The organism is Bacillota bacterium, from assembly GCA_040755295.1.
Lineage (GTDB): Bacteria > Bacillota > Desulfotomaculia > Desulfotomaculales > Ammonificaceae > SURF-55.
Genome location: JBFMBK010000006.1, coordinates 57,672 through 115,342 on the forward strand (window position 1 = coordinate 57,672; position 57,671 = coordinate 115,342).

Below are 57,671 nucleotides of genomic sequence, written 5' to 3' on the forward strand. Positions count from 1 at the left end.
CTGTCTTTATCCTGGTGGCGGTTTCGGTGGGGATGTATCAGAACACAAATCTGGGGCCTTTCCTTGCGGGCGTTCACTACCTGAGCAATATGCTCTGCGGCCTTACACTGGGCTTGATAGCCCGCCCTCTTCCCGCGACAAAACTCAATCTCTGGAGGCACGCGGTAGATACACTTGCGGGAGCGCACCAGAGCGATCTTAGAAACATAGGGCAGCTCGCCGGTGACGCCGTGCGTTACGCCGTTAACAGCCTTTTCACGATCGCCGGCTTCATTTGTATCTTCGCCGTCATACTCCAGTTATTTAACGAAGTCGGAACTTTGCGGGCCGCTCTGGCTTTTACCGGTGACATCCTACACAAACTGGGACTTCCGGCTGATCTATGGCCGGCATTGGGCGCCGGTCTTTTTGAGGTTACACTCGGGGCCAAAACAGCGGCCGAAACGAGCGCTCCGCTTATGCACAAGATCCTCATCACCGAAATCATACTTGCCTGGAGCGGTCTTTCCATCGTCATGCAGGCATTGAGCTTTCTTTCCGCGGCAGGAGTCCCCGGTACCTTCTTCATCCTGGGGCGCCTGCTCCAGGCGTTTTATGCCTCTATACTCACAATTGTCTTGTTTCCCCTTTTCGCGCCGCACCTCACCCAGACGGCGGCGGCTTTTCCGCCGTCCGCGCCGTCCTTTTACGCCAACCTGTCCGGCGCAACCGTCCTTTGCCTCGGGGTGAATCTCTCGCTTATAGTGCTGTCGGCACTTTACGGACTTTATCACCGGTTTAAACCGCAAGGAACAAACTAGAAGCGCAGACATAGCCGACTTCCGGGCGCAATAAATATTAAAACCTCTACCGGCACTTCTGCCGAAGAGGTTTTTTTCGAAAAATGAGTATTTCCATACCAAGCCCTTGTTGACCTGCGCAAAGAAAGGGCTTCAGAAAGAGTGAGCCTGCAGGACCTTACTTCATGCCTTTCAGTTCCGCCCGCCCCTGCTGGATCTCCCTGGAGATGCGCTCAAGCCGTTCCTCGAGCTTGCCCAGGATATCGTCGGCGTATTCCTTTGCGCCGAGTTTAATCTCCCGTGATACCTGTTCGGCCTTTCCTAAAACAGACTCCGCCATTTCTTTTGCCTGGCGCGCAATTTCACTTTCCTCGGCCCTTTTTTCGACCTCCACCCTGGTTTCTTCCAGTATACGCTCCGCTTCCTTCCGCGATTCCGCCAGCACCTTCTCCCGCTCCTGGACCACCCACTTTGCCTTACGGATTTCGTCCGGCAGGATGGTACGGATCCGGTCGAGAATGTCGAGAATCTTTTCTTCGTCAATTACTACTTTTTTGGTGAGCGGTATCTTATTGCTGGATTCGATAAGTTCTTCGAGTTCATTAATGACCGACAGAAGTTCCACCATATCCCTCCTCATCAGGAATTACCCCGACGAAATACTTCCCTTAATTTAGATTCTACCGAAGACGGCACCATTCCTTTAAGGCAACCGCCATAATGAGCCACTTCTTTCACGGCGCTGGAACTTATGAAAGAATATTGAGCCTCCGTCATTAAAAAAAGAGTCTCGATCTCAGGCGCCAGCTTCTTGTTCGTCAGTGCCATAACGAACTCATTTTCGAAGTCGGATATAGCCCTTAAACCGCGGATTATGGCGCAAGCCCCGTTTTTCCTGGCGTGGTCCACTGTGAGCCCGTCATATGAGTCAACCTTGACCCTCGGGAGATTCCCCAGCACTTCCCAAAGCATCTGAACCCGTTCTTCAATAGTAAACAACGCCTTCTTTCCCGGGTTCTCGGCCACCGCAACGATCAACCGGTCAAAAAGCGCCTGCCCACGGATTACAATATCAAGGTGTCCATTGGTCACCGGGTCGAAGCTGCCGGGGTATATGGCTGTCCGCAAACATTCTCCTCCCTCTGAAAATACGTGCTTCTTTTGGTTGGCACGGCGATGAGCAACGCATTTCGGAGGTCAGATGCAGGAGGTAAGAAGTCGGATATCTTGAAAGAATTCGCTGTTGCGAATTCTCCCGATGAGTCTGACCTCTGATTTCCGGCTTCCGACGTCCGAATTCAGTACGCTCCGGCCCGTCCCCCAGCACTCAAACTCACTCCGGCAAAAAACAAGCGGCTTTGACGACATTGAACGTTTTTATTATATTGCTACTTTCTAAGTGAATTGAGTGCTGGGTTCCTTGTACTGCTCGCTCCTTGCCGTGTTGGCACTCTTCTGTATCTAAGTAACCAGCTTGCGGGTCACCCCATTTTCATCCTTACTTAATGGAGCGGCCTCCGGCCGCCTATGGAGTTCATTAGGAGTCCTGCTTAGAAGCACGGGGGTCTACTTGCTTCATATCGGTTCTTTCGGTATCTTTCTCTTCAACACGGTAAAAAGAAAGGACTGTATCCCCGTAACGCTCACTGCGGAAAAGCTTGAGGTTTCCTATTTCCACCGGAAGTTTGCCCCGGTGGTCGGTCTCGGCAACGACCAACCCCCCACGGTTAAGAAGGCCTTTATGTGCAATAGACGGCAGTGTCTTTAATTCGTATCCCTTGTCATAAGGAGGATCTACGTAAATCAGGTCGAAAGACTCGCCGCGCCGATGAAGAAGACTCAGCGCGGTCATGGCGTCATGAGGAATCACCATGGCCTGTTCGCTGAAACCCGTCCTTCGTAAGTTTTCGCGAATCAGGTTAAGCGCCCGGGAACTCCGGTCTACGAAAACGGCCCGCGCCGCTCCCCGGCTTAGCGCCTCAATCCCTATACCGCCTGTCCCGGCAAACAGATCAAGAAAGACCGCATCCGGTATTTTCGCGGCAAGGATATTAAAAAGCGCTTCCTTAACCCTTTCCGCAGTAGGACGAATACTCTTCCCCGGTGGGGTCTTAAGAGTGCGCCGTTTAGCCAAACCGCCGATAACCCGCATTCTTTTGTCTCCTTCAAACTGAGCCTTTTGGTAAACGGCAAGCGGGTTTAAATGACTGAGCGTTAATTTTTAAATTATTATAGCACAACTACAAAAAAAACAGAAATCTTTAGAATAACCGAACCTTTTTGAAAGAAAATAATATCAGCAAGGAGGCAGACGAGTGTTAGACTTGGCAGTTGAGGCGCACGATCTCATACGTGCCCAAAGGGGTACGGAAATCCCCGGAGTGTCTGTAGCAAAAGAAGATTTCCCCTTCGCCGCCGTAACCACGGTGCGTGTCGAAACTGAAGAAGCGGAAGGAATCATGTCAAAACCGCGGGGTACTTATATCACGATCGACGCCCCGGCCTTGCGGGACAATGACCGCAGAGCCCATGAGCAAATCGTCGAAATCCTCTCTAAAAAGCTTGAACTAATGCTGCATAATTTGCACCTTCCGGAAGGGGCAAGCGTTCTCGTCGTAGGACTCGGCAACTGGCACGCAACCCCGGACGCCCTCGGACCACGGGCAGTGGATTACACGCTCGTCACCAGGCACCTTCACCGTTACGCCCCGCCGGATCTTCGCGGGGATACGCGCGAGGTCAGCGCCATTGCACCCGGCGTGCTCGGCGTAACCGGTATCGAAACCGCGGAAATCATTCAAGGCGTTGTGGAGAAGATAAAACCCAACGTTATTATTACGGTAGACGCCCTGGCTGCCAGGAGCGTGGAACGGATAGCCACCAGCATTCAAATCGCCGATACCGGCATCAGCCCCGGTTCAGGTGTCGGCAACGACAGGATCGGGATCAATCAGGAAAGTATGGGTGTTCCGGTTATCGCAATCGGAGTGCCGACAGTGGTTCACGCCGCATTCATCGCTAATGACGCGATGGATAAACTCTGGCAGGAGCTGAATAAAAACCCGAATATGCACCGTGTTTACAAGCTCCTGCACCCGGAAATCGTAAAAATGGTAGTGGATGACCTGTTAAAGCCGTTCGGGGGACAACTGATGGTTACGCCGCGGGAGATCGACAGCCTCATTCAGAACACGGCCAAGATCATCGCCGGCGGGGTTACTACAGCGCTGCAGCCCGGGATCCCCCCGGAGGATTTCGGCCTGTACCTAAATTGAGAAGTGCTAACTTCTCAATACACAAGCGGACCAGCACCTTCACATGGACCGGTCCGCCTGCGTTAAGCCTTACCGGAATCCTTACAGTTTATTGGTAACAACACCGGCTCCACCCGCGGCATTCTGGGCCAGGTTCTGTTCGTAGGTCCTGATCATATGGCGTACCATATGGCCTCCCATTGCGCCGTTCATCCGCGAAGGAATGTCACCGAGGTAACTTCCGGGCGGCAGATTAATACCGACCTCACGCGCGATTTCCCATTTCATCTGGTCGAGAGCCGCCCGGGCCTCGGGGACAAGCACCCGGTTAGTGCGCTGTCCTTGTGCCATTAAAGCTCACCTCCTTTGATTTTTCTATAGTTATTTTTCGTATGTACGAATCGGGTCATACCCGGTAATTTTTCTGTTAACGGGATAAGGTTTGTAAAACTGAGAAAGAAACTTTATTTATCAAAAAATTTTATAACTAATGAATAAATTGTGCGATTATCGGATGCGGCGGGGTTACACGTTTTTTTAAAAGAGTCACGGAGGTTGTATCCGGCCGGTCCGGTTTCATGCAAATATAAAATGGGGAGTTCGATGCAAACGGGGGGGAAATTATCGTACAAACAACGTTAACCGATAACGTCTCTCAGCATTTCAAACCTGAAGCCGATTTCCTTTTTTATATGGCGACCGGTTTCCGAAATGAATCCGGGATCTTCGGTGATGAAGCGCCGGGCTTCAGAACGGGCCGATTCCAGGAGTCGGGCATCACGGAGAAGGTCGGCCACCTTAAGTTCCGGAAGCCCCGACTGGCGCGTTCCAAAGAACTCTCCCGGTCCCCTGAGGCGCAGGTCCTCCTCGGCCAGAGCAAACCCGTCACTCACCGAGGACAATGCCTTGAGCCGCGCCGCGGCCTCCGGCGTCGTGCGGTCGGCGAGAAGGATGCAGTACGCGGCGTGGTCGCCGCGCCCGACGCGGCCGCGGAGTTGGTGCAACTGCGCCAGCCCAAAGCGGTCGGCGTCAAAAATCGCCATCACCGTCGCGTTTGGCACATCCACCCCTACCTCTATGACCGTGGTGCTGACCATGATGTGAATCTCGTTTTGCCGAAAAGCGGCCATAGCCTTCTCTTTCTCTTCAAGTTTTAGACGTCCGTGTAAAAGCCCGATGTTGAAATCAGGGAAAACCGTTTTTAACTCGTCAGCAAGCTTCAGCGCCGCCTGCGCCGCAAGCTGTTCCGATTCTTCAATCAGCGGGCAGACAAAGTAAGCCTGCCGGCCTTTTTTCACCTCCGAAAGGATCAACCGGTAAACACGCGTGATTTCGGCAGGTTTCAGCCACACGGTTTTGACCGGACGTCTTCCCGGCGGCAGGGAGCTTATCACGGTAAGGTCCAGGTCGCCATAAAGGGTCAGGGCCAGGGTTCGCGGTATCGGAGTGGCGGTCATAACCAGGAGATCGGGAGAATCCCCTTTTGCGCGCAGGAGTCCCCGCTGGCGCACTCCGAAACGGTGCTGCTCGTCCACCACCGCAAGGCCCAGCCGCCCGAACTCGACTTCTTCCTGTATCAGGGCGTGAGTGCCGACCAAAACCTTAACCTCCCCCGCAGCCACCGCTTTCAACCTTTGTGCCCGCTCTTCCTTCTTTAGACTACCGGTTAAAAGCTCCACCATTATCCCGATGGGTTCAAGGAAGGCCCTGAGGTTTATGAAATGCTGTTCGGCTAGGATCTCCGTCGGCGCCATCAAGGCCCCCTGAAGACCGTTCTCCGCCGCCTTTGCAAGCGCCAGCGCGCCCACTACGGTCTTCCCGGCCCCCACGTCTCCCTGGAGCAACCGGTGCATAGGACGGGTCGTCTCCAGATCCAGGGAGACCTCCCGCCAGGCTCGTTCCTGCTCCGGCGTAAGCGTAAACGGTAAGGAATTATACAAAGCCGTAACCTTTGGACCGTCGGGACCGTAACGGTGCTGCTTTTCAACCGCGACCACCTTTTCCCGGCGGTGGAGCAGGACTGTTTCAAGCAGAAAAAGTTCTTCGAAGACGAGCCGCCGCCGCCCTGCTTCGGCCTCGGCGACACTCTCCGGAAAATGCACCGCTGACAGTGCCTTTGCCCTGTCAGACATACCGAATTCCCGAACGGTCATCGCCGGTAGTACTTCCGGCAGGGACGCGGTCTCGTTCTTCAGCGCCTGAAAGACAATCGAACGCAGGCTTCGCTGGCTCAGTTTTTCCGTGAGTGGATAAACGGGCACAATCCGGCCGGTATTAAGCCCCTCCTCCCCCTCACCGGTTTCGTATTCACTAACCTGAATTTCGGAGGCGTAAGGGCCGTGGCGCACCTTTCCCGTGACGGTGATCCACGTGCCGATCCTCAGTACGCGCTTAAGGTAAGGCTGGTTGAACCACACAGCGTAGAAAAGCCCCCACCGGCCTCGAAGGGCTGCCCGGAGCACGGTGATCCCGGAACGCGCCCGCTTCTCTTCAACGGTTACAAGCTCTCCTTCCGCCGCAGCCACTTCCCCGTCCTTATAAGCCTTTACCGGCTGAGCGAGCGTCCGGTCTTCGTAACGCCTGGGAACGTGGTACAGTAAATCACCGACGGTGTTAATCCCGAGGCGTGAAAGAAGGCCCGCCCGCTGGGGACCCACCCCTTTAAGGTACTGCACGCGTTTTTCCCAGATGCTCGACATCCCGGCCTCCATGATGTAAAAATAGGAGCACTAATCGGCTGGATGCTTACGTAAAAAATAATGTCTGTATCTTAAACGGGTACTTTGACATACTTGGCCTAAAATCCTACTTATACTGCAAAAGACATCGATTAACCTCCGTAGCACCCGGGACCCAGCAATTGTTTTGGTAAATCGGTTTTATCCCGGGTCCCTTTAATTGACCGCCGAGCTAACTTTTGTTAAACTTATCTTAATCTTGGTCCTTATCGAGCAAAAGGTATCAAAGCGGTTTTCTATGAAATAATGAATAAATAGATTTAGGACTCACCAAGTCAGGAAGTAACTATTCAGCCGTCCACCTAACACTTACGGAACGCGGCGAGAAGTCATGCAGTGCAAGGAAGACCGGCGGAGACGAACCGGAGCGTACTGAGTATGTACGTGAGGATTCGGCTTCGCCGGGCTGACGCATTAATGCGTCGCTTATCGCCGCGCCCTCGGGAGCACCTGAATAGTTGCGTCAGGAGGAGCTATGGTTACAGTCGGTTTTCCCCGGGCGATGGCGTATTATTATCTGTACCCGTTTTTCAAAACGTATATAGAATCCCTCGGGGCCAAACTGGTGGTTTCACCTCCAACCACTAAATCGACCCTCGGAAAGATGGAGCTGTGCCCCACCGATGAGCCTTGCGTAGCGGTCAAGCTTCTTTTTGCCCACGTGAAAGAGCTTTTGGACAGAAACGTAGACCGTATTCTTATACCTTGCCTGGTCAGCGTCGAGCCCAACAATTTCTGCTGCCCGAAATTCATCGGTATTCCTTACATGGTCAAAAACGCGCTTTCCAACGGGACGGAAATTCTTATCCCGGAAATCGACCTGCACCGGAACGGGACATCCTGGCAGACTTCCTTTACAAAGCTGGCGCAGGATTTGGGCGTTACTTCACAGCGGCTGGCCCGTCGGGCGCTGGCGAAAGCGTCTGCGGTGCAGAACCGGTTTGACCGCCTGGTGGCGGAAAAACGTTTGGTGATCGAGGACGCTTTTCGTTTCTTTAACGAAGGCAGCCTTTTCGGTGACAATTTTAGCGATAATACGACAGTGGGTGATAATCTGCCGGTGATCGGCGTTGTCGGACATCCATACATACTCTATGACTCGATCAGCCTGGACATCATCCAGAGGACCAGGGAATACGGTTCCGTTCTGACAGCCGAGATGGTACCGCCGGAAGTGGCCCGCAGAGAAATGGATACCATCGCCGAGGGGGAACGATTGTGGAGTTTTGAGGCGCAGGTGCTTGGGGCCGCGCTTCATTACCTCCGAAACCGCCTGGTCGACCGCTTGATCCTTGTGGGATCTTTTGAATGCGGGCCGGAGTCGGTCATAGAGTCTTACGTGGAAGAAGAAGCCCGGCGCCAAGGTATTCCGTTCCTGCTGATAACCCTTGACGAGCACACCGGGGAAGCGGGTATAGTCACCCGCATAGAGGCCTTTATGGATGTCTCCCCGGAGGAAGCGGACCCGGAAACCCCGGCCGAGCCCGCAAACGCGAAGGTAGTCGTGCCGGGATCTTACCCCCGGAAGATGGTTATCGGACTTCCTTCGATGGGCCACCTGGACCTAGCGGTACGTTGCGCTCTCAAAGAGTGCGGCGTCGAAGCCGTCCCCACGCCGCATGCCTCAAAAGAGATTCTCGAGCTGGGGAAGAACCTTTCGCCGGAGTTTGTATGCCTGCCGTTTATCATCACCCTCGGGCAGATGCGCTATCTTCTGGACCACGGGGCGACACACCTGATGATGGTGGGCGGCAAAGGAAAATGCCGCCTGGGCTGGTACGCCCAAATCCAGGAACAACTCCTGCGCAAACTTGGTTACGAGTTCGAAATGATTACCATCGATTCACCGCTCCCTCTGGCCGAGCGTTGGAGTAAATTTCGCGGCGCCATCAGGGGAGCTACGGGCAATGCCTCCTGGCTGCGGGTTATAAAGGCGCTTTATGCCGGCTACCACCGCATCGCCGCGATCGACCGGGCCGAGCGTGAATGCCACCGGATCCGGGCCTTCGAGCAAAAGCAGGGCACGGTAGACAAGCTTTTTAATCGTTTTGTTCGTGCGGTGGAACGCGCGTCTGATAGTCCTTCGGTTCATCAACTGCTCGAAAATTTCCTGGCGGAAGCCGGCAGCATTGAGATAGAAGAAACACACCCCGTCCGGATCCGGGTTGTCGGAGAGATCTGGGTTGTGCTTGAAAACTATGTTAACCTCCATCTGGAAAGGATGCTCGGGCGGTCCGCCGACCCGCGGGTCTGGGTGGACCGGGAAATCTCGGTCACCCACTGGTTCCACCAGCATCTTTTCCCAACGCGCGAAGCACTCAAAAGAAGGGAAGACATAAAGACTGCGGCCCGACCATACCTGGGCACGGAGGTCGGCGGTCACGGGCACGTCAGTGTCGGGCTGACGGCCCTGGGGCGGGAAGAGGGAATGGACGGCATAATACATCTCATGCCCTTCACCTGCATGCCGGAAATCGTGGCCCAGAATATACTGGTACGGCTCAGCCAGAAATTTGACATCCCGGTTCTTACCTTTATCCTGACCGACCAGACGGGCGAAGCGGGCTTCGAAACCAGGGTGGAAGCCTTCCTTGATATCCTCAAAGAACGGAAACTCACGGGATAAGCCTCGCCCATTATATCCGCCGGTTGTCCTTATAGAGGAGGGTCTTAAGAATTGCCTAATTTTCTAGGAATAGACGTCGGCAGCGTAACCACGAAGGTTGTGCTGATAGACCACCAGCAGGAAATTCTGTTTGATACTTACCTGCGGACCGAAGGAGGCCCGATTCACGCCATCCAGCGTGCTTTTACACAGCTCTGCGAAACCGCGGGCGAGGTAAAGGTGGCGGGCGTGGGCACCACCGGCAGCGGCCGTCGTCTGGCCGGCATCATGACCGGCGCCGATATCATCAAGAACGAGATCACCGCCCATGCCGTCGCCGCCCGCTGGGTCGAGCCGAAGGTGGCCACGGTTATCGATATCGGCGGGCAGGATTCCAAGATAATCTTCTTCCAGAACGGCGTACCGATAGGGTTTAACATGAATACGGTTTGCGCCGCCGGAACCGGTTCCTTTCTGGACCACCAGGCGGTCCGCCTCGGCATCCCGATCGAAGAATTTGGGGAATACGCCCTGCGGTCCGGCAATCCGATTAAGATAGCCGGCAGGTGTGGAGTTTTCGCCGAATCCGATTTGATCCATAAACAACAATTAGGGTACCAGAAAGAGGACCTAATTGCCGGGCTCTGCATGGCCCTTGCCGGCAACTACCTCGCCAACGTGGCGCGAGGAAGGCATATAGAGCCGGTCGTCCTTTTTCAGGGGGGTGTCGCAGCCAACATAGGGATGCGTGCGGCTTTCGAGAATCGCCTTGGAATTGATATAGTCGTTCCGACCCATTTTAAAGTAATGGGCGCACTGGGCGCCGCGCTCCTGGCCAAGCGCAATTACGAGCGGCGCCGGAACCCTTCAAACTTCCGCGGCGCCGCCCATATAGCCTCTTTCCACTGCGCCCCGCGCACGTTTATTTGCGGTGACTGCCCGAACAACTGTGAGGTGAACGAGGTTTACATCGGAGGAGAGCTGGTAAGCCGCTGGGCCTCCCGCTGCGGTAAGTGGCACAACCTTAACCTCACCTCCAGCGACCGTAGTGAAAACCGGTGGGGATCAGGCTTGAAAAGTAACCAAAACCTGTGATAGAATACGAGCGTATTGTTTCCTGTAAATCGATAGTATGGTGCTAAAGGAGGTGGATCACTTGTCTAAAAGATGCGAGATCTGTGGAAAAACAATAACCTTCGGCATTCAAATGAGCCACTCGCATATCCGCTCCAAACGCACCTGGACTCCCAACCTGCAGCGTGTGAAAGCAATCGTCGACGGCATCCCAAAGCGGATCAGGGTTTGCACCCAGTGTCTTAGGAGCGGGAAGGTTCAGCGTGCCACATAACGTTCAAGGTTCAATGTTCAAGGTACCAAAATGGAAACTTAATAGTTTACCCCTTTACCTAAAAAAGTTACAGCCACCGGTGCGGTGGCTTTTTTAGTCAAACTTTTACGTTCCAGAGATACTAATTTCGTCAACGCAAATAATCGCCGTATAAAAGCAGTGCCCCAAGTGTATCTTTCTTTAACTTTGAACTTTGAACGGACCTAAAAGGCAGGCAGTATAAGCTTGAACCTTGAACTTTAAAGCTGCCGGAAAAGATTTGCCATTTCGATCGCACTTACGGCGGCGTTGAACCCTTTGTTCCCGGCTTTAGTACCGGCGCGCTCAATGGCCTGCTCAAGGGTGTCTGCGGTCACTACCCCGAAGATCACCGGTACCCCTGTTTCCAGGGCAACGCGGGCAACCCCTTTTGCCACCTCGCCGGCAACGTAATCAAAATGTGGTGTAGCTCCCCTGATAACCGCCCCCAGGCATATTACCGCGTCGTACTGTCCGCTAGCCGCAAGCTTCCGCGCCGTGAGGGGCGCCTCAAATGCTCCCGGTACCCAGGCCACCGTCACGTTTTCGTCGGCAACCCCATGGCGCAGCAGACCGTCCATCGCCCCGCCGAAGAGTTTCTGGGTGATGAACTCGTTAAAACGCCCTACTACAATTCCAAACCGCAGTCCTTCACCGACAAGATGTCCTTCGAAATTTCTGGGCATTACAGTTCCCTGCCTTCCACGTTTAATTGTAACCATTCAGGTATTCCCGTAGGGCGCAACGATAAGCAACGCATTGCTGCGATTTTGGAGGTTAGAGGCCAGACGTTGGAGGTTAGACTAGTTGAAGAAACTCGCTACAGTGAATTTCCACTTCTGTTCCGACTTCCAACCTCCTGCATCCAACTTCTAAAATGGTTCGCCTCCGCCGTTCTTCCTTGCACTGCATTACTTCTCGCCGCGTTCCGTAAGTGTCAGGTGACGGCCTAATAGTTACGTTTAATTGTTCCCCGCCGGGCTTTTGCCTCCGCGCTCCTCGGGATTGACAAGAGTCAGCAGGTGCCCGAGTTTGGCCTTCTTTGTGGCCAGGTAGAACCCGTTTTCCCCGCGGGGCGGTATTTCAATCGGCACCCGTTCCACAATTTCCAGCCCGTAGCCCTGGATGCCTTTGATCTTCCGAGGATTATTAGTTAAAAGTCGGATCTTATGGAGCCCCAGGTCTACTAGAATCTGCGCTCCGATACCATAGTCCCTAAGGTCCGGTGGAAATCCCAGCGTTTCGTTGGCTTCAACCGTGTCCTGCCCGCGATCCTGAAGTTCATAGGCCCGGATCTTGTTCAAAAGACCTATCCCCCGGCCCTCCTGTCGCATGTATAAAAGCACGCCTACGCCTTCAGCGGCGATCATCTGGAGCGCCCGGGCGATTTGTTCCCCGCAGTCGCACCGTAGCGAACCGAAAACGTCACCGGTCAGGCATTCCGAGTGCACCCGCACCAGCGGCGCTTCCACGGACTGCAGGTCCCCCATAATCAGAGCGATATGCCCCTTGCCGTCAAGGATGGTCTCGTAGGCCACCGCGGTAAAATCACCGTATTTAGACGGCAGACGCGCCGAACCGACCTGCCGCACCAGTTTTTCCTTCCGGCGGCGGTAGCGTATAAGGTCGGCGATGGTGATTATTTTAAGACCGTGCTTTTGTACAAACTCCATAAGCTCCGGCACCCGGGCCATCGTCCCGTCGTCCTTCATTATTTCACAAATTACGCCTGCTTCAGAAAGCCCGGCGAGCCGCGTCAGATCAACAATGGCCTCCGTATGCCCCGCCCGGCGTAGAACGCCGCCTTCCTTCGCCCGCAGGGGGAAAATATGCCCCGGCCTGCGGAAATCTTCCGGCCGGGCGGCGGGATCTACTATTTTGGCGATGGTTAGTGCCCTTTCGTGCGCCGAAATTCCCGTGGTGACGTTGCGGGCGTCGACCGAGACGGTAAACGCCGTACCGTGCGGGTCCGTGTTGTTGGTGACCATTTGTGTAAAGTCAAGTTCGTCGGCCCGTTTTGAATCAAGCGGCACGCAGATAAGCCCCCGCCCGTTAACGGCCATAAAATTCACCGTGTCGGGCGTGGCTTTTTCCGCAGCCATCACGATGTCGCCTTCATTCTCGCGGTCTTCATCGTCGACGACAACGATCATCTTACCTTCATGAATGTCCGCGATTGCCTCTTCGATCGTGTTAAACATCTTACTACCTCCGGCTGAGGAGACCTTTATACTCTCACTCGGCCTCCTGGACTCTCTAAATTGATTTATTCGTCAGCCCGTTCCTGTTTTGCCGGAACCTGATTTTCTCATGTTTTATGTTAAAGAAAACCGTGCTCCGCCAGGAATGAACCGCTTATACCGCTTTTTTCCGCCGGGAACTGTACAAATTTTTCAACATACTTACCGATCAAATCCGGTTCAAGGTTCACAGTGTCACCCGGTCCCTTAAATCCTAGGGTGGTCACAGCCGCGGTATGCGGGATCACCGAAACCGAAAATCCGTCCTGCGAAGCGTCAACCACCGTCAGGCTTATACCGTCCACCGCCACCGAGCCCTTCTTAATCAGGTAACGGATCACTTCCGGAGGTGCCTGAATAAGAAACACCCAGGCGATTTCCTCCCGTTCCCGCCGGAGGATCCGTCCAACACCATCTATATGGCCGGTGACAAGATGGCCTCCGAGCCTGTCCCCGAGCCGCAAAGCCCGTTCCAGGTTTACCCTGTCGCCCACCTTGAGTTTCCCTATGTTGGTCTTTGACAGCGTTTCCGCCATTACATCGGTGGAAAACCCCCCGTCCACCACTTCGGTGGCCGTCAGGCAAACGCCGTTTACCGCCACACTGTCACCAATCCGGACGTCCTCCATTACCTTCCCCGCCGAAACCATCAGCCGGGCGGAAACGGCCTGGCGGTTTATAGCCCGTATTTGGCCAGTTTCCTCAATTATACCGGTAAACAATCTCCGCCTTCACCCCCAAAAACCGGGTATCCCTCTACACATAAATCCGCGCCCAATTCCTTTATACTCACGTCCGCCAGCCGGACCGCCTTGGAAAGGTTTCGAATACCGCTTCCGCCGACGGGACCCGGCGCTTCACGCCCACCGATAACAAGCGGCGCAATAAACCAGACCACCTTGTCCACCAGACCCTGCTGCCAAAAACTCGCATTCACCGTCCCGCCGCCTTCGACCAGAATGCTGACAATTTCCCGCCGCGCCAGTTCCAAAAGAAGATAATCAAGCGCCACCCTCGTCCCCGATCCGCAGATAATCACCTCTGCCCCCGCCTGCCTGAGCGCCGCAACACGCTCGGACGGTGCCATTTCGGTTACTGCGATGATGGTGGGCGCTTCCGATTCCTGAGTAAATACCCGGGATTCAAGCGGCATGCGCGCCATGCTGTCAAGTATTATACGGGCGGGATCGCGTCCCCCGCCGGCTAAACGGGTCGTAAGCGAAGGGTCGTCTTTTAAAACCGTCCCTATACCTACCAGAACGGCGTCTGAACTGTCACGCATCCGATGCACGTAGTCCCGCGCCGGTTCTCCGGTGATCCACTTGGAATCTCCGGTGACGGTGGCTATCTTCCCGTCGAGGCTCATCGCGGTCTTAGAAATTACAAAAGGCCGGTTGGTAGTTATATACTTGATAAAATACTCATTCAGACGGCGTGCTTCCTTCTCCAATAATCCCGTGTCGACTTCCACCCCCGCTTCCTTGAGACGGGCGAAACCCCTTCCCGCCACCAAAGGGTTCGGGTCGGCCATAGCCGCCACCACCCTTTTGATTCCGGCGGTGATTATGGCCTCGGTGCAAGGACCGGTACGACCGGTATGGCAACACGGTTCGAGGTTTATATAAAGCGTGGCGCCCCGGGCGGCTTCCCCGGCAGCCATCAGCGCCTCAATCTCGGCGTGAGGCAACCCGGCCTTGCGGTGGTAACCCTCACCGACAATGCGACCGCCGTTAACAACCACCGCACCCACCAAAGGATTGGGGCTGGTCCGCCCGAGTGCGTACGTGGCAAGTTCAAAGGTGCGGAGCAGTAAAGTTTCTTCAGGAAAAGGGTTTTGCGTCAACATCACTCACCGTAAAAAATTCGGCTGCCCCCGAATAATGTTGTGGAAAGCAGCGCCGTGTCTTTTATTATATTTTCCCGGATATTTGGGTGTCAAGCAAAACCCCGGCCGGGGGCCTGATCGCCTCAACCTTCGTCCTCACTTCCCGGTTCCTACTTCCCGGTAGATGTCGCCCCCGTAAACATCGTTGGCCACCAGGGCCGGAAAATCAACCACAATAAACTCGTGAACGGCCTCCGGCCCGAGGTCAGCGTAGGCAAGAATCCGGACCGATTTAATCGACTGGCTCAGCAGGGCGCCCGCCCCCCCGTAAGTGACCAGGTAAATTCCCTTGTACTCGGTAAGCGCCGCCACGACCTCCGGGGAACGATGTCCCTTGCCTGCGGTTCCTTTCAGCCCTCTTCTTAAGAGCTCAGGGGTATAAGGGTCCATCCGTCCGGATGTGGTCGGCCCGGCGGCGCCGATGATCCGACCGGGCGGAGCCGGACTCGGACCAACGTAATATATTATCTGGCCCTCCAGGTCGACGGGAAGTTCCTCCCCCCTCGCCAGAGCCTCAACCATTCTTTTGTGGGCGGCATCCCTGGCGGTAAGCAACCTCCCGCTTAAAAGCACCGGTTGCCCCGCCCGCAAACACATTACGACCTCTTCCGTAAGAGGCGTCTTTATCCTCACGGGTTCCATCATTGAGCCCCCTCCTGGGCACCGGTTTTATTCCGAATGCCCGAACCGCTTTTGGTTCAAGCAGGGTCCAGAATTAATTATACGACAGGCACCAATTCCGAGCAATTATCGCAATTCCTTACGGACTGTTCCAAACCTTGTTCATTCAAGATGTCCCGCCGACCGATACCCAATCAGACAACTTAAGTGGACAGCTGAAGTGGATTCCACCGTGCCGTGATTTAGGCTAATTCGGCAAAAAGATCCATACCTTTAAAAAAGAAAAAAATTTGTGTAGAATAGTGTAGAAATTATGTTATATAATGTTAAGAAACGCCGTCTTATTCCCGAGTAAAATAATGTACCCTAAACTAATACTTCCGAAAGAGGTGGTTTCGATGTACCAGGGTCCGGAAAGGAGAAGGTATCCCCGGTTGAACATCGGCTTTATTGTAAGCCACCGCGTGAAGGACACGGACGACGGCTATTACCTGAGCCAGACAAAGAATATCAGCCGGGGAGGCATGCTCCTGACCACCGGCAAACAGTACGGTGCCAGCACCCATTTGGAAATGACACTGAGGTTCCCTTTTTCCAGGAAGATCAAGGTCACGGGAGAGGTCTTGGACTCGAAGGAGGTAGCAAGGAATTTTATTTACGCCACCAGGGTACAATTCCTCGACATGGAAAATACGATTTCTCAGCAACTTGGGGATTTTGTCCAAGCAAAGCTATTGGACAGCCGGCCGGCTCAGAATTGGGGAGAACGGTAACAGGACAACCGCTTCGGATTCTCCCGACCCGAACAGTCATTTACAATTCCGCCGATCGATGCCGGGCTGCATGACAGTTGAGGTTCACCGCTACCGGCAGACTGGCGATATGGCAGGGATACAACAGCAGGTGTACCGCAAGCGCGGTTACCCGGCCACCCAGTCCAAGCGGGCCGATTCCGAGTTGGTTTATCTCTTTTAACAACTCCCCTTCGAGCGCTGCCGCCGCCGGATCGGGGTTCTTTTCCCCCAGCGGCTTTAGGAGCGCCTCCTTGGCGAGTAAGGCCGCTTTCTCCATGGTCCCCCCGATACCTACGCCCACAACCAGAGGCGGGCACGCATTCCCTCCGGCGTTTTCAACCACCTCAAGTATAAAACGTTTCACCCCATCGATGCCGTCTGCGGGTTTAAGCATCTTAAGAGCACTCATATTTTCGCTTCCGGCGCCCTTCGGCGCCACAGTGATCTTTAGTCTGTCCCCGGGAACGACTCTCAAATGTATGACCGCCGGAGTGTTGTCCCCGGTGTTTACACGGATCAGAGGATGGCTGACTATCGACTTTCTCAGGTATCCTTCGGTGTATCCGCGGCGTACCCCCTCGTGTACCGCAGCTTCCAGCCCGCCGATCACACAGACCTCCTGTCCGACTTCCAGAAACACCACCGCGACACCGGTATCCTGGCAAACCGGGATATTTTCTTTCCGGGCCAGCTGCGCGTTCGCGATCAGTTTTTTCAGAACATCCTTACCCCGTGATGTTTCTTCCCGAACCCACGCATCCTCCACCGCTTCGACTAAATCGGCGTCGAGAACGGTATTCGCCTCCCGGCAAAGCCGGGCCACAGCAGTCACTACCTCTTCCGCATCAACCTTCCGCACCTGTACACCCCCTGGTTGCTTTAAAGTGTATTTCCGCACTACACGTAAATTCTCCTCCCCGGCAAAAAAACTAGTCGGCGATAAAGGCGGACCATGATTATAATTTCGATTGTATGGCTAAGTAATCAACTTTTTAAAAAAATGCGATAATTTGGCTAATGAACATTAATATCAACCGTGTTTTCAATCCGTATCGGGGAAAAATATCATAGGAGGTGTTGCTATTTGCCGAACCAAAACCGTCTTTTGGTCCCGCAAGCCGCCACCTCTTTAGAAAGATTCAAGATCGAGGTGGCCAATGAACTGGGCTACCCAACCTACGGTCACGCGGCGATTACGCCCGAAAACTACAGCGAGATACTCCGGAGGATGAAATACGAATTTGCCGGAGAACTGGGTCTCGACAGCCAAATTCATGACGGCTACTGGGGAGATGTCTCCTCCCGCCTCTGCGGAGCGGTAGGCGGTCGAATGGGTGGCAAAATAGGGGGCAACATGGTTCGCCGTATGATCCGGTTTGCCGAGCAGAGCTTGGCACAGCCGCATTAGCGGCTTTTTTTTCTTAGAATTCAGAATATAGAATGAAAAAAAGGCGTCTCTTACATCCTGCCTTCTACCTTCTTCTAGTTTTTTAGTCACCGCCCACAACGGAGTCTATGCCGTACCGCATAAAGTGTTCCCTGAGGTTGGTGATAATCCCGACCGGAACGTTGAACTCATCCGCCATGTCGCTGTCGGTATGATTGTTTTTAAGTCCTGAAATAAAGCGGTCGAAATTAACGCCGACCTCTTCGGTTTTGATTTTCAGACTCGGCTGGGTGCTCCAGGGGGGTTTGTTAAAATATGCTTCAGACATGATATCACCCTTTTTATTTTGGCCGGAACGGTTTATATAATGCCGCGTTTATTAATAAAGATTGACCGGCACGCAATCCTCTCCGTCGCAAACCCGGACAAACAAATATACACGCACCGGTTGCTTTTACATCGGATACTTTTCTTTTTACGATTCGAGATTCAAGAATCAGAGGTTTTTCAGATGGGAGGTATCGTTAAAAAGGATAAGCTGAGCCTTGTCTTCCTCGAAGAACTCCAGCACGTTTAAAGCGGCGTTGTCCTGTCTCAGCCGCCAGTATTGATTCAGGTCCATCCGGATGAAGTGACCTATCGAGGCCCGGATGACCCCGCCGTGGGATACCACCACCACTTGTTCGTCCTTATGGCTCGCTGCGATTTGCTTCAATGCGCCCACCGCCCGCGCGGCAACCTCAGAAAGCGTTTCCCCTCCGGGAAGGCGGGTCGAATAAGGTCTCGTCCACCATTGTTTAGAAACCTCCGGAAAGCGGGCTTTTATCTCGTCCCGGGTAAGACCCTCCCACTCGCCGAAGTCTATTTCCCTCAAGGCGGATAGCGTCTTGACCCTCCCGCCGTGCGGCCGGGCGATGATACGGGCGGAATCCAGCGCGCGGCAAAGGTCCGAGGAGAAAAAAGCCGCGAACCGCTCGACCCCAAGCCGTTCGGCAAGCGCCTCGGCCTGTCGTATCCCGCGTTCATTCAGCGCTACGTCCGCGTGCCCTTGATATCTGAGCGCATGGTTCCAAATCGTCTCGCCATGGCGAACAAGGTAAATACGGCAGCCCATAGATCCTCCCTCGAGAATAGTACTTCTTTCGGTCGGCGCGTCGATAAGTAACGCATTGCTGCGATTTTGGAGGTTAGAGGCCAGACGTTGGAGGTTAGACTAGTTGAAGGAACTCGCTACAGTGAATTCCCACTTCTGTTCCGACTTCCAACCTCCTGCATCCAACTTCTAAAATGGTTCGTCTCCGCCGGCCTTCCTTGCACTGCATCACTTCTCGCCGCGTTCCGTCTATCTTACTACACTGCTTCTAAATTCCAAGCTTACGGCGTTTTCATCCTTCGTTTTGCTGCAACGCGGCATGGCCAACTCCTTCAACAATTCAGGCCTTAAGAGAAGTAACGACTGTACTAACGGACGCCGACCGGTTCTTACGGTTCTCGAGCCTTGCAGCAATCTCCCAGTATCTCTTTGACCCTGTCTACCAATTCATCTACGAGATGCGGCAACGGTTCCGCACGCAGTCCCAGAAGTTCGAACCTGCCCCGGACTAACGGAAGTACTATCTTTACCGCCGGACTCGAGGCAATCGCCTCAGCCATCCGTGGTGTTAATTCACCGAGCATCGCGTTCGGAATCAAAATGCTCAATGTCCCGGCAATCAGGTCTGCCCGCTGCGCGTTCCAAACCACGGCGTTTTCGCCGCTTGCGCCTTCGTTCGCACCTGCTTTCATCATTACCGAGGTCGCCAGTGCATTCGTGCCCAGGGCCAAAATCTCCACGTGCTCGGGCAACTCGCGTCTCAATCTTTCGGTGATATGCTTACCTATACCACCTCCCTGGCCGTCAATGACCGCAATTCGCATTAAATAGCTCCTTTCGTGAAAACTTCATTCCGCTTTGGGGTCCGAAGTAAAGGACATAACGCGTTTCTTTTTAAAACGGCACCAGGGCAGATTCCTGATAAACGCGTTGTTGGCTGACCCGGAAGGTATGATGCCGATAACCTTGGATGTTCGGGGACCTGAGGGCACAGCCGGTTAATACGGCCGATTTACAGCGGCCTCCTTAGGCACCAATATAACACATGAAAAAAATTAAAAAAAGTGCTTTCGTGCGCCTCTGTTATTGTGTCAACATTTAGGAACATTAGAAATAATTCCCAGGGTGTGCACTATTTTGTGGATAAGTTGCGGGGACGTTACGAATTTTGACCGGCATCCTCCTGGAGCTTTGATTCGAGTTCGATGATTTGCCGGTTCTTTTTCAAAAGAGAGCGTGCATAACGAGCATTCGCCTGCTGCAACCGCTGGTTTTCTTTCTCCAGCTTTTTTAGAAAAATATTCCTTTCGTTTTCCATCTGTTCAAGGAGATATAATAGTACTCGCCGGCTCAGCCGTACCTGTGCCAGTTTTTCTTCGGTTTCGCGCAATCTTGTCTTCAACTGCCTGATGTCATCCAGATCCTGAAACACGGCTAGACCTCCCCATTAACTGCTTCTAACGTATATGTTCAGTAAACCGCGTACGTGTTGTTGATTGTCTGTCGCTCTTGCGATACCATCAAACAACAAATGTAGCACTGACGAAACACGGTCGGAAGCAAGCATGGCGCGAAATGAGAGGTGAGATATGAGAAGTTTGAAGTGGGAGGAAGGCGGATTCATAAATCGAATTCCATCGGTCCTCGCATCTCCAACCTCACACCTCGCACTTCCCAAAAGCCGGACGGAGCGGAGCGTACCGGCTTCAGAGGTCAGATGCAGAAAGTCAGATGTCACACTCAACGTGGGAATTCGAAACAGTGAATGCCTTAAGGAACGCCGACTTCCGATATCTGCATCCGACTTCTGAAACTGTCAGCCCCCCACTCAACCGAGTAAACAAGGCTACTGTTATCACGCTGTTTCCCCTGCTAACTTGAGTGCGGGTTTATCACCGCGCCCTACGGGGTTCACGGAATACATACGTTCTAACGGTTCCAGGAATAGTATTATGCACTGCAACCCAAGTATAGACGCCAAACCAAAAGATGTGTAAAAATCCGCAGTCCGGCCGACCAGACATCACCGTGCTGTAATCTCGAAATCTCACGTCGCAATTCACACATCCATTCGCCCTGAAGCCGCCCATAACTGCTGAACAACCGTATAAGGAACAACCTCCGCCCCCAGGGGGAACCGATCGTCAGGGCCATGATAATCGGAACCCCCCGTGGCTATAAGTCCGCACCTACTGACAAACCTCCGGAAGACTGCCCGCTGCTCGGCGGTATGTTCAGGGTACTCCACCTCGATGCCGCCAAGTCCGGATCTCAACAGCTTATCAATGATTCCCTCGCTGTGAGTCAATCCGGGATGCGCCAACACCGACACGCCCCCGGCCTCCCTGATAAGACGTACGGCAGCAGCCGCAGGAAACCTCGCCCGCGGAACATATGCCGGACATTCCTTCCCCAGAAAACGGCGAAAGGCTTCTTCAATCGAATCCACGACCCCCATTTCCATAAGGACCCGGGCAATATGAGGCCTTCCAACAGCACCTTTACCGGCCAACGCCTCTATTCTTTCCTGTTCGATAGGCACCCCGTATTGGCGAAGGAGTCTTACGATCTCGCCCATGCGCTCGCGCCGACGACGGTGCATTTCGCCAAGGGTTTCCAGCAATGCTCGGTTGTCCCGTTCGATAAAATAACCCAGTATGTGTACCTCTCGGTCACCGTCCTGGGTGCTCATTTCCACCCCCGGCACAACCACCAATCGTCCGGCGGCAGCCCGGACCGCTCTTTGAATGCCTTTTACCGTATCGTGATCGGTAATCGCCACCGCCCCTAATCCGAGGGACAAAGCGCGGGAAACCACCTCTTCGGGGGTATCGGTGCCGTCCGACTCCGTCGTATGCACGTGCAGGTCGCAGGTGGAACCGTGCGGCGGGTTTTCCGGTATCGTCATGATGCGGCGCTTGACGCCTTCATGGTCAGCCGGAGTTTTATTTCCTGTATGCTTTATCCGGTAAGACATACTCTACCATCCGCCAGTTGGCATTTATGAACGCCATGTTGTATTAATTACCCGTAAAAAGTTATCTCCCAGCACCTTTCGGACTTCATCCTCCCGCCAGCCTCTTCCCAGAAGGCCGCAGGTTAACGCCGGGAAGGAGGCGGTATCTTCAAGTCCGGTCACCATGTAAGGCGCCCCGTCAAAATCCGAACCTATGCCAACACAATCAACGCCGCCGACTGCGGCGATATGTTCAATGTGATCAATTAAACGGTCAAGGGTAGGTTTTCCCGGGTCCACAAAATCTGGCACAAAATTTACTCCGATAACACCTCCGGTGCCCGCCAACGTTCGCACCTGCTCATCCGTAAGATTGCGAGGATGATCCCATATCATCCGGCTGTTGGAGTGAGAAGCGATAACAGGACCCCTGACCAACCGCATGACGTCCCAAAAACCCGCCGGCGCTAAGTGGGACACGTCAATCAACATGCCCAGCCGCTCCATTTCTGTAACTACCGCGCGGCCGAAGGAAGTGAGCCCTCCCCTTGTTTCACTCTCCCCGACGCCGTCCGCCAGTTCGTTGCGGCCGTTCCAGGTCAGGGTCAGGCAACGTACGCCTAACTGGTAGAGTGCCCGGAGCACGCCGGTGCTACCCTCAAGCATATGCCCCCCCTCCACGGAAAGGATTCCGGCGATCTTTTCGGAATCTATGGCGTTCCGAAGCTCTGTAAGATCCCGAACAGCGACCAGCTGTTCACCGGAGCCTTCGGTGAGACTGTAAAAAACGTCAATCTGTTCCATCACACTGCGTAAATACGTTCCGACGCAAAGCGGCGACACGAAGACCGCAAAAAGCTGGACATTCACCCCGCCTTGTTTCAGCCTCGGCAGATCCACATGCCCCTTGTCGCAGCTAACAAACGAAGAACCTTCCCGAGCAAGTACCGATAGGGTGTCACAATGGGCATCTACCAACAGCGCATTATAGTGGAAACCTAAACAGTTATCCGTCATACAAAAATAAAACCCCCTTTCCGGCATACCGGCAGGAGGTTGCTGGAAATAAACTCTAACGTGGTTCCACGATGATTTTTATGGCTGTTCTTTCTTCGCCGTCTATAATAACGTCGGTAAAAGCTGGTATACAAATAAGGTCCATCCCGCTTGGCGCGACAAACCCGCGGGCGATTGCTATCGCCTTCACCGCCTGGTTTATGGCACCGGCTCCAATGGCCTGTATTTCCGCAGAACCGCGCTCCCGCAACACACCAGCCAACGCCCCAGCCACAGAATTTGGATTAGATTTTGCTGAAACCTTTAGGACTTCCATTCCTTAACCTCCCTCTTTGTTGGAACCTAAAGCCTCAGCCGGCGGTGTAAAGACAGACCCTCTCTTTTCTTTACCCTTTCCCCGGCTTTTTCTATGAAAAACTATATTCGCCAAGGAAAGGAAAATTCCTCCGGTACCTATGGAAAAAATTAAAACTTGACGCCTAAATTTAACATTGCTCCTGTTAAATGCTTAATTGTTCCTTAATATGTTATTATTAGTGCATTTCCATGTCTTACATCTTCCGGCCAATAGCTTTCAACAATCTTTAAGCCCTCCGTCAGTTCGTCACGCTCCACCCCCTATCGCAGTCGCCTCAACAAACAGCGGCCTCTCCGCCGCTGCCTCAACAATCCTTTGAGCAACGGTTTCCAAGACCGCCACATCCTCCTCGGCTTCTGAATGAGGTAAGAGGTCCACCATTTGTAATTGTCACGGGAGTTCATGCGCGTCGAATCCCCGCTGGATAACCTCTGACTTCCTACCTCCCAATTATCCGGTCATTTAAAAGCGGCCCGGTTTTTTTGATCTCTTTTTAATCAGCAGCGACAGCCTTTCCTACAATACTCGAGGCAAGCAACCGATTTCTCAGTGTCCGTGTGCCATCTCGGGCGTATCACCGATATCCGGCCCGGGGTCGTGCCCGTGATCATGGCCGTGCTCATGCTCATCGGGGAAGATCTTAAAGTTTTCCACGATGAAACAGTACGCAAGCAATAGGAAGGAAACCAGGCCGATGCTTATTGCGAATTCAACCCAGTACGGGAAGTAGTGGCCTTGCATTGCGTCACCCATGCTGGTGAAAACAACGTTCATCCGGTTCAGGATAAGACCGCCGACCATGAGCACAGCGGCGGTAACCAGGCCCGATACACTGTTCCTGATACTGGGTTTGGATATAAGAATGATCGGTACGACAACACCCAGCACGATTTCAACCAGAAAGAGGTTCGACTCGAGCGTACACGCAAACATATCCATAAAGTGCCCTCTGCAAATAAGGTCGACCATACGCAAAACAAAATACACAATCATGGCCCACATGCCGATTTTCATCACGGGAACGACGAGCGGCATTTCATGACGGAAATCCATCCTATACGCTTTGGCGGCGATGGAACCTTCCACGACACACATGGCCGCCCCGACATAGAACGCGGAAAGCACGAAAAACAGCCCTATCAGCATCGACCACCAAAGCGGGTTCTGCCGGTCGATCATGGCGATGTAGAGATTGCCAAGGGCCGACTGGTGGACACACGCAATCGTGATACCTAAGACAAACAGAACCGGAAGTATCTTATTGAACAAATCCCTTAACTTCGGTGCGTTAACACGCTCGAACACAATATGTCCCATTTGGAGTATTTGTACGTTTAGATAAAGTATCACACACCACAGGACAACAAAGAGCCAGGAATGATAACCCCAGAATACAAGCGGGCGCCAGAAATTGTACCAGCGACCAAGATCCATAAGAACCCCTATGCTCACGATAAGGTAGCCGAAAAGCGAGGTGATAAGCGCTGCACGCGCAATGTTCTTATACTTTTTAATGCCAAGGATATGCGCCAGAAAGGTGGTAAAAAAGCCGCCGGCCGCTAGAGCGATACCGCTTAAATCGTCGAAAGCTATCCACAAACCCCAGGGCCAGTTGTCGTTCAGGTTAGTAGCCGGGCCGAGACCACATATCAGCCGGTAAAATATGGCGAAAACCAAAAGCCCTACAAGGCCTAACGCCAGTGCCCGCCAGGGGGTCCACCGAAAATGCCATTTACCACCGAAAAGCGAGTCGTAGCTTTTAAAATATTCGTTATCAAAGGTGGATGTGTCAACGTTCGCCATCCGAACTTTCGCCTCCTATCTGCTTTACCTCTTCCACAAGCCTTTAATGGCCCGCTTCCTGCTCGTCTTGCTTCTTTGTTGCGACGTAGAGAGTGGTCAGCGCCGCGCCCCATACCGCGGCCACTCCCACCGTCCACTTCAGCACGGTGTCTGTATATCCCGGCACAGGCTTGTCGGTGATTTGAGTCTTCATCCCAAGCTCTTCAAACGGCACATCGGAAATGTAGAGCAGCGACGTCCCGCCGACCTCATGCTCTCCATAGACGTGATTGATATAATCAACATGATGCTCTAAACCATTGTACTTACTACGAATTCTTTTATGCGCCTCTTCCAGTAGATCATTACGGTCACCGAATATTACCGCCTTCGTGGGGCATGCTGCCACGCATGCCGGCGGAGCGCCTATATTCGCCCGCTCCGGGGCGCACATGCGGCACTTCATTACCTCGGGGAACAACTCATTCCATTGGTATTTAGGAATGCTGAAGGGGCAGCCCATCATGCAGTAACGGCAACCGACACACCGGGAGCGGCGGTAGAGAACGGGACCCTCCGGTGTTTTATAAAAGGCATGCGCGAAACAAACCGCTTCACAGGTAGGCCGCTCGCAATGAAAACAGGAACGCCGCACAAACCGCCACGCAACCCTGCCTCTCTTATCAGTAACTATATGGTGGTTCATCCTAAGCAACGTATTGCCGGTAAGAGGCGCCGGTGTATCCCAGTTTGTACTCTCGTGCCTCCTGTCCAAATCGCTGTCCAGTGGCAGGTTGTTGTATTGCTTACAGGCCGCCTGGCAGGCACGGCACCCTATACACTTGGTTACATCAAATAAGAGTCCATAACCCACTAATCACACCTCCAATTGTAGAACGCTACCGGCGGCGTTTCCGTTAGTCAAACAAAGCCGCCTTCCATAACAATTACGGTTTACCGGAGCAATTTAAAACCCCACTCCCCGCCGAAACCCCGGCGCATTGAAGGAATTTCTGTTTCCGTCCAGTAACCTGAAAACGGCGGTACCGTCGGCCCGCCAAGAAAACCATTATTACTTGAGGAGTCCCTGTTAATTTCATGAGCGACCATCTTTACGTCCGGCAAGGTATCCCCCGTGTAATCCCAACTCAAGTTCAGGATCGGCTCCGGAAAGAGACCGTCCCCACGGTACTGTTCACACAACTCCCTATAAAGCCGGTCCATAATCCAGAGCGGTACCCTTGCCTGTCCACGCGGTCCCACCGCTTCGGTACACCACTGCACCCAATGGCCGCCACTGGCCAACGAACCGGTTTTCTCCCAGGGTGCCGCAGCCGGAAGAATGAAGATCTCGGATCGGGGGCAGGCCATAGCGATTTTCTCACGTTCCTCCAAGAATGTCTCTTCTGATCTGAACCAGTTGACATAAACCAACCAGTCAAGGCTGCCGATAGAACGCAGCACCTTCCCTGCCGGTTCCTCAGGTAATGAACCACCTCCCCAGATAAACAGTCCATTAAAAATACTTTCCTGTAACCGACCCGAAATGTCCACCTCTTCAGGTTTTGGCAGCCAATGATCGGCAGCCGCCCCGCCTCCCGCCACGCTGTCGTACCACGACATGAACAGGTTTTCTCCGGCGGCTTTCAAATGATCCATAAAAGTTAAAACACCTGGCTGCCCGCTACCGGTTTGGCCGGCTTCGACTCCAAGTGCTTTAAACAGTTTATACAGTAAATACGTTTCCTCGTTGTTGAGTCCAGCGTGATCAAAGATGCACCCGATACCCTGTGCCTGTCTTAGTTTCGTGTTGAAAAAGACGTCCCTGGTTTCTTTTACACGCCGGGCAATGGAACGCAACACATTTCCCCAGTCACCGACCTCCCATGCGTCCGCGCCGGCCGGCCGATGCAGCAGCTCCGGCATCCATTTCTCAGGGTGCAACCCACTCGAGGTATATAGTTCAAAAAGGGTCTCTGCATCTTCACACAAAAACCCTTCGTTTGCCGGGTGATCAGGGTCGCCTTCATAGCCGATCACTTTGCCGTCCCGTACCGTTAACAAAACACCGCAACCGCGGTCGCATTCGCAACAAACGGTGGCAACCTCTTTCCCTCTACGCAAATCCGGCCTTACCCAACCGGCATCCGTCCGGGACTCATCGGTATTCCGCTTTCGCTCGTCGGATACCGCAGCCAACCCGCCGAGGCTCTTGAAGAACTCCCTCCGCGAGATTTTCTTCAACCCTGAACACCCTCTTTCTTTATCTCTCTTTCCCCTTAGGAAAGGGTGGTCAGAAAAACTCGAACCTTAATTACGTTCGCCCGTCCACCGGCAAGCAACACTTAAAAAAGCCAAGAAGCCTACTCTGGAAGTTACCGGCCTAAGACTGGGGATTTGTAGTTAATTCATATAAAAGCTCCCCGCCTCTTGCCGTTTTCTTTCACTTCCAAATCAGCCGGGGTACATTCGGGTCGGGAGTGAGCAAAATGCGCCCTCAAACCGCTAGTAGATATTTTTTTCACTATACCATTGTCTAGCTTATTAGTCAATAAAAACGGAACGTCGAACCGCATCGGAAGGTTCTTAAACCGAAAAAAGGATCCCTCCCGCCTGACGTTATTTCCTTTAAAAGATATATGCCGGTCGAAGGGCGTGGAAACCTACATCCCGGAGGCCGCTGTAGAAAACCAAAAACACTTCCGGTTTTATTAAAAGGGCAAAAAAAACCTCCCATTTGGGGAGGCCGGAGTCATTTCTTCTCTGAAACAGGTTAGTGGAAGTCGTCAGGTTCAAGAAAAGGCCGGTCGATACCAATCATGGAATTCACCATCAGTTCTACAAGACCTCCGTAATTAATGTTGTATTTTTCCCAGAGCTTGTAGTGATCGATGGCGTCCCTGATCGCCCCTTTGCAGTTGGAGCAGGGGGCACACAGGTATTTGTAGGGGTAGGCACCGGGGTCGAGTTCGTTCTTAAAAGCCTGCAGAGTCTGATGCATTTTTACCCGCGTGGAAACCTTGTTCCGCCACTGCGGGAAGTTATACGACTGCATTATGGCCAGTCCCCCGCCGCCGCCGCAGCAATAGTTGTATACACCATTCGGCGCCATTTCCCTGAATTTGGGGGCGATAGCCCTTAGGGCCAGACGTTGAGGTTTCACAATCCCCATCATCCGTACCATGTTGCACGGATCGTGTAACGTTACCGGAAAGTCATTCCTGCTTGGATCAAACTTTAAAGCACCGCTTCTTATGATCTCCCACAACAGCGGCAGACAGCTTTCCCGCGGCATCTCCGAACTGGAAAGGCTGCCGGTCAGCACCCTGTCCGCGACGACGACATAAGCCTTGGTGGCGTGTCCGCATTCCCCGATTACCACCTTTTTGACCCCTAGTTGTTTGGCGGTTTTCGTATGCCTGGTCGCCACCCGCGCCAGTTCAATATCGTCGTTCCAGAGACCGTAATTAACCGCATCGTAGGCAACTGCCTCACTCGATAGCGTCCAGCTTATCCCGGCCGCCTCGAAGAGGATAGCGAAGGCCTCGGGATTTTCCGGCCAAGACAGGTACTCACCGGCATTGTGGATCAGAAGCATGTCCGCGCCTTTCTTATCCACCGGAATCTTTACTGTCTTGCCGATCCTGTCGCCGATATCTTCCTCCATGAACGCAACGGTTTCCTTAAAGCCCGAAGGACTCATGCCGGTCGAAGAACCAACTCGTAAGTGCTGCACGCAGCCCTTATCCAGTATCTCAACCGGAGCGATATAGAACTCCTGGCTGAACAGTTTCCTGAGCTCCCTGTTGATCGCGCCGTTATCGATCCCCATGGGACATCTCTGGGCGCACCTCCTGCATATGGTGCACCGGTGGCACGACTCGGCAAGCCGCAGTACCGTTCGCCAGTTAAGGTCTATATCGGCGCCGACAAAACGGCCGAGAAGCTTTCCCTCCGGAGTGAAGTATCTCTTCCATATCCTTCTTAAAATCTCTGACCGATAAGTGGGGCGATAAATTTCCTGCCTGCCGCTCCCAATATAGGCGTGACAGGCGTCAGAACAGGTCTGGCACTTTACGCAGTAGTCCATGGAAAGGCGGAGCGTTTGAACGAAGGTCCAGCTTTCTTGAGGATCGAACAGCTTCTGAAGACCGCTTAAAAACTTGTGAACGAGAGTATCTTCTTCCTGCTTATTTTTCGGCTTGGGAAGACCCATGTCGGTATGTCCGTCGAAGCTCAAATCATATTCGTCCCACCACCTTTCCGGCGGCGCTTTCATGGGATTCTCGACCCCAAGATCCGGAACATCCATCAGGTCATCCACCGTTAAAGAAACGAGAGGTTCGTCGCCCGGCCTGGAGATATCTCTTAGTTTTATCCCCTTCTTAACTGCGGCAACTCCCATATTTTTCCCTCCCTCTCCCCTTATTATGCTTAATCGTTTGATTCCGATTCGGAGACTCCACCCCCCCTATGACGGTAGTTAGTTTACATATGCCCATTATATCACTCTTGCGCGGCAGGTCAATATCTTTACATAAGTTCATAACGGTTATTTTTTACACCGTCAGGAGAGCGCACTGCGTCTCACTTTTCACCACTTGCTATCATTCTTTCATAAACCAAAGGTGGGCAAAACCCACCTAAGTGAAAGAGCTTCCTTCAGCCCATCAGCTCGATAGACGTGCCGGGCACACCAATAAAAAAACCTCCCCGGACGGGGAGGTTAAAGACTCAAGGATACTTATAAATCTTAGTGGAAGTCTTCGTATTCGATGAACGGCCGGTCGATATCCACCATCGAGTTGACCATCAGTTCCACAAGACCGCCGTAATTCAGGTTGTACTTATCCCACAACCCGTAATGGGTAATCGCGTCCCGGATTGTTCCCTTACAGTTCGAACAAGGGGCGCACAGATACTTAAACGGGACCTTGTTGGGATCAAGTTCGTTTTTGAAGGCCTGCAACGTCTGGTGCATCTTCATCCTCGCGCCCGCCTTATTACGCCACTGCGGGAAATTAAAGGACTGGATGATGGCGTAACCGGAACCGCCGCCGCAGCAGTAGTTGTAAACGCTGTTCGGGGTCATCTCCCGGAACTGCGGCGCAATGGCCTTGAGGGCAAGCCGCTGGGGTTTCACGATGCCCATCGCGCGGACCATATTGCAGGGATCATGAAGCGTCACCGGGAAGTTGTTCCTGCTCGGATCAAATTTGATCGCGCCGCTTCTTATGATTTCCCACAGAAGCGGCAGGCAGCTCTCCCGCTGTATCTCCGAACTCGAAAGGTCGCCGGTCAGCACCCTGTCCGCGATTACGACATACGCTTTTGTCGCGTGGCCGCACTCACCGATCATCACCTTTTTACAACCCAGTTTCTTTGCCGCCAGGGTATGCCTTGCCGCCACTCTGGCAAGCTCCACGTCGTCGTTCCAGAGGCCGTAGTTCACCGCATCGTAAGCTACGGGCTCACTGGAAAGCGTCCAGCTGATCCCCGCCGCCTCGAAAAGAATAGCGAAGGCCTCCGGGTTCTCAGGCCAGGATAGGAACTCGCCGGCATTGTGAATTAGAAGGATGTCGGCGCCCTTCTTATCAATCGGAATCTTTACCTTCTTTCCGATCCTGTCGCCGATGTCCTCTTCCATAAAAGCGACGGTGTCCAACATGCCCGGGGGGTTCAAACCTGTGGACGAGCCGACACGCAGGTGCTGCACGCAACCTTTTTCGAGAATCTCCATCGGGGCTATGCCCAGCTCCTGGCTGAACAGTTTTCTCAATTCTCTGGCGATGAGGGCGTTGTCGACAGCCATCGGGCACCGCTGAGCGCATCTCCGGCAGAGAGTGCATCGGTGGCCAAGTTCCGCAAGCCGCGTTACCGTCCGCCAGTTGACATCGACATCCGCACCCACAAACCTTCCGAGAAGCTTTCCCTCCGGGGTGAAGTACTTCTTCCAGATCCTTCTGAGGATTTCCGCCCGGTACGTGGGCCTGTAAATCTCCTGCCGGCCGCTGGCAAGGTAGGCGTGACACGCCTCGGAACAGGTCTGGCACTTTACGCAGTAATCGAACGAAAGACGCAATGCCTGCTGAAAAGTCCAGCTTTCTTCGGAATTAAAGAGCTTTTCCAGACCGCTTAAGAACCGCCGGACCAGATGGTCCTCCTCTTCCTTGGTCTTTGGTTTCGGTATTCCTATGCTGCAGTGTCCATCAAGGCTCATCTCGTATTTATCAATGAACTTCTGCGGGGTCGGTTCGATAGAAGGCTCTTCTCCGAGATTCGGAACCGGCATGAGTTCACTCATGTTCATAAAAACGAGCGGGTCATCCCCCGGCCGTGAAATGTCCTTGATCCTAAGCCTCCCGTTTGCCATTACTTGATATCCCTCCCATCAATAATTCCGACCTGTTCTGCCCAGTTCTTCCCTTGCACTATGTGCGGCGCCGACCATGTCAGTTTGCCTGAAAGCTGGGAGGTTATCTTCTTATCTATCGAGGAACCCTTCAGGTTTAAAATATCATCCCAGAAAACCTTATCAATCGTAAAATACTTAGCAATGTAATGGAGCATCTTGGAGAAAGGCATATAAATCAGGAAAAGTTCAAAAAGTGTAAAGTGGGCCACCGTCCACGACGATACCGCTGCGGGCTGAAGCGAAACAACTCCCGCTAGAAAAGCCCTCGCATCATCAAAGAAGTACTGACCGGTAGTTATCCAGGAAATAAGTCCGGTGGCAAAGATCGAAAGCATAAAAAGCAGGTTGAAGTAATCGACAGGAACGGTATAGTTGGCTAGTTCCGAATTTGAAATTCTCTTCAAAAGCAACCCGAGTGAACCGAATGTACCTACGATTAAGGCAATAATTCCACAAACGTTGGTAACCGGGGCGATCACACCCAAATTCAGCACACCTTCGGCCAGCATTAGAATCATCCATACGAACAATAAATAGATTCCCCAGTGCATGGAAAAAGAAAAAGGCCACATGCCGTAAATGTTATACTCTCTAACCTTCTTTAACAAAAACACCTCCGAAGCCATGTCCAGGATACCGTTGATTCTAATGTGATGCCGGGGTTTTGGTACGTAGTCCAACTCCTCCATGTAAGAACCGCCGTAATGGTGCTTCGGCTCCAGGGGCAGGGGATAGATTTCCCACCTGAGGTGAAGCGGCATGGAGTTGAACTTGGAAAACCTGTAAATCACCATGACAATGAACACAACCACCGAGAGCCAGGCAAGATACACCGGAATCCCCATCTTTCTACCTCCCTTTTTTCAATAATTGGTTAAAGTATACCACGGTGGACGTAATGAACAAAAGCTCATAATTAGCCATATTTGTTAGCATACGACCATAACTCGCTAGTCTTGACTGCCATACTTCTAAAAACAGAAGCTCAGTCAATATAACTGTGCTCTCCCAAAAAAAATAAAAAGATCCTATCACAGATCGAGGCCATTATATGCCGAACTGTGTGGATCTTTTAAATATTCAAAATATTTACACAGTATTTCCCGGCTTCAACTGAAATCAATCAGCCGGGCGTTAACTCTTATCTCACCGTTAGTCCGGACTGAAGAACTCGAGTTCCATAAAGGGCGGCAGGTCCACTATGGCGTTGACCATAAGCTCAACCAGACCGCCATAGGTGATGCTGTATTTATCCCAAAGCTTGTAGTGAGCTATTAGGTCACGCATCGCGCCCTTGCAGTTCGAGCAAGCGGCGATAACATACTTCTGAATGCTCGGGTCGAGGCAGTCCTTGAACGCCTCCAGGATCTGTTTTGTTTTCATCCGTTCGCTGACCTTCTTGCGCCATTGCGGGAAGTTCAGCTCGTTCATGATGGCGAATCCACTGCCACCGCCGCAACAGTAATTGTGCGCCCCGTTCGGCGTCATCTCCCTGAACTGCGGGCAGATCGCTCTGGTCACCTTGCGCTGCGGCATAACGATGCCCATGAGCCGGGCGATGTTACAGGAATCGTGCAGGGTGGTCGGGAAGTTATTCCTCGACGGATCAAACTTAAGCACGCCGCTCTTATAAATCTCCCAGAAGAGCGGCAGGCAGCTCTCCCGCGGCATCTCCGACGTGGCCATGTCCCCCGGAAGAACCCTGTCGGTGATTACGCACAGAGTTTTAGTGGCGTGGCCGCACTCGCCCACGACGATCTTCTTGCAACCAAGTTTTTTGGCTACCTGGATGTGCCTCAGGCCTATCCGCGCCAACTCAAGGTCATCGCAGAAGAGACCGTAGTTAACCCCGTCGTAACCGACCAAGTCGCTGCTGAGCGTGTAACTTATGCCCGCCATCTGGAAGAGCACCCCGAAAGCCCCGGGGTTTTCCGGCCAGGAAAGGTACTCGCCGGCGTTGTGGATAAGCAGAATATCGGCGCCCTTCTGATCGATGGGGATGTGTATTTTCCTGCCGGTTCTTTCTCCCATATCGTCTTCGATAAACTCTATTGATTCTTTAAAGCCCCCCGGCTGCATGCCGGTTGACGAACCAACCAGAAGGTGCTGCCTTGTGCCCTTTGTAAACAATTCCTTCGGCGCGATGCCGAGCTCCTGGGTGAAGACCTTCCTGATCTCTCTGCTTATTAAGGCGTTGTCCACGCCGACCGGGCAGACCTGTGCGCACCTTCTGCACACGTTGCAGCGGTATGCGGATTCAACCAGCCGCATCGCCAGGTGATAATTCGCCTCTAAGTCCGCACCCACAAGAGACCGTAGGAACTTGCCGCTCGACGTAAAATACCGCCTGTAAAGCCGTCGCAAAATCTCCGCCCTGAATGTCGGCCTGTATATCTCCTGCTCGCCACTTCCAATGTATACGTGGCAGGCGTCGGAACAGGTTTGACAGCGCATGCAATAGTCGGTTGTAAGGCGCAGGATCTTCAAAAATGTCCAGTTGTCCTGTGGATTAAAAAGCCTTTCCAACCCCTTGAGAAACCCCTTTAATATCCTTTCTTGTTCCGCCGCGTTGGGCTTCGGAAGCGCGATAGGCGAATGCCAGTCGAGCGAAAGGTCGTATTTCTCCTTCCACTTATCCGGAGGCGGCTCGAAGGGAGGCTCTTCTCCCAGGTTGGGAACGGGCATGAGTTCTTCGACCTTCAGAGGGTTTATCGCCTCAAACGACGGCAGGGCCATATCCTTGAAAGTAATATTCTTTGCCATTATTTCGCCTCACTTCTCTCGACAATCATGGCATTTTCCAGCCAGGTCTTTCCGGGTGCGACATGCGGACCCTGCCAGTTGCAGGTATAACCCAACTGCTTCAGCACCTTTTGGTCGTTCGCGGAACCTTTCACGAGGAAGCCGTCATCCCAGAATATTTTGTCAAAGGTAAAATATTTCGCCAGATAATGAAACAACTTGCAGAACGGCATGTAAATCACGAAAAGCCAGAAGAGTGTGAAATTAAGGAGAACAATGAACGGTATGGGTTCCGCGGCGGGTTTGAACGAAATAACTTCAACGATATAGGCTTTGGTATACACGAAAGCGGTATCACCGGACCAGGAAATGATTCCGGTAAGAAATATGGCAAAGATAAAGAGAAGGTTAAAGTAGTCCTCGGGAGTTGTATAGTTGGACAGATTCTGCGTCCCGACCCTCTTAAAGAAAAGCCCCATGGATCCGAAAGCGCCAAGGATGAATGCCAGAGGTCCGACGAAGTTGGTAACAGGGGCGAGAAAACCAAGTTTAAAAATCATCTCGACCAGTAACAGTACCACCCATGCGGCAAGCAGGTAGAGCCCCCAGTGCATGCTGAAAGAAAACGGCCACAACCCATATCTGTTATGTTCTTTCACTTTCTTTAACAGAAACACTTCCGACGCCATATCCAGAATCCCGCCGAGACGCAGATGGTGCCTGGGTTTCTTGTTGTAATCCACTTCTTCCATATACGAACCGCCATAATGATGCCGCGGCTCTGTGGGTACCGGGTATAGTTCCCACCGGAGAAAAAGCGGGTAGGAAGAATACTGTTTAAACCTGTACAGAGCCATAACGAAAAAAATGATGACCGAAATCCAGGCCAGGTACACGGAAACACTCATCCTTAGACCTCCTTTTTTAGAATATTGCTAATATTCTAACTAGTATATCAAATCTGAAAGTTGCTGGCAATTGCATTTGTATATTTGACCAAAAATAAAAAAACCCCTGCAGACATATATCCTTTAGCATCCACAGGGGGCTCTACTCAGTTAAAATTAAAGCTCCGTTGATTACTCCGAGCCCATGAACTCCAGTTCGAGAAACGGCTTCGGCAGATCGACCATCGCATTGACGATCAGTTCCACCAGGCCGCCGTAAGTGATTCTATATTTGTCCCAGAGCTTGTAGTGACCGATGATGTCCCGCATCGCCCCTTTGCAGTTGGAACACGCCGCGATGACGTACTTCTCGGTGCCCGGGTCAAGGCAGTCCTTGAACGCCTCAAGGATCTGCTTCGTTTTCATTCGCTCACTCACTTTTTTCCGCCACTGCGCGAAGTTAAAGTCGTTCATTATGGCGAACCCGCTGCCGCCGCCGCAGCAATAGTTATTCGCGCCGTTCGGCGTCATCTCCCTGAATTTTGGCGAGATCGCTCTGGTAACGTATCGTTGCGGCCTGACGATCCCCATTAATCTGGCTATGTTGCAGGAATCGTGCAGGGTCGTCGGGAAGTTGTTCCGCGACGGGTCGAGTTTAACAACGCCGCTCTTTACTATCTCCCAGAACAGCGGCAGGCAGCTCTCCCGGGGAAGATCGGATATGCTGAGGTCGCCCGGGAAGACCCTGTCGGTGATTACGCAATAGGTCTTGGTGGCGTGGCCACACTCGCCTATGACTACCTTTCTGACCCCCAGTTGTTTGGCGATCACGAGATGCTTCAAGGCTATCCTTGCCAATTCCGCATCGTCGCAGAAAAGGCCGTAATTCACCCCGTCGTACCCTATGTGCTCACTGCTAAGGGTGTAGTTTATCCCGGCGGCGTCAAACAGCACCGCGAAAGCCCCGGGGTTTTCAGGCCAGGACAGATACTCGCCGGCGTTATGGATCAGCAGAATATCGGCGCCTTTTTTGTCCAGGGGAATCTTTATCTTTTTTCCGGTCCTGTCACCGATATCGTCTTCGATAAATTCTATCGTCTCCTTGAAGCCCGCGGGGCTCATGCCGGTCGAAGAGCCCGTCTTGAGATGGTTCCGTGTGCCTTTACCAAACAAGGGTGTTGGACCGATGCCCATCTCCTGGTTGAATAGCTTCCTTATCTCCCTGGCGATCACCATGTTATCCACGGCCATCGGGCAGACCTGGGCGCACCTCCGGCACATGTTGCAGCGGTAGGCGGACTCCACGAGTCTCACCACCATTTTGTAATTAAGGTCGATGTCCGCGCCGACTAAGGACTTGAGAAGCTTACCGCCCGGCGTGTAATACCGTTTATAGAGCCGTCTCAATATCTCCGACCGGAACGTGGGCCTATAAATCTCCTGCTGCCCGCTCGCCATATACACATGGCATGCCTCGGAGCATGTCTGGCAGCGCATGCAGTAATCCGTCGTAAGCTTCAGGAGCTTTAAAAAAGTCCAGTTGTTCTGGGGGTCGAAGAGCTTACCGAGCCCGCTGAGAAATCCTCTTACCAGCCTTGCCTTCTCCTCTTCATTCTTTGGCTTCGGCAAACCGATGGCGGCATGCCCGTCCAGCGAAAAATCATAGTTGGCGCTCCACTTCTCCGGAGGGGGTTGAATCGGGGGCTCTACACCCAGATTGGGCACGCTCATCAATTCCTCTATCCTCAGGGATATAAGCGGCTCGTCATCCAATCGGGCCATATCATTAAAGGTTATATCTTTTTTGCCCATTATTTACTTTCACCTCCGTCAACAATCTGCGCCTCGTCCAGCCACGTTTTTCCCGGAACCATATGCGGTCCGGCCCAATTACAGATGTAACCCAGTTGTTTGAGCGTCTTTTTATCTTGGGGAGAGTCCTTCACCTTAAAGGCGTCGTCCCAGATGGTTTTGTCGATGGTGAAGTATTTCGCCAACCAATGGAAAAGCTTGCAGAAAGGCATATAGATCAGGAAAAGTTCAATAAGCACGAAGTTAAGGAGCACAACGGCCGGCAGCGGTACCGGCGCGGCCTGCAGGGTAATTACCTCTTTGATGTACGCCCTGGGATATACCAAAGACGGATCATTAGACCATGAAATAATTCCGGTAATGAATACGGCAAACAGGAAAAGAAGGTTGAAATAATCTTCGGGAGTCGTATAAAGCGCAAGTTTCCTAACTCCGGCCCTTTTAAACATCAGCCCCAAGGAACCAAAAGCGCCGATCACAAAGGAAATCTTTCCGATAACATTGGTGACAGGAGAGATGGCATCCAGCCCAAAAATCCCTTCTACCAGCAAAAGCAAAACCCAGAGAAACAGCAGATAAATTCCCCAGTGCATGCAAAAGGAAAAAGGCCAGAGCCCGAACCTGTTGTGCTCTTTAACCTTTTTCAGGTAGAAGACCTCTTTACCCATCTCTAAAAGACCGGCGATACGATTATGGTGTACCGGTTTCTTGTAATAGTCCACCTCTTCCATGTAAGAGCCGCTTTCGCCGGGAATGGGGTAAAGCTCCCACCGGAGATTTTGTGGCATGGACGAAATCTTGGAAGCCCTGTAAAACAGCATGAAGACGAATACGGCTACAGAAACCCAAGCTAAGTACACGGTAACACCCATCCTCAGACCCCCTTTGTCAGAATATTCATAATTTTCTGACTATTATATCAAACAAGGGCGCCGAGTGCAATTAATTTTAATAATTGACCAAAATAAAAAAACCGGAAGGCTGCTTCCGCCCTCCGGCTAAAAATTCTTGTGATTAGGATCTCATAACGCAAACCCTATATTATTAACACATTCCGGCTTTCGCTTTTAGGCAATGTATTACCGACGTCAGAAACGTGCAAAACCGGCCGCCGTGGTAGCAAGCTGGAGCAGCGGCCCCGTCAGGACCCCCAGTCCGATGATGCCTCCCAGTCCCAGGAGCAACGCGGCAAAAGTCCCGAAACCGTAAGAAATTGGAGCCGCGTCGGGTGGTTCATCCACATACATCACCTTAATGACCTGGAAGTAATAGTAGATCGAGACCACGCTTAAGAGCAACGCAATCCCCGCCATCACCATATACCCGCTCTGCACCGCCGCTGCAAATACCGCAAATTTACCCATGAAGCCCGCCAGCGGTGGAACCCCTGCAAGTGAGGCAAGGGCGACCATCATTGTAAATGCAAGGAAAGGCGCCCTGCGGGCCAGCCCCGCGAAGCTGGTACGCTCTCCGGCAGATATCTCCTCAAAGGCGCTTATCACCCCGAAGGCCGCAACCACAGAGACCGCATAGAGCAGCGTGTAGTACATCACGGCCGCCGTGCCGCTACGCCCTCCGGCGACAACCGCCAGAAGGATATACCCGGCATGGGCGATACTGGAGTAGGCCAGCATACGCTTGACATTCGTCTGCGGCAGAGCCACGATGTTTCCGAAGGCGACAGTGACTATGGCCAATATCAGCAGTATCGGCGCCCATAACCCGTTTAATCCGGCGAAGCTTTCGCCGAAAACCCGTAGTACCGCAGCCAGTGCGGCGGCACTCGACCCACTGGCCAGGAACGCCACCGTCGGTGACGGAGCCCCCTCGTAAACGTCCGGCGCCCACATGTGGAACGGAATGAGATAGATCTTCATCCCAAGGCCGGCAAGAATCATCAGGCAGCCGACACCTGCCAGTATCGACCACTGTCCGGCACTGAACGCTTCCCTTACAGCCGCCAGGTAAGTGCTCCCCGTAAGGCCATAGATAAGGCTCATCCCGTACAGCAGAATGGCCGAGGAAAGCCCGCTTAGAAGCAGATATTTCAGTCCCGCCTCAGCCGGCTTTACAGCGTTCCTCTGGATCGCAATCAACACGTAAAAAGTTACACTAATCAACTCCAGAGAGATGTACAGCGTGATGAAGTCAAGCGCGGACGGAAGAAGCATCATACCCACCGCTCCGAACAACACCAGCGCCGTGAAGTCACCCGTTTTTACCCCGCTCTTGGATAGATAATCGGGTGCAAACAACAGTGTCAGGCCGGCGGCCGAAAGAGCGACGATTTTAAAGAAGACGGCCATGTCGTCAACCCGGTAGCTCCCGTAGAAAGCGGTTACGTTTGTGCCAAGCAGATTAAAGGCCGCGAACAACGCAATAATTACGGCGCCCGCCCCAAACCAGGCGGCGTCTTTGCGTTGCGGCGTGACCTTGACCACCAACCGCTCACTCAGTACCAGCAGGCCGGCGACACAAAGGATGATTTCTGGAAGCAGCAAACCCGCGCCCATCTATTGAACACCTCCCCAAGTCGCCAGCCAGGTGAACTTACTTGCGGCCGGTGCAATGTCCTTCAGGTTATCCATGATGGGATTCAACCCGCTGATGACCAGGTTCATCATCAGCGAGGGATAAACACCCACGGCAACGATAAAGAAGATTATCACCGAGATGACGACCCATTCATACCACCTGGCGTCGGGCAGCTTGGCAAACTCCTTCACTTTAAGCGGCTCGAAGTATACCCTCTGAACCGCCCGGAGCATGTAATACGCCGTAAACACAATGCCCGATATGGCTATAAGAGACAGGACGGGATATATCTGAAACGACCCGACGAAAACCGAAAACTCCGCCCAGAAACTCGCGGTTCCGGGAAGACCTACCGAAGCCAGCGACCCGATGACGAAGGCCACCGCGAGCACCGGCATAACCTGTGCCAAGCCGCCCATGGCGGACATTATACGGGTATGGGTACGGTCGTAGGTCATACCGGCAATAGCAAAGTTGAGGGCGGCCATGATGCCGTGCGCGAAAAACTGGAGGAGCGCACCGGCCAAGCCTCCTAATGTAAGAGCAGCGATTCCGAGCGTCGAGTACCCCATATGACTGATGCTCGAGTTGGCGATCATGTACTTCAGGTCCTTCTGGCCCATGGCCGTGAATGCGGCATACACGACACAGATCACCGCCAAGACGCCGAGCAGGTACGACCATTGGACCGCACCTTCCGGGAACAGCGACAGCGCCACCCGGATTATACCGTAGGCGCCCAACTTCATGACCACGCCGGCCAGGATCATACTACCTGCTGTAGGCGCACCCGTGTGGGCGTCCGGCAGCCATGAGTGCAGTGGAACTATAGGCACCTGGATCGCAAACCCCAAGGTGAACAGCGCGAACAACCATACCTGCTGGGCGTGGGTGTAGCTGTGTTTACCAAGCTCGGTAAGGTCCAGTGAGTTAATGCCCGCTGTAAAGTAAAGGATCAGGATACCCAGCATGGTGATTACCCCGCCGAGTGACAGGTACAGGGCGAGTTTCATCGCCGCATACTCCTTCTTCGTGCTGCCCCAGACCGAAATCAAAACAAACTTCGGCAGGACGGCCAGTTCAAAGAAGACGAAGAGCAGGAAGAGATCCCGCGCGGCAAAAACGCCGGCACAGGCAAACGTCAGGGACAAAAAGGTGATGAAGAATTCCTTCACCCGGTTTTGAATCCCCCAGGAGGCGAATACCCCCGTAAAACCGACGATCGCGGTGAGGAGCAACAGCATCACACTGATACCGTCCGCGCCGACACTATAGTTGATACCGAAGGTCGGCAACCAGCTTACCTTTTCAATGAACTGAACGCCGCCCGCGGCAAGATTGAATGCGAACACCATGTAAATCGACAGGCCGAGCGATACAGCCGTAGAAACAGCCGCCACCCATCGTATGGTCTCTTTGCGCGCAGCGGGAATGCAGGTCACAATAATCGCCCCGACCAGGGGTGCAAAGCACGTCGCGCTTACCACCGGAAAGCTCATTTCACAACACCCCCAATCGCTACCGCCAGGTCGGGTTCATTCAAAACCAGAATCGCTACGAGCACCAAAACCCCAAGGAACAGGATCAGTGCGTAGCGCTGCACCCAACCGTTCTGGAAGAGTCTGAAGCTGCGGCCTATTTCCATAAATAACGAGCCGATGCCGTTGGCACAAACCCCTGTAAACACATTCTCTTCAAACCAGGCCAATACCGCGGCGCCGCCGTCAATGAATTTACGGATGAACCAGAGGTAAATCTCGTCGACATAGTACTTGCGCTCAAACAACCTGTAAATGTACTTGTACCCGGGCACCTCCGAAAGCGGGTCGGCCGCGTTTTTCCGCTTGCCGTACACGGCCCAGGCAATCAGCATGCCGACTATCACTATGATGTTTGAAGCAACCGCAACCACTAAATCGAACCCGTGCTCCCCGCCGTGTCCGTGGCCCCAGGAGATATACGTGGAAAACCCGTTTTCCAGCCCGGGCCACCCCCAGAAACCGGCAAACACCGCAAACACGGCCAGGATCGACAGCGGAATCGTCATTGTCAGCGGTTCTTTTTTAAGGTGTCTGTCCGATTGCGCCCTGGCAGCCGGGTCTACCGCCTCCATAAGCGCGACCTGGCTCGGGCGCACGTTCCCGATGTCCGGCAGTTCATGATGACCATGATCGTGTCCGTGACTGACCGGGGACCATTCGGAGCGCGGTCCGAAGAAGACCGTGAAGATCAACCGGAAGGTATATATAGCCGTGAACAACGCGACAAGTGATCCGAGAATATAGAGGAACATATTCTCGCTCCTGGCCACCGCCAGGATCTCATCCTTGCTGAAGAATCCGGAGAACGGGAACAGCCCCACATTGGAAAGGCCGCCAAGGATCATCGTAATGGCGGTTATTTTCATGTACTTGTACAATCCGCCCATGCGCCAGATGTTCTCTTCGTGGAAGTACAAGTACATCACCGCGCCTGAACACAAGAACAGCAAGGCTTTAAAGAAGCAGTGCATAATGAGGTGGAAGACTCCGGCGGTAAACCCGCCAGCCAGGCCTAGAGCCATCATCATGTAGGCCAGGTGGCTGCACGTGGAGTAAGCGACAATCCGTTTCATACGGCTTTGCGCCATCGCCATCGTAGCCGCAAGGAAGGCGGTGATGCCGCCGATGTACGCTATCACCGTCATGGCCTGGTCGCTTGCGCTGAAGAGGCCGTAAATCCTGGCCACCATGTAAACGCCGGCGGCGACCATGGTCGCGGCGTGAATCAGCGCGCTGACCGGGGTCGGGCCTTCCATCGCGTCAGGGAGCCAGACGTGAAGCGGGAACTGCGCCGACTTGCCTATCGCTCCGCAGAACACCAGTACGGCGCAGACGCTCAGCGCGGCCGGCGGTATCCCGCCGGCTTCGATGACGCGCACCACATCATCGTAAGCAAAGGCACCTACATAATTAAAAAGCAACAGAATCCCGAGCAGGAAACCGAAGTCACCGAACCTGGTGACCACAAAAGCCTTCTTCGCCGCAGCAGCGGCGCTCGGCTTGAAATACCAGAAACCGATCAATAGGTAAGAACACAGGCCCACCATTTCCCAGAAGATGTAAATCATCAACAGGTTGTTCGCCAGGACGATGCCCAGCATCGAGAAAGTGAAGAGGGCCATAAAAGCGAAGAACTTCGAATACCCCGGGTCGTCCTCCATATAGGCCTGGGAATATATCTGGATCAGAGTGCTTACAACGGTAACCGCTGTCATCATCATTACCGCGAGAGGATCGACCATTATCCCAAAGTCTATCTGGACCTTGCCCACCGTAAGCCAGTGCCATACGTCCTGATACGCATGCATATGCGGGTCGGCCAGAACGTGGATCAACAAATAGATTGAGAGCACCGCGCTGGCTCCGATTCCGAATATGGTCACCAAACCGCTTAGTCTACGGTAGGGTAAGGTAACCAGACTGATTATCAGAAAGGACGCAAGTGGTAAGAACAAAACCAGCCAAGCTAGTTGCCACAATTCCATAGCATCTCTTCCGCCTTTCCTCCTTTTTCCTACCCGGCTAACCCTTCAGCCAGGTGAAGTCGTCGAGATTCACGGTATCCCGGTGACGGTTGAGCACGATCACTATCGCAAGGCCTACCGCCACTTCCGCAGCAGCCACGGCTATTGTGAAAATGACAAAAAGATGCCCCAACAGCGCCCCGGGATCCATGAACCGCGAAAAAGCCACAAAGTTCATATTAACCGCGTTCAGCATCAGCTCAATGCACATCAACACCACAATCACGTTCTTCTTGGTCAGGGCGCCGAACAACCCTATCACAAAAAGCAACGTGCTTATTCCGAAATAACATGGTAGCGTTATCATCAGGACTTGTGCACCTCCTCCAAGGCCACCATCACCGCGCCCACCAGGGCTACAAGCAAAAGCACCGCCGCGATCTCAAACGGAATCGCCAGCCGGCTCATCATGGCCTCACCCAGAAACCGCGTCAGGTCGGGAGGTAAGGCCGCGCCGGAAATCTTCCACGGGGTGTTGATACCTAACTGAATCAAAACACCTCCGAGTATACCTACTACCAGAAGGCTCAAAGCCACTTGGGTAAGATTCCCCGTAAACCGGTTGGTATCAACCATCCGGCCGCGGCGTGTAAGCATGATGGCAAAGGCTATCACAATGGCCACGGCACCGATGTAAATAAGAACCTGCATTACTGCCAGGAAATCCGCCTGAAGGCTGAAGTAAATCCCGGAAACGCCAAGGAAACAGACGACCATTGACACCGCTGCGTAAAAGATATTCCGAAAGAATACCACACCCAAACCCCCGCCTATGACCATGGCCGTCATGGCGGCAAAAGCTACATTGACCCATATTTGTGCATCCATTACCGGCTCACCTTCCCTTGGCCCTCTTCAGCCGTACTTCCTCCGGTCTTAGCCGGAGCCCCGGCATCTTTGGCCGTTTTTCCCCCTCCGGCGCCTGAACCGCCCGCGGGGCCGATAGAAGGCCCTTTGAAAAGCTCCATGCTCAGAAAGCCGCGCTCATAGGCCGCCAGATCGATCTGATCGGTCATTGTTATGGCGTCCTTGTTGCACGCGTCAACGCAGAAACCGCAGTACAAGCAATAATTCAGGTCCATCTCGTACCTGACCAGACGCATCTTTTTATCCTCGCCCCGCTCTCCCGTTACCGTAATCACCTTGTTGGGGCAAGAGGTCTGACATGATTTACAGGCGTTGCACCTGTCCGGGTGGAAGGCAAATCCGCCCCGGTACACAGGCGAAAATTTAACCTTTTTAAACGGGTACTCAATGGTGATCGGTTTTGTAAGTAAAACCCCCAGGGTTACCCGCAATCCTTTTAATGCTCCTATTCCATGCGCCATCTCATCACCCACCAATCCAACGAGCTATAATGCCGCTCTGAATGATAGCCACCTCACCGGCGCTTATGAAGATGTTGAGCAGCGACAGCGGGACCAGTATCTTCCACGCGAAGTCCATCATCTGGTCGATTCTGAACCGCAACCATGTACTACGCACCCACATCATACAGAACGTTACGGCCAATGCTTTGGCCATAAACCACACAAAGGGCCAGAGCCACGGCAAGAACGCGAATACCGGCCCCTGCCAGCCACCCAGGAACAGCGTGGTCGCCATCGCGGAAACTGCAAAGGTATTGGCGAACTCCGCCAAAAAGAACAGGCCCCAGCGCATACCGCTGTACTCGGTGTTATAGCCCGCGCCCAGCTCAGATTCACCTTCCGGAAGATCGAACGGAGTCTGGCCGGTCTCCGCGAGCCCGCAGAGGAAATAGATAACGAAACCGAGCGGTTGCAAGAATATAAACCACTTCGGTATAAAGCCCAACCACAATCCTTCCTGCGCTACCACAATCTGCTGGGTGCTAAGACTGCCGGCCAGCATGACCGATCCTAACAGCGCCAGCACCATCGGTATCTCGTAGCTGACCACCTGGGCGACCGATCGCATCCCGCCAACCAGGGAGTACTTGTTATAGGAACTGAAACCGCCCATAAGCAGCCCGAAGCTCGCCAGCGAACCGAAGGCCACGAAAAAGAGCACCCCTACCTCCAGGTCATTCAGGATCCAGGTTGGCGAGAGGGGCAGCACCATGAAAACCATCCCGGCGGAAAAGAAGGTCACATAAGGCGCAAGAAGAAATAAGAACTTGTCAACGTTAGCCGGAATAATGTCTTCTTTTTGCATCAGCTTAAGAGCATCGGCGGCGGTCTGCAGCAAACCGAACGGACCGGTGACGCGCGGCCCGAGCCGGCATTGCATGTGACCAATAACCTTCCGCAGCATCCAGACCAGCACCAGCGCCAGAGTAGCAATCAAAATACAGATCAATAGGCCCGCGCCAACCCGGTAAAGCGCTTCAGCCAACCAGTCAGGCACGAAACCCGTGAGCCATTCCACAACTGCCGGGTAAGCGTTTAAACCTTTTTCCGGCACACTTTTTCACCCCTTTACCACAGCTATAACGTTCTAAGAGTTAGCGGTCGACTTCGCCCATGACGGCGTCGTAACCGGCAAAAATGGCGATGAAGTCCGCGATTTTCCAGCCACGTATGACTTCCGGAAGAGACTGAAGATTTATAAAAAGCGGCGGACGCCACCGGAAGCGATAAGGATTGGTCCCACCGTCACTAACGAGATAACATCCCAGGTCTCCCTTGGGCGACTCGATATGTACGTATGCCTCGCCGGCCGGAGGTTTAAGCACCTTTGACACCTTTGCCTGAACGGGACCCGGACCGACCTCTTCGAGGTAATTGAGAGCCTGCTCGACAATCCGAAGGCTCTGCCACATTTCGAGAATGCGCAGCCAATAAAAATCCCAGGCGTCGCCGTTCTTCCCGAGCGGCACCTTGAAGTCGAAACGGCTGTAAAGCGAATACGGATCGTTTTTCCGCACGTCATAGTTGATGCCGGTTGAACGCAGTATTGGCCCCGTGATCGAGTACTTAATCGCCATCTCCTTGGTAAGATGCGCAACCTTCTTCAAGCGCATCTGGAAGATCTCGTTCCCGCTCAGAATGTTGTTATACTGCTCGATATGTCCCGGCATTTCCTTTAAAAACTTTTTCAAACGCGGCAAAAACTCGTCCGGCAGATCCCTCGCCACGCCGCCTATTCTAAAATAGGTTGTAAGCAAGCGCCCGCCGCAGACCATCTCGAAAAGGTCGTATATCGTTTCGCGCTCCCGCCACGCATAAAACATCGGCGTTAGTGCGCCACAGTCCATGCCCATACAGCCGATCGCCATGAGGTGACTGTGAATCCGACCTATTTCCGTCATGATCACCCGGATGATTTCCGCCCTTAATGGAACCTCGATTCCGGCAAGCTTTTCCACTGCCAGGACATATACGTGGTTGTTGTTCATCGCCGCAAGGTAATCCGTCCTATCGGTGTAAGGGGTTACCTGCGCCCAGGTGCGATTCTCCACTATCTTCTCCAGGCCGCGGTGGAGATAGCCGAGGACAGGTTTCAGATCGACGATCGTTTCCCCATCCAGCTCAACCACGGCGCGGAAAACCCCGTGCATCGACGGGTGCTGAGGCCCGAAATTCAGAATGAAGGTGCTCGGGGTGCCATTGCCGTTCCCTTCGCCCGTCGAAACCGGAGTTAACTGCAAGGAGCCCTGCGATAAATCAAGGTAAGTCGTATCAAACGGGTCGTTTTCCGGGGGCGCCTGGTTATACGCATCAAAATCCTTTCGAAACGGATGCCCCTGAAACCCTTCCCACATCATCATCCGGGTGAGATTCGGATGGCCGGTGAACCTTACCCCGAAATAATCGTAGACCTCCCGCTCCAGCCAGTTGGCTGCCGGATAAACGCCGGTGGCCGTCGCCACCTCCGGCTGGCCCCGGTCAAGAGGCGCCTTGACCACCATCATGTCTGGTTTTTCAAGGTTCATCAACCAGTAAACCACCGTTATCCGGTTGTCTTTGATATAATCGACCGCGGTGAGATCGTGAAGCTGGTGGAAGTCGTAGTCGTCTTTCAGCGTTCGAAGCAATTCCTCAACCTTTTCCGGAGCCGCTACCGCCTCGAGGACCCCGTCCTTGGAAAGGTCAAGGGTGACTCCTTCACCGAAGCGCCTTGACAACGCCGCTTTTTTCTTCTCTGCATCTTTCGTTTTCATACCCGTTTTCTCACCTGCCATGATTCCGTCATAATCTTCTCCCGCAGTCGCAGTAACCCCTCAAGCAAAGCCTCGGGCCGTGGCGGACACCCGGAAACATATATGTCCACCGGAAGAACCTCATCCACGCCCATGACCACGCTGTAGGAGTCGCGAAACGGCCCCCCGCTTATCGCGCAGGATCCCATCGCAAGCACATAACGGGGGGAAGACATCTGCTCGTACAGCCGCTTGACGCTCGGCGCCATCTTCTTGGTGAGCGTTCCGGCAACGATCATCAGGTCCGCCTGGCGGGGAGAGGGACGCAGGATTTCAAACCCAAACCGGGAAATATCGTAGCGCGCCATGCAGGTCGCAATCATCTCGATGGCACAGCAAGCGAGACCGAAGCCGAGCGGCCATAACGAGCTTTTGCGCGCCCAGTTGAATACCAGGTCCAGGGGGGCGACAAGAACGTTGCGCTCCATGGTCATCTTCTTTATTGCTGCCAGGTTTTCTTGGCGAATATGGTCCCGGATGTAGAAGACCGGACCCTCCGGCGCCTGAGAGGCACTCTTTTCCGTTACCTTTTCATCTACTTCCATTCGAGTGCTCCTTCCTTCCAGGCGTAACCCAAACCGACCAGCAGGATCAAGATAAAAATTACGGCCTCAATGTACGCAAAGAGACCCAACCGGTTAAGGGCCACCGCCCAAGGATAAAGAAAAATAGTCTCCACATCGAAGACTACGAATACCAGGGCGTACAGATAATAGGCCACGCGGAAGCGTACCCACGTCTCACCACGGGTCGGCACGCCGCACTCGTAGGGAGACTGTTTTAACGGGGTCTTTTTCGGCTTTGCCCGGATAACACAGGCCAAAGCCAGCATAAACATGGAAAAACCGATTACTATCAAAGGATAAATAGCCAGGGTTGCATAATCCTGATGCAAGTAATCTCCACCTCCAGGGAAAAGAATGCGCTTATGCCCTTGAGTTTCAGGCAAGGAGACGGTTCAACCTTAAGGTTATGAATCGCCCCTTTTGGCCATGATACCGGCTTTAAAGGACATACCGCCCCTTTTCCGTTTGTCCAAACGGGAGAACTTCGGTAGCTGTTGCTCCTGCCATAGGGTAGCACACCCTTTGGAGTGTGCTGCGCTTGACCCGTCTGCATATTCGGTGTCCCGGCGACGCTTACCACCTCCCTTTTTGCCGTGATTGCTTAAACTATACCTCCGAACCCGTGTTCATTATGAATGAAAAACGTATAGAAACCACTGTTTTTCTATACCGAACTTCCAACAGCGATTTTTATACTCAAGAAAATATGGCCTGCATAAGAGACTCAGCGCCTCGTCAACTAGGATCGAACCTTCACCAAAAGACCGTTCTATGAAAAAGCTTATGAGCCGGCGTTATGGACAAGAACCAATAAGGCATTGAACGGTTCAATCCGAACCGGAACGTCTTTCCCTATTCTTACAAAAATATTTTCACCTAATTTTAATACAAACCCAACCCGCTTTCAACATTTTGTTTGCGAGATGCAGCCTCACGGCTTAAACGGAACGTTTTAAAGCTTCATCACATAACAAAAAAGTTTAAGAAAACGGGCGTCCCAGCAGCCTTGACCCGTTCTTAGCCGCGTTGCCACCCGCTTGAACAAGTATTAAGTTTTTTCTATGTTGTATTAACAAAAATTTAACTTGCAATACCGGGAACAAAGGTAGATAATAATGGTTATGACCCCAGTCATAAAATGAATAAAGTCACGAGTTTTCGAGGGAGTCTCCCATGCCGCTTGCGAACAACGAGGAATGAAAATATAGGTTCGTAAGCCTGCTGCTTAGCCGCATTAGTGTAACACAAACGAAACGCCGTAAGAAGCGAGCAGAGCAAGGAAGATTGATAAGGACGGGCCGGAGCGTATTGAGAAGTGCGAAGTTAGAAATGGGAAGTGCGAGTTTTAAAGAAATCTCACTTCTAACCTCCCACATCTCACCTCTCAAATGCCAAGCTGACGTAGCTTTGCGAGGCTTATCGCGACGCCCAGCAGAAGAAGTGCCGTTTTCAGGGGAGGTGACTGTTCTGTTCAGGGAAAACCTAAGGGAAAGTCTTAGAGAAAGCCGTAAGAAAGAGCTGAAGGACGAAATCTATATGCAGGCCCTTAAAATGTTCAAGGACCGCGGTTACGAAAACGTTACCGTCGAAGAGATTACCACGGCCTGCGGTATCGCTAAGGGAACCTTTTACAACTACTTCCCAAGGAAGGAACATATCCTCCTCCACGTCGGCCAGGAGCAGATGGAACTGTTTAAGGCAAGCATCGCGCGCCATGCCAATGTGTCGGATTTTCGCGAACGCTTAAAGCTTATGTTTGAAGACTTAATTGCCCGGATTGACAAGGAACCTGACCTGCTGAAGATAACGATCGTGGAAATACTGCGTTCATCGCTCCTGGAGCAGGAACTGCAGTTGCTGGAGAACTTCAAGCTCTGCCTCACACCTCTTTTTGAAGACGCAATGGATCGCGGGCAGGTCTCCGCCCGCTGGAGCGCGTACCAGCTTTCCTCGGTGCTGGTGGGGATGTATTATCATACCTTATTCGCCTGGCTGTCCAAGCCGGATAAAGCCGATATGCTTTCGATATTCTACAGCCATTTTGATATGTTTTGGGATGGAGTCGAAATCAGGGAGGAGCAGAATCATGGTTAAAAAGGGTGTCGTACTCGCAATGGTAATTATCCTCGGCGCCGCACTGTGGGCGTTTATTGGCCGATCCGGCGGCGTTGAGAAACCTAAACCCGAGGAAGGTCCGGCCAAAGAAAAACCCGTCGCTGTTAAGACGGCCGTTGTTTCCCCAGGCAGCATACATCCCTCCCTGGACGTCAGCGGTTCGGTTGCCGGCGCGAAAGAGATTGCGCTCACCGCCGAAACGCAGGGCGCGATAGTATCTCTAGGGGCTCGGACGGGTGACCGCGTTAGAGCCGGTCAGGTTGTCGGTACCCTGGAAAGTGAAAACCAGGAACTTACCATAGCCAAGTCCCAGGAACAGTTGGCCTCGGCCAGGCTAAACCTCGAGAAAGCAAAGACAGCGTTCGGCAGGGTGGACGAACTTTACAAACAGGAAGCCGTATCCCAGGCGGAATACGAGGATGCCCTGTTTATGCTGCAAAGCGCGCAAGTGGCTTATAACGTCGCTTTATCGGACAACCAACTGGCTCGTAAAGCGTTGAGTGATACTAAAGTAGTCGCTCCGTTTTCGGGAAGCGTCGTGCAGTGTTCCGTGGAACTGGGGCAGACGGTCTTTCCGGGCCAAGAATTGATGACCGTGGTTGACGACTCCAGTCTCAAAGTCAAGGCGAATCTTAACGCCGGTCAACTGAAATTGGCTAAGCCGGGACAAAGCGGTATTTTTATCACCTCTACGCATAACGGTAAGGAGTTTTCCTGTACGGTAACCTCTATAGGCAGTAAAGCAGATCCCGATAATCTCACGTACCCGCTTGAATTGTCCCTCCCGGCGGGCTCCAGCTCCCAGCTGAAACCGGGAATGTTCGGTAACGTCAGACTCCGCACCGCAGAGATCACACGGAACATCATTCCGCGGGAAGCCGTGATTACTCTGGAAGAATCCGGACAAGCGGAGGTTTTCTGCGTTAAAAACGGGAAAGCGGTTAAAACCCGCATACAAACCGGTGAAGCCGATGACCGAAATATAGCCGTCGTGGACGGGCTGAAACCAGGGGACAGGGTTGTGACGTTCGGCCAAAGCCTTTTGCGGGACGGCACCGCCGTGACCGAGGGGGAATAAGAGCATGAAAATCACTGAACTCTCCCTTGGTCGCCCTTCGTTAATCACCGTAGTTTTTATCTCGCTTTTCATCCTCGGGCTTGTTTGCTACGGACGGATACCGGCTGACCTTTTGCCGAAAATGGAGATTCCGTACGTGCTCATATCGGTTCCATACCCCGGTGCAGGCCCGGAAGACGTCGAACGGAAGGTGACCAAACCGCTCGAGGACGCCATGTCTTCCCTGAACAACCTGGATGCCCTCTCCTCCTATTCCCAGGAAGGTTTGTCCACGGTGGTGATCGGGTTTAAGATGGATACCGATACCGACGTCGCGATCAACGAGGTGCAGCGCAAATACAACGCCACCGTCTACGAACTCCCCCCGGACGTTGAGCCGGGCACTATACAGCAGTTCAGCCTCAATGATATTCCCATAGTACAGATGTCCGTCAGCGGCAATCTACCCGAGGCGGAAATCTACAAATTGGTTAAAGACACGATTCAGCCCGAGTTCCAGCAAGTAAAGGGCGTCGGCAGGGTGATGCTGGTCGGCGGCAGGGAACGGGAAATACGCGTTGAGGCGCAGCCGGACCGCCTGGAAGCGTATAAGGTATCTCTTCTTCAACTGATGTCCGGCCTGCAGTCGGACAACAAAAACACTCCCGCCGGCAAAGTGGAACAGTACGGCGAAAAATTCGTCGTGCGGATAAAAACTCAAGTCGCGGACTTCAAGGAACTCGAGAACATCATAATAACAGAAAGGAAAGAAGGTCCGGTCTACGTTCGCGACGTGGCGCGGGTCAGCGATACATTTGCCGACACCCAAAGCATGGTCAGGCTTAACGGCTCGCCGGGCATAGGACTAATGGTGTTTAAGCGGTCCGACGCCAACACCATCGAAACGAGTGACAAGATCAGACAGAGCGTTACCGAAATAGAAAAAAGGTTCGGCGTGAATGTTACCCTGGCCTACGACTCTTCTGAGTTCATTAAAGAATCGCTGACGGGAATCCAGGAAGAACTGTTGATGGCCGTTCTGATCGTGGCCTTTGTCATCTTCCTTTTCCTTGGAAGCTGGCGGGGAGCACTGATAATCCTCATGACCATTCCCGTTTCACTTGTAAGCACTCTCATCTTCGTATACTCATTAGGTTTTTCATTGAACCTGATGAGCCTCCTCGGCGCGGCGCTGGTGGTCGGGATAATCGTCGACGACGCCATCGTGGTACTGGAAAACATCCACCGTCATATGGAGCAAGGGGAAAGCCCGCTGACGGCGGCGCTAAAAAGCAGTCGTGAGATAGGCATCGCGGTTGTAGGCATATCCCTGACCTTAATGGTGGTTTTTCTGCCCGTTGCGCTGGTGCCCGGTATCGCAGGGATGATCTTCAGAGAGTTCGGGCTGGTGGTCGCGTGCGCTACTTTCCTCTCCCTTGTGGTAGCCGTTACATTGATCCCATTACTCTCCTCCCGCCTGATTAAGGTGGAAAAAAACCGCGGGGTTTTCTGGCTTACCGAGGTTTTTGACAAATTTTTAAACAGATTGAGCAGGGATTACGAAAAAGGCATCGCGTGGGCGCTGCGACATAAAAAAGCCGTACTGTTGACGGCTACAGCAGCTCTTTTCGCCTCTTTGTCGATGATACCGCTGCACATGGTCGGAACGGAGTTTCTTCCCAAACTGGACAGGGGTGAATTCATACTCAAACTAACCACGCCGCCGGGCACAAGCATCAACCGGATGGACTCCCTGGTGCGGGGAATTGAGGACGAGGTAAGGACCATCCCCGAGGTAAAGGACGTATTCACCTCTGTTGGATACGGGTCTGGGCAAGCCGACTTGGGATCATCAAGCAACATAGCCGAACTACATGTGACCCTTAAAGAGCAGGGCGCCGAAAAAAGCACCCCCGTTAAACGCAAGGTCAAGGAGATCGCCGACCGGCGGGCCGGGCTTGAGTCAAGCATCGTCTTAACCTCAATGTTCGGCGGGGCGGAAGAAGGCGCCCTCCAGATAGAGATAAAGGGATACAACCTGAATAAGTTAAAACAGGTCACCGAGCAGGTTAGGGAGGTTGTAGCCTCCACCACCGGCGCAAAGGATATCCGCACCTCCATAGCAAGCGGCTTACCCGAGTACAACATCCGGGTCGACCGGGACACCGCCGCCGCGCACGGCATCCTTGTCGGGGATGTTATAAACACCGTAGGCCTGTACCTGACGGGCAATGTGGTAAGTAAATACAGCGACGGCGAAGACCAATACGACGTCCGCCTGATCGGTGACGAGAACACTCGAAACAACACCGCCGCTATTGCCGATTTGCCTCTTACCAACCATTCCGGGGAGATCATAAAATTGGGCCAGGTGGCACGGTTCAGCCAGCAATCAGGCCTGAAAAGCATCGAGCGCAGCGACCGGCAGAGGGTCTTTCGCGTAAGCGCAAACCTCGAAGGACGCCCGCTCGGCGACGTGGTCAACGACGTAAAGGCAAAACTGAGCAGTGAAAAGACTCCTCCGGATGTCAACATCTCATTCACCGGCGAGCAGCAGATGTTTGAAGAGTCCATGGCCGACCTCGGCACGGCCATGATGCTCAGCCTGATCTTTATTTACCTGATTATGGTGGCGATTTTTGAATCCTTCCTGCTGCCGCTGACCATATGGCTTTCGGTGCCTCTCGCCATGGTGGGCGCCATTTTCGCGCTCGCTCTTACGAGGAATACTTTGAACATCATCTCCATGGTCGGCCTGATCATGTTGATAGGTTTGGTAACTAAAAACGCCATCCTGCTTGTTGATTTCGCGAACACGGCGCGAAGGAGCGGCATGAGTGTCAAAGACGCATTGGTGCGGGCGGGGTCCGTCAGGTTGCGTCCGATTCTTATGACCACGACGGCGATGGTCATGGCCATGCTGCCTTTAGCGCTGGGCCTTTCCGCCGGTTCAGAAATAAGGCAGGGCATGTCGATAGCGCTGATCGGCGGGCTTGTGCTGTCTACGCTCCTAACGCTGTTCGTCGTTCCGGTAATCTACAGCATCCTGGAATCGGTCAAGGATATGGTTTTAGGCCGGCGTAACAAAGTGACGGCAGGAGTTTAAGGCCGGGGATAGCCGTAAAAAGAGTCTTTGCAAAACCTTTGCCGCCCGAGGCAAAGGTTTTTTTATGTTATTCTACTTGGAGGTTTACGGGTTACCGTCAGGAAGAGCTACGACTTTCACCAGTTCCGGCAGGATTTCACCGGCGTTGCCGCGCAGGATCACCGACGCCCGGTCGTCGCAGGGCGTAGGTTCGCGGTTGACGATAATCAGTTGCCCGGCCGACTCCACGAGCGAAGCCGCAGGGTAGACGGTGAGGCTTGAACCCACACTCAGAATGAAGTCGCATCCCTGACGCAATACGATAAGCGCACGATTGAAATCGGGAGCCATTGTCTCGCCGAAGAGCACCACATCGGGGCGGAGCAAGCCCCCGCAGACGCAGCGCGGCGGCAGCTTCCCTTTTTCCAGTGCTTCTTCGGCGACTGTAAAGGGAGCCGTCATCCGGCACGTGGAACAGACAACGTGCCGCAGGTGCCCGTGCACCTCCCAGACCGATTTAGACCCGGCTTTATGGTGCAAACCGTCGATGTTTTGGGTGATAACCCCACAAAGCCGGCCGAGCGCTTCAAGTTCCGCCAGCGCCCTGTGCGCGGGGTTAGGCTGCGCCTCACGGTAAGCCAGCCATTGAGGGAGAAAGACATTATAAAAGCGTACCGGCTCGCGATTTAAGGCGTCTCCGGTTGCCAGGGACATCATTTCGGGGTTTGACCACAACCCGGTACCGGGGCTGCGGAAATCCGGTATACCGCTTTCCGTGCTAACACCCGCGCCGGTGAACGCGTAAGCCCGAGAGGCTTCCCGTAATAGTTCCGCAGCTTTAATAATCTTCTCCCTGTCCCGAATCCCTAATCCACCCACCCGGTTCCCGTCACCTCTACAACCTTTTGTGCTTTACGGAGCTCTTCCGCCAGTGCCGCCGCCGTAACGCCTCCCGAGAGAATAAGTTCCGGCGCCAGCGCCGCCAGGGGCACCACTACGAAGGCGCGGTCGCCCAGCCGCGGGTGCGGCACCTCCAAACCGGGCTCGACGATATGCGCGTCTCCGTACAGCAGCAGATCGAGGTCTATCACACGCGGACCCCAACGCTCTTTCCGCACCCGGCCGAGTTCCTTCTCAACCTGCAGAAGAGAATTCAGCAAATCACGGGGGGCAAAAGTGGTGGTAACCTCCGCCACCGTGTTCAGGAATTCCGGCTGATTGGACATACCGACCGGCGCCGTGCGGTAAAGTGGGGCAACCCGTCTGACCTTTATCCCCTCGGTCCGGCCGAGCACCCTCATCGCATCACGAAGGTTCTTTGTGCAATCACCCAGGTTGCAGCCAACACCGATATAGGCCGTTATTCCTTCGGGCACTGTTGCGCTCTCCGGAATATCTCCACTCCCACACTCTCAAAACAGCCCGGGAGGGGCGCCCCCGGTTTCTCCACCCGAACGCATACCTCGTGCACTACGAACGATTTCAGGACGGACGCAGCTATTGACTCCGCAAGCGTCTCAAGCAGCCGCACAGACCTTCCGCACACCACTTCCTCGACCTTCCGGTACACGGTAAGGTAGTCTATGGTTTTATCCATGTCATCGGCGGCACCCGCCGGCGAGAGATCAAGGTACAGCGTCACGTCCACTAAAAACCGCTGCCCGACCTCTTGTTCCGCCTGGAGCACCCCATGGCGGGCGAAGAAGGCCATTCCTTTTAGAAAAATCTTATCCATAAGCAACAAGCCCCCGTTTAGAATTAAGAAACCAGAAGTCAGAATAGAGAAAGCCGGAACCAAAAATATTTCACCACAGAGGCACAGAGTTCACAGAGAATTGAGAAATATCAAGGCCAAATAAAATATTACCCCTATTTTAATTTTCCCCTCCGTGTGCTCTGTGTCTCTGTGGTTATTTTTATTGCCGTCTTGCGTATATCCTGGCGTTTAAGCGCCTAATCGTGACTCGCGACTTACACAAACAGGACGCAGAGACCACTAATAAGAAACATCTGGATAAAATTCTTGGCGTCTTGGCGGTTAATAAATTCGTGATTCGTAACTATGGTTTCAGCGTGTCAGTCATCCGGGCCACCCTGACCATTTCCTTAACGTCATGCACCCGCACGATATCCGCGCCTTTCATTATCCCGACCGATACCGATGCGGCTGTGCCCTCAAGACGTTCGTTCACCGGAAGATCAAGCGCATAACCGATAAACGATTTGCGCGATGTCCCTATAAGCACCGGGAAACCAAGTGAATTCAGTTCTTCGAGGCGCCGCATCACCTCGATGTTTTGCAACGGCGTCTTGGCGAACCCGATCCCGGGGTCGATGATGATATGTTCAGCCGGGATGCCCGCCGCCAAAGCATGGCTGATGCGCTCCTCGAAATAGGAAACAATATCGCCCATAAGGTCCTCATAATCCGTACCCTTCCGGTTGTGCATCATGACCACCGGCGCTTTCGCCGAGGCGGCCAGGGGCGCCATCTCCGGATCGGCAAGCGCCCATTGGTCGTTGATGATGTTTGCACCGGCGTCAAGGGCGGCCCGCGCAACGGCAGCCTTACACGTATCTATCGATACGGGCACGGGTACGAGGGGCGCAATGGTTTCCAGAACCGGAAGCACGCGCCGCAGTTCCTCCCGCACCTCCAAAGGAGTGTAACCCGGACGTGTCGACTCCCCCCCGACGTCAAGGATGTCAACCCCCGCGTCGACCATTTCAAGCGCCCTGGCTTTCGCCCCCTCTATTGAATTATAGCGTCCGCCGTCGGAAAAAGAGTCGGGGGTGATGTTCAGAATCCCCATCACCAACGTACGCTCGCCGATCACAAGCTCGCGGCCCCTGCAGTCAAGACGGTACGCATCACGGCCTTCAACGCTGTGAAGTGCTTTCCGGATCTTGTCGCCGAGACCGGCAAGTCCGAAAGGCTGCATCCGGAGTCTGGCCAAGACCTCCTCGTACTGGCGAAGGGTCCCCATCAGCAATACGTCTGACACGGGCACCGAGTGGGTTATTACACCCCGTGAAACCGCCGCTTCCCCGCCCTTTGCCAGCATCTCCTGTTTCAAGATGTTCGCCTGCACCGGTTTCAATCCGGATATGCTAAGGACACGGAAAACGGCCTTGGGCGCCATTATCCGGCACCCTGTTTCATCCGCCCCCACCGCCGCCATCGCGCGCATCGCCTCGGCGCGGTTTGTCAGATTTACTACACGTACTTTAAACACTGTTATCCCTCCTTGGAGACTGCTGCAAAACTACGCCTAGCTACTTTAGAAGTAGACTCCGGAAGTCGGAAGTCAAAAAACTCAAGGAATTTCTATAAAGATTCTTTCCTCTGACATCTTGCATACGATATCCGTTTTCAGTCTCGGAACCCTTATTCAGTTTGACTGCCGAAAGACGTTGGATTGTCTTTCTACGGTAAGGTTTAGCGCTGAAATGCCGGAGGTTGTTCTTCTTAACCCTGTGCTATACCTCCAAGTATTATTTCCCAGCTTGAAAGTGTCAAGAGCAATCAGTCCCGGCAACCGCCATGTTTCAGAAGTCGGACGCGGGATGTCTGAAGTCAGATTTATGAAAAAAACTCGTGTTTCTAACGGCATATGGTTATAATGCGTTCTCGGCGGTATTGACCTGATGAAAAAAAAACCCGGGGGAAATACCTCCCGGGTTTTATAGTCACACTAATTTAAAATTACGAATATATGCTTTTGCTGTTAACCTTCTGCATTTTCCCTAATTTCTCATCAAACAGGCGCGGAAGGTGTTCAAATCCGGCGTTATCGTAATCCTCGATCTTACCGTCATCAACAAGCTTAGCCAGTTTGGGGTCGATGGGCAGGG

General features: G+C 53.2%; 53 protein-coding genes (2 of these 53 cut by a window edge). 10 read left to right on the top strand and 43 right to left on the bottom strand.

The window, feature by feature from the left end; translation table 11 throughout:
• A protein-coding gene (locus AB1500_06265; protein ID MEW6182766.1) for a nucleoside recognition domain-containing protein crosses the window boundary here: on the top strand, window positions 1-800 show its 3' portion. 385 nt of this gene lie to the left of the window's left edge; 800 of the gene's 1,185 nt are visible here — the last part of the coding sequence; its start codon lies beyond the left edge, outside the window; it ends in the stop codon at window positions 798-800.
• A gap of 157 nt (window positions 801-957) precedes the next feature.
• Here AB1500_06265 and AB1500_06270 read toward each other — a convergent pair whose 3' ends face one another.
• The 3 genes from AB1500_06270 to rsmD form a co-directional block, all read right to left on the bottom strand.
• Entirely contained in the window at window positions 958-1,419 is a 462-nt protein-coding gene (locus AB1500_06270; protein MEW6182767.1) for an ATPase, read from the bottom strand.
• A complete protein-coding gene (gene coaD / locus AB1500_06275) occupies window positions 1,419-1,907 on the bottom strand; it encodes a pantetheine-phosphate adenylyltransferase (protein ID MEW6182768.1) in 489 nt (162 codons plus the stop codon). The genes AB1500_06270 and coaD overlap by 1 nt, the downstream gene beginning before the upstream one ends.
• Window positions 1,908-2,316: 409 nt before the next feature.
• On the bottom strand, window positions 2,317-2,931 hold the full coding sequence (rsmD, locus tag AB1500_06280) for a 16S rRNA (guanine(966)-N(2))-methyltransferase RsmD (GenBank protein MEW6182769.1): 615 nt from the start codon (window positions 2,929-2,931) through the stop codon (window positions 2,317-2,319).
• 163 nt (window positions 2,932-3,094) lie between these two features.
• Between rsmD and gpr the strand changes: the two genes are divergently transcribed.
• Entirely contained in the window at window positions 3,095-4,054 is a 960-nt protein-coding gene (gene gpr, locus AB1500_06285) for a GPR endopeptidase (protein ID MEW6182770.1), read from the top strand.
• A gap of 81 nt (window positions 4,055-4,135) precedes the next feature.
• Here the strand turns inward: gpr and AB1500_06290 are convergent, their stop codons facing one another.
• Together AB1500_06290 and recG are read right to left on the bottom strand one after the other, a co-directional pair.
• The gene (locus AB1500_06290) at window positions 4,136-4,384 is read right to left on the bottom strand and encodes an alpha/beta-type small acid-soluble spore protein (protein MEW6182771.1); all 249 of its coding nucleotides are present in this window, start codon (window positions 4,382-4,384) and stop codon (window positions 4,136-4,138) included.
• A 287-nt stretch (window positions 4,385-4,671) separates the two neighbouring features.
• Window positions 4,672-6,732, bottom strand: coding sequence for an ATP-dependent DNA helicase RecG (gene recG / locus AB1500_06295; protein ID MEW6182772.1), 2,061 nt, complete (start codon window positions 6,730-6,732; stop codon window positions 4,672-4,674).
• Between the two features lie 514 nt (window positions 6,733-7,246).
• On the opposite strand from recG, the gene AB1500_06300 reads away from it, so the two are divergent.
• The 3 genes from AB1500_06300 (at window position 7,247) to rpmB (ending at window position 10,724) form a co-directional block, all read left to right on the top strand.
• Window positions 7,247-9,397, top strand: a complete 2,151-nt coding sequence (locus AB1500_06300; GenBank protein MEW6182773.1) for an acyl-CoA dehydratase activase-related protein — start codon at window positions 7,247-7,249, stop codon at window positions 9,395-9,397.
• 51 nt (window positions 9,398-9,448) lie between these two features.
• The gene (locus tag AB1500_06305; protein MEW6182774.1) at window positions 9,449-10,471 is read left to right on the top strand and encodes an acyl-CoA dehydratase activase; all 1,023 of its coding nucleotides are present in this window, start codon (window positions 9,449-9,451) and stop codon (window positions 10,469-10,471) included.
• Between the two features lie 61 nt (window positions 10,472-10,532).
• Window positions 10,533-10,724: a 50S ribosomal protein L28 gene (rpmB, locus tag AB1500_06310; protein MEW6182775.1), complete on the top strand. Its 192-nt coding sequence runs from the start codon at window positions 10,533-10,535 to the stop codon at window positions 10,722-10,724.
• A gap of 239 nt (window positions 10,725-10,963) precedes the next feature.
• Here rpmB and ribE read toward each other — a convergent pair whose 3' ends face one another.
• The 5 genes from ribE to AB1500_06335 form a co-directional block, all read right to left on the bottom strand.
• On the bottom strand, window positions 10,964-11,428 hold the full coding sequence (gene ribE / locus AB1500_06315; GenBank protein ID MEW6182776.1) for a 6,7-dimethyl-8-ribityllumazine synthase: 465 nt from the start codon (window positions 11,426-11,428) through the stop codon (window positions 10,964-10,966).
• 276 nt (window positions 11,429-11,704) lie between these two features.
• Window positions 11,705-12,943, bottom strand: coding sequence for a bifunctional 3,4-dihydroxy-2-butanone-4-phosphate synthase/GTP cyclohydrolase II (locus tag AB1500_06320; GenBank protein ID MEW6182777.1), 1,239 nt, complete (start codon window positions 12,941-12,943; stop codon window positions 11,705-11,707).
• 119 nt (window positions 12,944-13,062) lie between these two features.
• Complete coding sequence (locus AB1500_06325) at window positions 13,063-13,704, bottom strand: riboflavin synthase (GenBank protein MEW6182778.1); 642 nt, start codon at window positions 13,702-13,704, stop codon at window positions 13,063-13,065.
• The gene (gene ribD / locus AB1500_06330) at window positions 13,689-14,828 is read right to left on the bottom strand and encodes a bifunctional diaminohydroxyphosphoribosylaminopyrimidine deaminase/5-amino-6-(5-phosphoribosylamino)uracil reductase RibD (GenBank protein MEW6182779.1); all 1,140 of its coding nucleotides are present in this window, start codon (window positions 14,826-14,828) and stop codon (window positions 13,689-13,691) included. The genes AB1500_06325 and ribD overlap by 16 nt, the downstream gene beginning before the upstream one ends.
• A 135-nt stretch (window positions 14,829-14,963) precedes the next feature.
• Complete coding sequence (locus tag AB1500_06335; GenBank protein ID MEW6182780.1) at window positions 14,964-15,509, bottom strand: FumA C-terminus/TtdB family hydratase beta subunit; 546 nt, start codon at window positions 15,507-15,509, stop codon at window positions 14,964-14,966.
• A gap of 377 nt (window positions 15,510-15,886) precedes the next feature.
• Between AB1500_06335 and AB1500_06340 the strand changes: the two genes are divergently transcribed.
• A complete protein-coding gene (locus tag AB1500_06340) occupies window positions 15,887-16,261 on the top strand; it encodes a PilZ domain-containing protein (GenBank protein ID MEW6182781.1) in 375 nt (124 codons plus the stop codon).
• A gap of 40 nt (window positions 16,262-16,301) precedes the next feature.
• Here the strand turns inward: AB1500_06340 and AB1500_06345 are convergent, their stop codons facing one another.
• Window positions 16,302-17,141, bottom strand: coding sequence for a fumarate hydratase (locus AB1500_06345; GenBank protein MEW6182782.1), 840 nt, complete (start codon window positions 17,139-17,141; stop codon window positions 16,302-16,304).
• Window positions 17,142-17,366: 225 nt separating this feature from the next.
• On the opposite strand from AB1500_06345, the gene AB1500_06350 reads away from it, so the two are divergent.
• Window positions 17,367-17,690 carry an alpha/beta-type small acid-soluble spore protein gene (locus AB1500_06350; GenBank protein ID MEW6182783.1) on the top strand — a complete coding sequence of 108 codons (324 nt, stop codon included), beginning with the start codon at window positions 17,367-17,369 and terminating at the stop codon, window positions 17,688-17,690.
• Between the two features lie 82 nt (window positions 17,691-17,772).
• Here the strand turns inward: AB1500_06350 and AB1500_06355 are convergent, their stop codons facing one another.
• From AB1500_06355 to AB1500_06485, 27 genes are all read right to left on the bottom strand, one after another.
• Window positions 17,773-17,997 (bottom strand): helix-turn-helix domain-containing protein, encoded by a 225-nt coding sequence (locus AB1500_06355; protein MEW6182784.1) that lies wholly within the window; start codon window positions 17,995-17,997, stop codon window positions 17,773-17,775.
• A gap of 168 nt (window positions 17,998-18,165) precedes the next feature.
• On the bottom strand, window positions 18,166-18,783 hold the full coding sequence (cobC, locus tag AB1500_06360) for an alpha-ribazole phosphatase (GenBank protein MEW6182785.1): 618 nt from the start codon (window positions 18,781-18,783) through the stop codon (window positions 18,166-18,168).
• 368 nt (window positions 18,784-19,151) lie between these two features.
• Complete coding sequence (locus tag AB1500_06365; protein MEW6182786.1) at window positions 19,152-19,586, bottom strand: DUF3842 family protein; 435 nt, start codon at window positions 19,584-19,586, stop codon at window positions 19,152-19,154.
• Window positions 19,587-19,921: 335 nt separating this feature from the next.
• Entirely contained in the window at window positions 19,922-20,194 is a 273-nt protein-coding gene (locus tag AB1500_06370) for a translation initiation factor 2 (protein ID MEW6182787.1), read from the bottom strand.
• A gap of 627 nt (window positions 20,195-20,821) precedes the next feature.
• Window positions 20,822-21,739, bottom strand: coding sequence for a PHP domain-containing protein (locus AB1500_06375; protein MEW6182788.1), 918 nt, complete (start codon window positions 21,737-21,739; stop codon window positions 20,822-20,824).
• Window positions 21,740-21,763: 24 nt separating this feature from the next.
• Complete coding sequence (locus tag AB1500_06380; GenBank protein MEW6182789.1) at window positions 21,764-22,735, bottom strand: dipeptidase; 972 nt, start codon at window positions 22,733-22,735, stop codon at window positions 21,764-21,766.
• Window positions 22,736-22,790: 55 nt separating this feature from the next.
• Entirely contained in the window at window positions 22,791-23,051 is a 261-nt protein-coding gene (locus tag AB1500_06385) for a stage V sporulation protein S (GenBank protein ID MEW6182790.1), read from the bottom strand.
• 588 nt (window positions 23,052-23,639) lie between these two features.
• Window positions 23,640-24,896 (bottom strand): NrfD/PsrC family molybdoenzyme membrane anchor subunit, encoded by a 1,257-nt coding sequence (gene nrfD / locus AB1500_06390; protein MEW6182791.1) that lies wholly within the window; start codon window positions 24,894-24,896, stop codon window positions 23,640-23,642.
• A 43-nt stretch (window positions 24,897-24,939) separates the two neighbouring features.
• Complete coding sequence (locus tag AB1500_06395) at window positions 24,940-25,749, bottom strand: 4Fe-4S dicluster domain-containing protein (protein MEW6182792.1); 810 nt, start codon at window positions 25,747-25,749, stop codon at window positions 24,940-24,942.
• A gap of 80 nt (window positions 25,750-25,829) precedes the next feature.
• Complete coding sequence (locus AB1500_06400) at window positions 25,830-27,119, bottom strand: hypothetical protein (protein MEW6182793.1); 1,290 nt, start codon at window positions 27,117-27,119, stop codon at window positions 25,830-25,832.
• Between the two features lie 529 nt (window positions 27,120-27,648).
• A complete protein-coding gene (locus AB1500_06405) occupies window positions 27,649-29,280 on the bottom strand; it encodes a (Fe-S)-binding protein (GenBank protein ID MEW6182794.1) in 1,632 nt (543 codons plus the stop codon).
• Between the two features lie 348 nt (window positions 29,281-29,628).
• Window positions 29,629-31,248 (bottom strand): (Fe-S)-binding protein, encoded by a 1,620-nt coding sequence (locus tag AB1500_06410; protein ID MEW6182795.1) that lies wholly within the window; start codon window positions 31,246-31,248, stop codon window positions 29,629-29,631.
• Window positions 31,248-32,135 carry a respiratory nitrate reductase subunit gamma gene (locus AB1500_06415; GenBank protein ID MEW6182796.1) on the bottom strand — a complete coding sequence of 296 codons (888 nt, stop codon included), beginning with the start codon at window positions 32,133-32,135 and terminating at the stop codon, window positions 31,248-31,250. Before AB1500_06415 ends, AB1500_06410 begins: the two co-directional genes overlap by 1 nt.
• A 307-nt stretch (window positions 32,136-32,442) precedes the next feature.
• Window positions 32,443-34,053 (bottom strand): (Fe-S)-binding protein, encoded by a 1,611-nt coding sequence (locus tag AB1500_06420; protein MEW6182797.1) that lies wholly within the window; start codon window positions 34,051-34,053, stop codon window positions 32,443-32,445.
• A complete protein-coding gene (locus AB1500_06425; GenBank protein MEW6182798.1) occupies window positions 34,053-34,940 on the bottom strand; it encodes a respiratory nitrate reductase subunit gamma in 888 nt (295 codons plus the stop codon). The genes AB1500_06420 and AB1500_06425 overlap by 1 nt, the downstream gene beginning before the upstream one ends.
• Before the next feature lie 171 nt (window positions 34,941-35,111).
• Window positions 35,112-36,731 carry a (Fe-S)-binding protein gene (locus AB1500_06430; GenBank protein MEW6182799.1) on the bottom strand — a complete coding sequence of 540 codons (1,620 nt, stop codon included), beginning with the start codon at window positions 36,729-36,731 and terminating at the stop codon, window positions 35,112-35,114.
• Complete coding sequence (locus tag AB1500_06435; GenBank protein ID MEW6182800.1) at window positions 36,731-37,603, bottom strand: hypothetical protein; 873 nt, start codon at window positions 37,601-37,603, stop codon at window positions 36,731-36,733. The genes AB1500_06430 and AB1500_06435 overlap by 1 nt, the downstream gene beginning before the upstream one ends.
• 216 nt (window positions 37,604-37,819) lie before the next feature.
• Window positions 37,820-39,244 carry an NADH-quinone oxidoreductase subunit N gene (locus tag AB1500_06440; protein MEW6182801.1) on the bottom strand — a complete coding sequence of 475 codons (1,425 nt, stop codon included), beginning with the start codon at window positions 39,242-39,244 and terminating at the stop codon, window positions 37,820-37,822.
• The gene (locus AB1500_06445; GenBank protein ID MEW6182802.1) at window positions 39,245-40,765 is read right to left on the bottom strand and encodes a NuoM family protein; all 1,521 of its coding nucleotides are present in this window, start codon (window positions 40,763-40,765) and stop codon (window positions 39,245-39,247) included.
• Window positions 40,762-42,792, bottom strand: coding sequence for an NADH-quinone oxidoreductase subunit L (gene nuoL, locus AB1500_06450; protein MEW6182803.1), 2,031 nt, complete (start codon window positions 42,790-42,792; stop codon window positions 40,762-40,764). The genes AB1500_06445 and nuoL overlap by 4 nt, the downstream gene beginning before the upstream one ends.
• A gap of 37 nt (window positions 42,793-42,829) precedes the next feature.
• Window positions 42,830-43,138, bottom strand: coding sequence for an NADH-quinone oxidoreductase subunit NuoK (gene nuoK, locus AB1500_06455; GenBank protein MEW6182804.1), 309 nt, complete (start codon window positions 43,136-43,138; stop codon window positions 42,830-42,832).
• On the bottom strand, window positions 43,138-43,659 hold the full coding sequence (locus tag AB1500_06460) for an NADH-quinone oxidoreductase subunit J (protein MEW6182805.1): 522 nt from the start codon (window positions 43,657-43,659) through the stop codon (window positions 43,138-43,140). The genes nuoK and AB1500_06460 overlap by 1 nt, the downstream gene beginning before the upstream one ends.
• The gene (locus AB1500_06465; protein ID MEW6182806.1) at window positions 43,659-44,159 is read right to left on the bottom strand and encodes a 4Fe-4S dicluster domain-containing protein; all 501 of its coding nucleotides are present in this window, start codon (window positions 44,157-44,159) and stop codon (window positions 43,659-43,661) included. The genes AB1500_06460 and AB1500_06465 overlap by 1 nt, the downstream gene beginning before the upstream one ends.
• Window positions 44,160-44,163: 4 nt before the next feature.
• On the bottom strand, window positions 44,164-45,255 hold the full coding sequence (gene nuoH / locus AB1500_06470) for an NADH-quinone oxidoreductase subunit NuoH (GenBank protein MEW6182807.1): 1,092 nt from the start codon (window positions 45,253-45,255) through the stop codon (window positions 44,164-44,166).
• A gap of 40 nt (window positions 45,256-45,295) precedes the next feature.
• Window positions 45,296-46,954 carry an NADH-quinone oxidoreductase subunit D gene (locus AB1500_06475; protein ID MEW6182808.1) on the bottom strand — a complete coding sequence of 553 codons (1,659 nt, stop codon included), beginning with the start codon at window positions 46,952-46,954 and terminating at the stop codon, window positions 45,296-45,298.
• Window positions 46,951-47,427 carry an NADH-quinone oxidoreductase subunit B family protein gene (locus AB1500_06480; GenBank protein ID MEW6182809.1) on the bottom strand — a complete coding sequence of 159 codons (477 nt, stop codon included), beginning with the start codon at window positions 47,425-47,427 and terminating at the stop codon, window positions 46,951-46,953. Before AB1500_06480 ends, AB1500_06475 begins: the two co-directional genes overlap by 4 nt.
• A 101-nt stretch (window positions 47,428-47,528) precedes the next feature.
• Window positions 47,529-47,831 (bottom strand): NADH-quinone oxidoreductase subunit A, encoded by a 303-nt coding sequence (locus AB1500_06485; protein MEW6182810.1) that lies wholly within the window; start codon window positions 47,829-47,831, stop codon window positions 47,529-47,531.
• Between the two features lie 1,168 nt (window positions 47,832-48,999).
• Here AB1500_06485 and AB1500_06490 point away from each other — a divergent pair.
• The 3 genes from AB1500_06490 to AB1500_06500 are packed head-to-tail and all read left to right on the top strand — an operon-like array spanning window position 49,000 to window position 53,837.
• A complete protein-coding gene (locus tag AB1500_06490) occupies window positions 49,000-49,653 on the top strand; it encodes a TetR/AcrR family transcriptional regulator (protein MEW6182811.1) in 654 nt (217 codons plus the stop codon).
• The gene (locus tag AB1500_06495; protein ID MEW6182812.1) at window positions 49,646-50,752 is read left to right on the top strand and encodes an efflux RND transporter periplasmic adaptor subunit; all 1,107 of its coding nucleotides are present in this window, start codon (window positions 49,646-49,648) and stop codon (window positions 50,750-50,752) included. The genes AB1500_06490 and AB1500_06495 overlap by 8 nt, the downstream gene beginning before the upstream one ends.
• A gap of 4 nt (window positions 50,753-50,756) precedes the next feature.
• On the top strand, window positions 50,757-53,837 hold the full coding sequence (locus tag AB1500_06500; GenBank protein ID MEW6182813.1) for an efflux RND transporter permease subunit: 3,081 nt from the start codon (window positions 50,757-50,759) through the stop codon (window positions 53,835-53,837).
• 84 nt (window positions 53,838-53,921) lie between these two features.
• Here the strand turns inward: AB1500_06500 and AB1500_06505 are convergent, their stop codons facing one another.
• The 5 genes from AB1500_06505 to AB1500_06525 all read right to left on the bottom strand — a co-directional run.
• On the bottom strand, window positions 53,922-54,695 hold the full coding sequence (locus AB1500_06505) for an NAD-dependent deacylase (protein MEW6182814.1): 774 nt from the start codon (window positions 54,693-54,695) through the stop codon (window positions 53,922-53,924).
• On the bottom strand, window positions 54,683-55,192 hold the full coding sequence (gene folK, locus AB1500_06510) for a 2-amino-4-hydroxy-6-hydroxymethyldihydropteridine diphosphokinase (GenBank protein MEW6182815.1): 510 nt from the start codon (window positions 55,190-55,192) through the stop codon (window positions 54,683-54,685). The genes AB1500_06505 and folK overlap by 13 nt, the downstream gene beginning before the upstream one ends.
• A complete protein-coding gene (folB, locus tag AB1500_06515) occupies window positions 55,177-55,551 on the bottom strand; it encodes a dihydroneopterin aldolase (protein MEW6182816.1) in 375 nt (124 codons plus the stop codon). The genes folK and folB overlap by 16 nt, the downstream gene beginning before the upstream one ends.
• A 325-nt stretch (window positions 55,552-55,876) precedes the next feature.
• Entirely contained in the window at window positions 55,877-57,007 is a 1,131-nt protein-coding gene (folP, locus tag AB1500_06520; protein ID MEW6182817.1) for a dihydropteroate synthase, read from the bottom strand.
• A gap of 515 nt (window positions 57,008-57,522) precedes the next feature.
• Window positions 57,523-57,671, bottom strand: partial view of an Mrp/NBP35 family ATP-binding protein gene (locus AB1500_06525; GenBank protein MEW6182818.1) — the 3' portion only. The gene runs 745 nt beyond the window's last position; 149 of the gene's 894 nt are visible here — the last part of the coding sequence; its start codon lies off the right edge, out of view — the gene reads right to left on this strand; the stop codon is at window positions 57,523-57,525.

Coding starts and splice junctions, on each gene's coding strand:
- AB1500_06270 (MEW6182767.1), bottom strand. CDS start 1,419: ATGAGGAGGGATATGGTGGAACTTCTGTCGGTCATTAATGAACTCGAA.
- rsmD (MEW6182769.1), bottom strand. CDS start 2,931: ATGCGGGTTATCGGCGGTTTGGCTAAACGGCGCACTCTTAAGACCCCA.
- AB1500_06290 (MEW6182771.1), bottom strand. CDS start 4,384: ATGGCACAAGGACAGCGCACTAACCGGGTGCTTGTCCCCGAGGCCCGG.
- recG (MEW6182772.1), bottom strand. CDS start 6,732: ATGTCGAGCATCTGGGAAAAACGCGTGCAGTACCTTAAAGGGGTGGGT.
- AB1500_06300 (MEW6182773.1), top strand. CDS start 7,247: ATGGTTACAGTCGGTTTTCCCCGGGCGATGGCGTATTATTATCTGTAC.
- ribE (MEW6182776.1), bottom strand. CDS start 11,428: ATGCCCAGAAATTTCGAAGGACATCTTGTCGGTGAAGGACTGCGGTTT.
- AB1500_06320 (MEW6182777.1), bottom strand. CDS start 12,943: ATGTTTAACACGATCGAAGAGGCAATCGCGGACATTCATGAAGGTAAG.
- ribD (MEW6182779.1), bottom strand. CDS start 14,828: ATGTTGACGCAAAACCCTTTTCCTGAAGAAACTTTACTGCTCCGCACC.
- AB1500_06335 (MEW6182780.1), bottom strand. CDS start 15,509: ATGGAACCCGTGAGGATAAAGACGCCTCTTACGGAAGAGGTCGTAATG.
- AB1500_06340 (MEW6182781.1), top strand. CDS start 15,887: ATGTACCAGGGTCCGGAAAGGAGAAGGTATCCCCGGTTGAACATCGGC.
- AB1500_06355 (MEW6182784.1), bottom strand. CDS start 17,997: ATGTCTGAAGCATATTTTAACAAACCCCCCTGGAGCACCCAGCCGAGT.
- cobC (MEW6182785.1), bottom strand. CDS start 18,783: ATGGGCTGCCGTATTTACCTTGTTCGCCATGGCGAGACGATTTGGAAC.
- AB1500_06365 (MEW6182786.1), bottom strand. CDS start 19,586: ATGCGAATTGCGGTCATTGACGGCCAGGGAGGTGGTATAGGTAAGCAT.
- AB1500_06375 (MEW6182788.1), bottom strand. CDS start 21,739: ATGTCTTACCGGATAAAGCATACAGGAAATAAAACTCCGGCTGACCAT.
- AB1500_06380 (MEW6182789.1), bottom strand. CDS start 22,735: ATGACGGATAACTGTTTAGGTTTCCACTATAATGCGCTGTTGGTAGAT.
- AB1500_06385 (MEW6182790.1), bottom strand. CDS start 23,051: ATGGAAGTCCTAAAGGTTTCAGCAAAATCTAATCCAAATTCTGTGGCT.
- nrfD (MEW6182791.1), bottom strand. CDS start 24,896: ATGGCGAACGTTGACACATCCACCTTTGATAACGAATATTTTAAAAGC.
- AB1500_06405 (MEW6182794.1), bottom strand. CDS start 29,280: ATGGGAGTTGCCGCAGTTAAGAAGGGGATAAAACTAAGAGATATCTCC.
- AB1500_06410 (MEW6182795.1), bottom strand. CDS start 31,248: ATGGCAAACGGGAGGCTTAGGATCAAGGACATTTCACGGCCGGGGGAT.
- AB1500_06415 (MEW6182796.1), bottom strand. CDS start 32,135: ATGGGGATTCCGGTGTATCTTGCCTGGCTCTCGGTGGTTGTGTTCATT.
- AB1500_06420 (MEW6182797.1), bottom strand. CDS start 34,053: ATGGCAAAGAATATTACTTTCAAGGATATGGCCCTGCCGTCGTTTGAG.
- AB1500_06425 (MEW6182798.1), bottom strand. CDS start 34,940: ATGAGTGTTTCCGTGTACCTGGCCTGGATTTCGGTCATCATTTTTTTC.
- AB1500_06430 (MEW6182799.1), bottom strand. CDS start 36,731: ATGGGCAAAAAAGATATAACCTTTAATGATATGGCCCGATTGGATGAC.
- AB1500_06435 (MEW6182800.1), bottom strand. CDS start 37,603: ATGGGTGTTACCGTGTACTTAGCTTGGGTTTCTGTAGCCGTATTCGTC.
- AB1500_06440 (MEW6182801.1), bottom strand. CDS start 39,244: ATGGGCGCGGGTTTGCTGCTTCCAGAAATCATCCTTTGTGTCGCCGGC.
- AB1500_06445 (MEW6182802.1), bottom strand. CDS start 40,765: ATGAGCTTTCCGGTGGTAAGCGCGACGTGCTTTGCACCCCTGGTCGGG.
- nuoL (MEW6182803.1), bottom strand. CDS start 42,792: ATGGAATTGTGGCAACTAGCTTGGCTGGTTTTGTTCTTACCACTTGCG.
- nuoK (MEW6182804.1), bottom strand. CDS start 43,138: ATGATAACGCTACCATGTTATTTCGGAATAAGCACGTTGCTTTTTGTG.
- AB1500_06460 (MEW6182805.1), bottom strand. CDS start 43,659: ATGGATGCACAAATATGGGTCAATGTAGCTTTTGCCGCCATGACGGCC.
- AB1500_06465 (MEW6182806.1), bottom strand. CDS start 44,159: ATGGCGCATGGAATAGGAGCATTAAAAGGATTGCGGGTAACCCTGGGG.
- AB1500_06475 (MEW6182808.1), bottom strand. CDS start 46,954: ATGAAAACGAAAGATGCAGAGAAGAAAAAAGCGGCGTTGTCAAGGCGC.
- AB1500_06480 (MEW6182809.1), bottom strand. CDS start 47,427: ATGACCATGGAGCGCAACGTTCTTGTCGCCCCCCTGGACCTGGTATTC.
- AB1500_06485 (MEW6182810.1), bottom strand. CDS start 47,831: ATGTTTATGCTGGCTTTGGCCTGTGTTATCCGGGCAAAGCCGAAAAAG.
- AB1500_06495 (MEW6182812.1), top strand. CDS start 49,646: ATGGTTAAAAAGGGTGTCGTACTCGCAATGGTAATTATCCTCGGCGCC.
- AB1500_06500 (MEW6182813.1), top strand. CDS start 50,757: ATGAAAATCACTGAACTCTCCCTTGGTCGCCCTTCGTTAATCACCGTA.
- folB (MEW6182816.1), bottom strand. CDS start 55,551: ATGGATAAGATTTTTCTAAAAGGAATGGCCTTCTTCGCCCGCCATGGG.
- folP (MEW6182817.1), bottom strand. CDS start 57,007: ATGCGCGCGATGGCGGCGGTGGGGGCGGATGAAACAGGGTGCCGGATA.